Origin of the sequence: Streptomyces sp. GESEQ-4 (assembly GCF_017948455.1) — a bacterium.
In the GTDB taxonomy this organism is placed as follows: domain Bacteria; phylum Actinomycetota; class Actinomycetes; order Streptomycetales; family Streptomycetaceae; genus Streptomyces.
Map to the genome: position 1 here is coordinate 1 of NZ_JAFFSU010000018.1, position 57,328 is coordinate 57,328.

Genomic DNA, 57,328 nt, shown 5'->3' on the forward strand with positions numbered 1-57,328 from the left:
GGGGGGGGGGGGGGGGGGGGGGGGGGGGGGGGGGGGGGGGGGGGGGGGGGGGGGGGGGGGGGGGGGTGGGGGGGGGGGGGGGGGGGGGGGGGGGGGGGGGGGGGGGGGGGGGGGGGGGTGGGGGGGGGGGGGGGGGGGGGGGGGGGGGGTGGGGGCGGGTGGTGTGAGGGCGGCTGGTGTGAGGGGTGACGGCGGATGCGGTTGATGCCTGGCGGTGAATTCGGTCGGGATCGGCCGGGAGCAGTGGAGATCGGTTGAGGTCGGTTGAGGTCGGCTGGGGTCAGTTGAGATCGGTTGGGATCGGTCTGGATCGTGAGAAGGAGGCGGCGTGAGTGCGGAAGTTTTCCACAGGGTGGGGGCGGTTCTGGGGGCCGTGCTGGTGCTCGGGTGGGTGGTGCGGTGGGTCGGGGCGTTACGGCGTGAGCGGAGGGTGCGGCGGCGGGTCGCCGAGTTGCTGGGGCTGGAGGTGGCTTCCGCGGGGGTGCACGTCGATGTGCGGGGTGCCGTGCGGCGGTGGGCTCCGGTGGCGGGGGTTCTGGGCGCCGGGTGGGCTGTCGTCGGCGGGGTGGCCGGGGTCGTCGTGGGGCTGGTCGGTGCGGTCGGGATGTGGCGGTGGCGTCGTCGGCAGGTGGGCGCTGGGCGGGGCGAGGAGATCGACGTCGGTGAGGCGGCGCGTCAACTCCCGCTCGCGGCCGATCTGCTGGCGGCCTGCATCGCCGCCGGCGCTGGTCCGGTGATCGCGGCGCAGGCCGTGGGCGAGGCCCTGGGAGGCCCTGTGGGGGGAGCGCTGGCGCGGGGTGCGGCCGAGGTACGGCTCGGCGGTGAACCCGGTGAGGCCTGGCGGAGGCTGGCGTCGTTGCCGGGGGCCGGGGCGCTGGCGCGGCTGCTGGAGCGGGCCGACGTGTCCGGGATCCCGGCGGCCGGACCCGTCGCCCACCTCGCGGCGCAGGCCCGCGCCGACTGGGCCCGCAGCGCGACCGCGCGGGCCAGACGGGCGGCCGTCATGGTCACCGTTCCGGTGGGGCTGTGCTTCCTGCCCGCCTTCATCGCGGTCGGTGTGCTGCCCGTGGTGATCGGGCTCGCGGGTGGGGTGCTGGGAGGGGGTGGTGGATGACGGTGCGGCGCGTGTGAAGGACGTACGACCAACAGCGAGAGAGCAGCAGGACCGAAGAGCAGCAGGACCGAAGAGCAACAGAACCGAACCTTACGGGGGTTGAGATGTACAAGGCGGTATGGGCGCGGCTGCGTGCCCTGATGTGCGGGGCGCGGGCGGCGCGGAGGGACGCGGGGATGGTCACCTCCGAGTACGCGATGGGGATCGTCGCGGCGGTGGCGTTCGCGGTGGTCCTCTACAAGGTGGTCACGAGCGGGCAGGTCGACGCCGAGCTGCAGGCCATCGTGAAACGGGCGCTCGATGCGGGGATGTGAGCGGGAGAGGGACCGGGGATTCGTCACGGCGGAGTCGGCGGTGGTGCTGCCGGTGCTGGTGATCGTCGCGATGGGGTTGGTGGGGGCGCTGCTCGCCGTGGTCGCCCAGATCCAGTGTGTGGACGCGGCCAGGGCCGGCGCCCGCGCGGCGGCCCGCCAGGATCCGGCCGACGCGGTCGTGGAAGTGGCCCGCGAGGTGGCACCTCGCGGCGCGAAGGTCACGCTCAGCCGGGAGGGGGACCAGGTTCGCGTGGCGGTCGTGGCGAAGCCGCCGGCGCTGGACGGGTTCCCTTTCGAAGTACGGGAGGAGGCCGTGGCGTTGGCGGAGGACAGTGTGGGGGTGGGGAGTTGAGGGCCGGGGGCATGGTGGGCGGCTTCGGTCTGCGGCGGGGCTTCGTCGCCCTTCGGTGTTCCGACCGTGGCTCCGCCGACCGGTGTTCGGACGGCGGCTCCGCTGACCGGTATTCCGACCGTGGGTCCGCCACCGTCTGGACCGTTGGTGCGATCGCCGTGCTGTGCGTGGTGTTCGGCGTCGTCCTCGCCTTGGGGCAGGCCGTCGTGACCCGGCATCGTGCGGCGGGCGCCGCAGACCTCGCCGCGTTGGCGGCGGCCGATCACTGGGCGGAGGGCGACACCGCGGCCTGCGCCCGGGCGGACCGGGTGGCGAGAGCTCAGGGCGCGCGGCTGGCGCGGTGCGATGTCGTGGGCGAGATCTCGGACGTGACGGCGAGATCGGGCCGGGGCCCGTTCGCGGCGGAGGTCAGGGCACGGGCGGGACCTGCGGAGACGGTGCCGCGGGATCCTGGACCGGCTCCCGGGCCGGACCGTTCCTCGGGTCCTGGACCGGACCAGGGCCCCGCTCCCTCCCCGGCTCCTCCTCCGCCTTCTCGTCCGGAGCCCCCCGCAGCAACACCGTGAGCAGCCGTACCGCGCCCCGCTTGTGCAACGGATCGTTCCCGTTGCCGCACTTGGGGGACTGGATGCAGGACGGGCACCCGGCGTCGCACTCGCAGGACGCGATGGCCTGTCGGGTGGCCGTCAGCCAGGAGCGGGCGGTGTGGAAGGCGCGTTCCGCGAAGCCGGCGCCGCCGGGGTGGCCGTCGTAGACGAAGACCGTCGGGAGGAGGGTGTCGGGGTGCAGCGGGATGGAGACGCCGCCGATGTCCCAGCGGTCGCAGGTCGCGAAGAGGGGCAGCATGCCGATCGACGCGTGCTCGGCGGCGTGCAGGGCTCCGCCGAGGATCTCCGGGTTGATCCGGGCGGCGTCCAGCTGGTCCTCGGTGACCGTCCACCACACGGCACGCGTGCGCAGCGTACGAGGAGGGAGGTCGAGCTTCGTCTCGCCCAGCACTTCACCGGTGATGACACGTCGACGCAGGAAGGAGACGACCTGGTTGGTGACCTCGACGGAGCCGTAGCAGAGGCGGCCCTCGCCCCAGGGGATCTCGACGTCCGTCTCCAGGACGGAGATCGAGGTCGTGTCGCGGGCGACCGTCGTGTACGGCGGGTTGGCCTCCTCGACCAGGGCGACCGAGTCGTCCAGGTCCAGTGAGCGGACCAGGTAGGTACGGCCCTGGTGGAGGTGGACGGCGCCCTCGTGCGCGGACGTGTGGGCGGCGCCCGCGTCCACCGTGCCGAGCAGCCGTCCGGTGCCGGACTCGACGATCTGCACCGGCTGGCCGCCGCCGCCCCGGAGGTCGGTCAGGTCGGCGGCCCGTTCGCGGCGGGTCCAGTGCCACGCCTTGGTCCGGCGGCGCAGCAGCTTCGCGGCCTCCAGCTGCGGCAGCAGGCCCTCGGTCTCGGGGCCGAACAGCTCCAGGTCGTCGTCGGTCAGCGGCAGTTCCGCCGCTGCCGCGCACAGATGCGGGGCGAGGACGTACGGGTTGTCCGGGTCGAGGACTGTCGACTCGACCGGCTGGTCGAACAGGGCCTCGGGGTGGTGGACGAGGAAGGTGTCCAGGGGGTCGTCGCGGGCGACGAGGACGGCGAGAGCCCCCTGCCCGGAGCGGCCCGCCCGGCCCGCCTGCTGCCACAGGGACGCGCGCGTGCCCGGGTAGCCGGCGATGAGGACCGCGTCCAGACCGGAGACGTCGATGCCGAGTTCGAGGGCGGTGGTCGCGGCGAGGCCGAGGAGTTCGCCGGAGTGGAGGGCCTGTTCGAGGGCGCGGCGCTCCTCGGGGAGGTAGCCGCCGCGGTAGGCGGCCACGCGCCGGGCGAGGGAGCGGTCCACCTCTGCGAGCCGTTCCTGGGCGATCACCGAGATCAGCTCGGCGCCGCGCCGGGAGCGTACGAAGGCGACCGTGCGCACGCCCTGGACGGCGAGGTCGGTCAGCAGGTCGGCCGTCTCGGCGGTGGCGGTACGGCGGACCGGTGCGCCCTTCTCGCCCTGGAGCTCGGTGAGCGGGGGCTCCCACAGGGCGAAGACCAGTTCGCCGCGTGGGGAGGCGTCATCGGCGACCTCGACGACCGGGAGGCCGGTGAGGCGGCGGGCGGCGACCGACGGCTCGGCGGCGGTCGCGGAGGCCAGCAGGAACACGGGCGAGGCGCCGTACCGCGCGCACAGGCGGCGGAGCCGGCGCAGTACCTGGGCGACATGGGAGCCGAAGACCCCGCGGTAGGTGTGGCACTCGTCGATGACGACGTACTTCAGCGACTTCAGGAAGGAGGACCAGCGGGGGTGGGACGGGAGTATGCCGCGATGCAGCATGTCCGGGTTGGTGAGGACGTAGTTGGCGTACTGGCGGATCCACTCGCGTTCCTCGAACGGCGTGTCGCCGTCATAGACCGCAGGCCGGACCGAATTGCCCAGCGGTTGTGAAAGTTCCTTCACAGATCGGCGCTGATCCGCCGCAAGGGCCTTCGTGGGGGCCAGGTAGAGGGCGGTGGTGCCGCGGCCGTTCGGCGCCTCGGAGCCGTCCAGGAGGGTCGACAGGACCGGGACCAGGTAGGCCAGGGACTTGCCGGACGCGGTGCCGGTGGCGACGACCACCGAGTCGCCGTCCAGGGCGTGCTCGGCCGCGCGAGCCTGGTGGGCCCAGGGATGCTCGATGCCCGCTGCCTGCACGGCCGCGATGACCTCGGCACGGATCCGGTCGGGCCAGACGGCATGGCGACCCTCACGCGGGGGCAAGTGCTCCGTATGAGTGATGCGCGAAGCCCGGCTCGGCCCCGCGGCGAGCCGGTCCAGGACCGTGCTCGGAGCGAGGCGCGAGGCGGGGTCCGTCGAGGGTCGATCAGATCGGTGATTCTTGGCCATCGGCACCGAGTGTGTCACTGGCGTGACGGACAATGGGACCAAGGCGTCGTGCACGCCTGCCGTAAGTGATTGAATGCCATCGCGGCTGGCGAACCGTCCCGGGCCCTGCCGAGGTGACCCGAGGGGCGACCGCTCGATAGCAAGGTGCTGGAGGATCCGTGGACCTGTCCCTGTCGACCGAGACCGTCGGCGATCGCACGATCGTCAAGGTCGGTGGCGAAATCGACGTTTATACCGCGCCCAAGCTGCGCGAGCAGCTCGTCGAGCTGGTGAATGACGGGAGTTTCCACCTCGTCGTCGACATGGAGGGCGTGGACTTCCTCGACTCCACCGGTCTCGGCGTACTGGTCGGCGGCCTGAAGCGTGTGCGTGCCCATGAGGGCTCGCTGCGCCTGGTCTGCAACCAGGAGCGCATTTTGAAGATCTTCCGCATCACCGGTCTCACCAAGGTGTTCCCGATTCACACCTCGGTCGAGGAAGCGGTGGCGGCCACAGACTGACCGCCGCGCCCGGGCCAGTGATCAGTCGTCCGTGCCCGGGACGGAAGAAGTTCATGAGGGGGTCCGGGCTATCGGCAGCCCGGTCCCCCGACAGCACGCCCGAAGTTCCGAGGGGGATGCATGGCCACCGTTGAACTCCGCTTCAGCGCGCTGCCCGAGCACGTCAGGACCGCCCGACTGGTGGCGGCAGCGGTGGCGCGCAGGGCCGGAGTGGACGAGGCCGTCCTCGACGAGGTCAGACTCGCTGTCGGCGAGGCCTGCACCCGTGCCGTCGGACTGCACCAGAGCGGCGGCATCACGGCGCCGGTCAAAGTGCTGCTGATCGAGGAGGAGAAGCAGTTCTCCATCGAGGTCGGCGACGAGGCGCCGCGTTCGGCTCCCGGGGATCGCGCGCCCGGTGGCGCCGCCGAGGATCCCGACGCGGAGACCGAGGAGGACGAGATGGGCCTCGCGGTCATCAGCGGCCTCGTCGACGACGTGGAGGTCACCGCCGGCGAGCACGGCGGGTTGATCCGTATGACCTGGCCGACCACGCCGCCGACCGCGGTGCTCCCCTGAGTCCCACCACGCTTCACCACGAAGGGCCCTGCTGAGCAGGGCCCTTCGTGTTTTCTGTCGCAGCGCCGGGCAATTCGTGAAGGAATTCACGATCATTAACCGATAATTCGATCAAGGGTCAATGCAGGCGTCAATGCCTTTGAGGCATTACCGCTTTCGGGTTGTGTGGCGTGACGTCGATCATTTGCTGAAGAGCATGTGAAGGCTAATTCCGTTTACCGCGCACTGTTTTGATCAGGTCCGGGTACCTAGAATCCGTCCACATCTTGAGCTCAGCACAGGCGTCAAGGAGGACGAATGGCGGGGCTTTCTACCCCTCATCAGTTTGACCATCCCACTACCTTCGCAGCCGCAGTCCTGACCGACGACAACCGCATCCTCGTGATGGTCATCGGGGTCGTCGCGCTCGCGGCTCTCGTGGTCGCAGGCATCCTGGTGCGCCAGGTGCTCGCGGCAGGCGAAGGCACCGACAGCATGAAGGAGATCGCGACAGCCATCCAGGAAGGCGCCAACGCCTATCTGGCCCGGCAACTGCGCACGCTCGGCGTATTCGCCGTCGTCGTGTTCTTCCTGCTCATGCTGCTACCCGCGGACGACTGGAATCAGCGCGCCGGCCGATCAGTGTTCTTCTTGATCGGCGCGGCGTTCTCGGCGGCCACCGGCTACATCGGTATGTGGCTCGCCGTACGGAGCAATGTGCGAGTCGCCGCCGCCGCGCGCGAGGCGACCCCCGCGGAAGGTGAGCCGGAAAAGGATCTCACCGCCGTCTCGCACAAAGCCATGAAGATCGCTTTCCGCACGGGCGGCGTCGTCGGCATGTTCACAGTGGGGCTCGGTCTGCTGGGCGCCTCTTGTGTGGTGCTGGTCTACGCGGCCGACGCGCCGAAGGTGCTCGAGGGATTCGGCCTCGGGGCCGCCCTCATCGCCATGTTCATGCGTGTCGGCGGCGGCATCTTCACCAAGGCCGCCGACGTCGGCGCCGACCTGGTCGGCAAGGTCGAGAAGGGCATTCCGGAGGATGATCCGCGCAATGCCGCGACCATCGCCGACAACGTGGGCGACAACGTCGGCGACTGCGCGGGCATGGCGGCCGACCTCTTCGAGTCGTACGCCGTGACGCTCGTCGCCGCGCTGATCCTCGGCTCGGCCGCCTTCGGCGACGCCGGACTCGGCTTCCCGCTGCTCGTGCCCGCGATCGGCGTGATCACGGCCATGATCGGCATCTTCGCCGTGGCGCCCCGCCGGTCCGACCGCAGCGGCATGACGGCGATCAACCGCGGCTTCTTCATCTCCGCGGTGATCTCGCTCGTACTGGTCGCGATCGCCGTCTTCATCTATCTGCCGTCGTCGTACGCCGAACTCGACGGCGTCACCGACGCGACCATCGCCGCCAAGGACGGCGATCCACGGATCCTCGCGCTCGTAGCGGTGGCGATCGGCATCGTGCTCGCCGCTGTCATCCAGCAGCTGACCGGCTACTTCACCGAGACGACCCGCCGTCCGGTGCGGGACATCGGCAAGACCTCGCTGACCGGCCCGGCCACCGTCGTCCTCGCCGGTATCTCCCTCGGCCTCGAATCGGCCGTCTACACCGCCCTGTTGATCGGCCTCGGCGTGTACGGGGCGTTCCTGCTCGGCGGCACGTCGATCATGCTGGCGCTTTTCGCGGTGGCGCTCGCCGGAACCGGCCTGCTCACCACGGTCGGCGTGATCGTCGCGATGGACACCTTCGGTCCTGTCTCCGACAACGCGCAGGGCATCGCCGAGATGTCCGGTGACGTGACGGGCGCCGGCGCGCAGGTGCTCACCGACCTGGACGCGGTCGGCAACACCACCAAGGCCATCACCAAGGGCATCGCCATCGCCACCGCGGTCCTCGCGGCAGCGGCGCTCTTCGGGTCGTACCGTGACGCGATCACGACCGGCGCGCGGGACGTCGGCGAGAAACTGACCGGCGAGGGCGCGCCGATGACCCTGATGATGGACATCTCGCAGCCCAACAATCTCGTCGGCCTCATCGCGGGCGCCGCGGTCGTCTTCCTCTTCTCGGGGCTGGCGATCAACGCGGTGTCGCGGTCGGCGGGATCCGTGGTCTACGAGGTGCGGCGGCAGTTCCGTGAGCGGCCCGGGATCATGGACTACACGGAGAAGCCGGAGTACGGCAAGGTCGTCGACATCTGCACCAGGGACGCCCTGCGGGAACTCACCACGCCAGGCTTGCTGGCGGTCATGGCGCCCATCGCCATCGGGTTCACGCTCGGTGTCGGCGCGCTCGGCGCGTTCCTCGCGGGTGCGATCGGCACCGGCACGCTGATGGCGGTGTTCCTGGCCAACTCCGGAGGCGCCTGGGACAACGCCAAGAAACTCGTCGAGGACGGTCACCACGGAGGCAAGGGCAGCGAGGCCCATGCCGCCACGGTGATCGGCGACACCGTCGGCGACCCCTTCAAGGACACCGCCGGACCCGCGATCAACCCGCTGCTGAAGGTCATGAACCTGGTGGCCCTGCTGATCGCGCCCGCGGTCATCAAGTTCAGCTACGGCGAGGACAAGAGCGTCGGTGTCCGCATCGCGATCTCGGTCCTGTCGCTGCTGGTGATCATCGGCGCGGTCTACATCTCCAAGCGGCGCGGCATCGCCGTGGGTGACGAAGGCAACGCCGAAAGGGTGGCCAAGCCGGCCGATCCCGCCGTGGTTTCGTAGGCGGTCTTACGACGCCCAGCTCACGGGGCGGGCAGGCGGCGCGCATTGACGCGTCGTCTGCCCGCCCCGTGCGTGTTCACGCCCTGAGCCGTGACCCTTCTCTCTCTGGTGTAAATCACATGAAAAGGGTTCTTAGTGGGCCTTCGGCGTGTAGGTGTCGCCCGTACGGCGTGTATGTTCCGGGGCCGAGAGCCACGGAAGGGACCAAACCGGTGAACAAGAAGCTCGCGGCCGCACTGTCCGGCGGTGCGGTACTGGTACTGGCGCTGTCGGCATGCAGCGGCGACGAGAGCAACGAGGAGCTCGACGCCTGGGCCAAGAAGATCTGCAACACGGCCACGGCGCCGAACGCGAAGATCGCCGCTGCCGACGCCGCGATCAACAAGGTGGCCACGGACAGCGAGCCCGAGGAGCTCCAGAAGGTCGATTCCAAGTCATTCGGAGACCTCTCCGCTGGCTTCAAGGAGCGGGCGACCCACCTTCAGGACGCAGGAGCGCCTCCGGGTGTGGACGACGGCGCGACGAAGCAGCAGGACGCCGTCAAGAAGCTCAACGCCGTCTCCACGGCCTACGCCGACCTGAAGAAGCAGGTCGACGCACTGAACACGAAGGACCAGGCGAAGTTCGCGTCCGGACTCAATGACCTGTCGGACGGCATGAAGGACGTGGTGACCTTGCGCAAGAACGCGGTCGCCGCGCTCAAGCAGCTGGAAGAGGGCGACGCCAAGGAGTCTCTGGTCAAGCAGGAGAGCTGCAAGAAGGCGGCCGCGTCGGCCCCGGCCACGGACAGCTGAGGCACCACCGCGGCCGGACGCGGAGCCTCCGCGTCCATCGCCGCGCCATCACGGGCCGACCCAGAGCCCTCGCGGGCCGGTGCGCGTCACAATGAGGGCGTGAGTAACTCCAGCCTGTCCTCGCTGCCCTCCATCGACCGCCCCGAGATCACCTCCCGCCTCCGGGACGCCCTGCTCGCGGCCTCCTTCACCGCCGACGGACTGCTCGAGCTGCTCGGCGCGCCCGCGTACGCGGCGCTCGCACGGAGTGAAACCGTGCCCGCGCTCCGGGCGACCCGCGGCGACACGCCGCTGGAGATGCTCGTACGGCTGTTCCTGTTGCAGCAGCCCGTGCCGCACGCGCGCGTGGAGGGCGTTCTGCCCATCGACGCGTGCCTGAAGAGCGGGTGGCTGGTGCGTGCGGGCGCGGACGAGGTCGCGGCGGCCGTGGACGTACGGCCGTACGGCGGGCCCGGTGGCGAGGACTGGTTCATCGTGTCCGACCTCGGGTGCGCGGTCGGCGGGGCTGGTGGGATCGGCAGCCGGGACGATCGCGTCGTCCTGGGCGTCGGCGGCGCTTCCACGACCCTGGCCGGCATCACCGTACGGACGCCTGTCTCAGCTGCCCTCGATCTCGGCACAGGCTCCGGGATCCAGGCGCTGCACGCCGCGCAGCACGCCACGCGCGTGACGGCGACCGACGTCAACCCGCGCGCGTTGCACATCACCGCGCTCACGCTGGCGCTGTCGGGCGCCCCGAGGGCCGACCTCCGGGAGGGCTCGCTGTTCGAGCCGGTCCGGGACGGGGAGACGTACGACCTGATCGTGTCGAACCCGCCGTTCGTGATCTCGCCGGGGGCGCGGCTGACGTATCGCGACGGCGGGATGGGCGGGGACGATCTGTGCCGCTCGCTCGTTCAGGGGGCGGGGGAACGGCTGCGGGAGGGCGGGTTCGCGCAGTTCCTCGCCAACTGGCAGCACGTGGAGGGGGAGGACTGGCAGGACAGGATCAGGTCGTGGGTGCCGCGCGGGTGCGACGCGTGGATCGTGCAGCGCGAGGTGCAGGACGTCACGCAGTACGCCGAGTTGTGGCTCAGGGACGCCGGCGATCACCGGGGCGACCCGGCCGAGTACCAGGCGCGGTACGACGCGTGGCTGGACGAGTTCGAGGCGCGCAAGGTGAAGGCGGTCGGCTTCGGCTGGATCACGCTGCGCAGGACGGGGACGGCGGTGCCCTCGGTGACCATCGAGGAGTGGCCGCATCCGGTCGAACAGCCGCTCGGTGAGACGGTCCGGGCGCACTTCGACCGCCTCGACTTCCTGCGCACGCACGACGACGCCGACCTGCTCGAAGGCCACTTCCGGCTCGGCGCCGAGATCGTCCAGGAGCAGGTCGGGCTGCCCGGCGCCGAGGACCCGGAGCACGTGGTGCTGCGCCAGCACCGCGGGATGCGCCGGGCCACCAAGGTGGACACGGTCGGCGCGGGCTTCGCGGGTGTCTGCGACGGCACGCTGAGCGCGGGCCGCATTCTGGATGCCATCGCCCAACTGATGGGCGAGGACCCGGTCTTGCTGCGCGACCGCACACCCGCGCAGATCCGGCTGCTGGTGGAACAGGGGTTCCTCGATCCGGCGTAGGGACGAGGCCCGCGGTCAATGGGCACGGATGTGCTCCGGGGCCGAATGGAATGAGCCAGAAGAAGGGCGGCGACAACTCGATCATGTTGTGCCGCGACACATTCGAGTCGATCTGGAAACCCGGTTCGAAGCCGGTCGGGATCGGGCCGAGACCGGTCAGTGGTCGTCGGCGGATGATCCACAGCCGCGTCGGTCCCTCGTTCACCTGAGGTTCGCCGGGTCGCCGTCCGCACGTGTCAGCCTCCCGGCACTGGGCACGCGTGAACGGGAGAAAAGGGGCACCAAGGGCCATGGAGAGCGGACCGGCGATCTTCGCGGGTGTGGTGTTCGCCCTGTTCGGCGGCGGGCTGCTGGTGTGGACGGCGGTGCGCGTACGGCATCGCGAACCCGTCGCCCACGGTGTGAGCCCCGTCGCATCGGCGACGCTCGCGACGATCGCCGCGGTGATCGCGCTGATTCTCGGAACGTGGTGCTTCACCCGCGTCTGAGAACCGCCCGGGGACAGGGACTTCGATAAGGAGAAGGTCGTCCTCCGGATAGGTTCGAAAAGGCCGGTGGGCACTCCGGGCGGCAGGAATGGCGGGAGTCGGGTTACCGTTCGAGTGGCCGTTGCGGGCTTTTCCCGTTTGACACGGGGGCGGGATGTACCGTCACACTCCGCAGCGTCAGCATGACCCGACCCCGGGAACCAAGGCCTGGGGAGTGACCCCAGCGTCGACCGGAGAGAAGAGCGAAGTTGTCCCCGACCAGCGACACCGCACACGGCGGCCGCCGACTCGTCATCGTCGAGTCGCCTGCCAAGGCGAAGACGATCAAGGGCTACCTCGGCCCCGGCTACGTCGTCGAAGCGAGCGTCGGGCACATCCGCGACCTCCCCAACGGCGCCGCGGAGGTGCCGGAGAAGTACACCGGCGAGGTCCGCCGCCTCGGTGTGGACGTCGAGCACGACTTCGAGCCGATCTATGTCGTCAACGCCGACAAGAGGGCCCAGGTCAAGAAGCTCAAGGATCTGCTGAAGGACTCCGACGAGCTCTACCTCGCCACCGATGAGGACCGCGAGGGCGAGGCCATCGCCTGGCACCTCCAGGAAGTGCTCAAGCCCAAGGTTCCGGTCAAGCGGATGGTCTTCCACGAGATCACCAAGGCCGCGATCCAGGCCGCCGTCGCCAACCCGCGCGAGCTCAACCAGAAGCTCGTCGACGCCCAGGAGACCCGCCGCATCCTCGACCGCCTCTACGGCTACGAGGTCTCGCCGGTCCTGTGGAAGAAGGTCATGCCGCGCCTGTCGGCCGGCCGTGTCCAGTCCGTCGCCACCCGGCTCGTGGTGGAGCGGGAACGCGAGCGCATCGCGTTTCGTTCTGCTGAGTACTGGGACCTGACGGGCACCTTCGCGACCGGCCGCGCCGGGGACTCGTCGGACCCGTCGTCGCTGGTCGCCCGCCTCCAGACCGTCGACGGCAGGCGGGTCGCGCAGGGCCGCGACTTCGACTCCCTGGGACAACTCAAGAGCGCGAACATCCTCCACCTCGACGAGGCGAACGCCCGCGCCCTGGCCGCCGCCCTGGAGCAGACCCAGTTCGCCGTCCGGTCCGTCGAGTCCAAGCCGTACCGCCGCTCGCCGTACGCCCCGTTCCGTACCACGACGCTGCAGCAGGAGGCCAGCCGCAAGCTCGGCTTCGGCGCGAAGGCCACGATGCAGGTCGCGCAGAAGCTGTACGAGAACGGCTTCATCACGTACATGCGTACGGACTCCACGACCCTGAGCGACACGGCGATCGCCGCCGCCCGCGCCCAGGTCACGCAGCTGTACGGCGCCGACTACCTGCCGTCGTCCCCGCGGACGTACGCCGGGAAGGTCAAGAACGCGCAGGAGGCGCACGAGGCGATCCGCCCCTCGGGCGACCGTTTCCGCACCCCTGCCGAGACCGGACTGACCGGCGACCAGTTCAAGCTGTACGAGCTGATCTGGAAGCGGACCGTCGCCTCCCAGATGAAGGACGCGACCGGTAACTCCGTCACGGTGAAGATCGGTGGCACCGCCGCCGACGGCCGCGACGTCGAGTTCAGCGCGTCCGGCAAGACGATCACCTTCCACGGCTTCCTGAAGGCATACGTCGAGGGCGCCGACGACCCCAACGCCGAGCTGGACGACCGCGAGCGCCGGCTGCCCCAGGTGCGCGAGGGCGACGGGCTCAGCGCCGAGGAGATCACGGTCGACGGGCACGCCACCAAGCCCCCGGCCCGCTACACCGAGGCCAGCCTGGTCAAGGAGCTCGAAGAGCGCGAGATCGGCCGCCCGTCGACGTATGCGTCGATCATCGGCACGATCCTGGACCGCGGCTATGTGTTCAAGAAGGGCACGGCACTCGTCCCGTCCTTCCTGTCCTTCGCCGTGGTCAACCTCCTGGAGAAGCACTTCGGGCGGCTCGTCGACTACGACTTCACCGCCAGGATGGAAGACGACCTCGACCGCATCGCGCGAGGCGAGGCACAGGCCGTGCCGTGGCTGAAGCGGTTCTACTTCGGCGAGGGCACCGGCAACGGCGGCGCGGCCGAGGCCGGCAACGGCGACGGGGACCACCTCGGCGGCCTCAAGGAGCTGGTGACCGACCTGGGCGCGATCGACGCGCGCGAGGTGTCGTCGTTCCCCGTGGGCAGCGACATCGTGCTGCGGGTCGGGCGCTACGGCCCGTACATCGAGCGCGGCGAGAAGGACTCCGAGAACCATCAGCGCGCGGACGTCCCCGAGGACCTGGCCCCGGACGAGCTGAGCGTCGAGTACGCGGAGGAGCTGCTCGCCAAGCCGAGCGGCGACTTCGAGCTGGGCACCGACCCGTCGACCGGCCACCAGATCATCGCCAGGGACGGCCGCTACGGCCCGTACGTCACCGAGGTGCTCCCCGAGGGCACCCCGAAGACCGGCAAGAACGCCGTCAAGCCGCGTACGGCCTCGCTGTTCAAGTCGATGTCTCTCGACACGGTGACGCTCGAGGACGCGCTGAAGCTGATGTCGCTGCCGCGTGTCGTCGGCGCCGATGCCGAGGGCCAGGAGATCACCGCGCAGAACGGGCGCTACGGGCCGTACCTGAAGAAGGGCACGGACTCGCGTTCGCTGCAGGCGGAGGAGCAGCTCTTCACGATCACCCTCGAAGAGGCGCTGGCGATCTACGCCCAGCCCAAGCAGCGCGGGCGCGCCGCCGCCAAGCCGCCGCTCAAGGAGCTGGGCACGGACCCGGTCAGTGAGAAGCCGGTCGTCGTCAAGGACGGGCGCTTCGGGCCGTACGTCACCGACGGCGAGACCAACGCGACCCTGCGGTCCGGCGACAGCGTCGAGGAGATCACTCCGGAGCGGGGTTACGAACTGCTCGCGGAGAAGCGCGCGAAGGCACCCGCCAAGAAGACGGCGAAGAAGACGGCCGCGAAGAAGGCCCCGGCGAAGAAGGCTCCCGCCAAGAAGACGGCTGCCAAGAAGACCGCGGCGAAGAAGACAACGACGACGGCGAAGAAGACGGCCGCGAAGACGGCGGCCAAGAAGGCGACGGCTTCGAACTCGGCGGCGTCTTCGGCGGATGACTGACTCGGCCGAGGACTGATTCGGCGGAGGACTGACGCTCACCGCGCGTCGTGTGAGCGTCCGTATCTTCACTTCTGCTTCGCAAAACGCACGCCCTGGCAACGCTTTGGTGTCGGGGCGCGCGTACGTTCGGACGGGCGCGTCGGGCTGTCGGTGGCTGCCGATAGGCTGAATGCATGACCCCAGCCGAGCAGCCAACGGGCCCTCACCCGGCCCCCGACGACAGCCTGGTAGCGGATTCCCGCGAGCGTGCCGTCCGCGCCCTGCTGCGCCAACCGCAGCTCAAGCGCTTGTGGAGCGCGCACCTCGTGGGCGGAGTCGGTGATGTGCTCGCGCTGCTGGTGCTGGTCGTCCTCGTCCTCCAGGTGGCCATCGCCGAGGGCTCGTTCGGCGGCGGCTACCGGGGCGTGGCGTTCGCAGTGGCGACCGTCTTCGCCGTGCGCATCCTCGCGACGCTGCTCTTCGGAGCCGTGCTGCTGGGCCCGCTCACCTCGCTGACGTCCCAGGACGGTCCGCTCGACCGCCGCTGGACCATGGTCGGCGCGGACGGGCTGCGGGCCGCGCTGCTGATCGTCGCGCCGCTGTGGATCGACTGGATGCCGGACGACGCGCTCGCCGTCCTTCTGGTGACCGTCTTCGTGACCGGTGTCGCCGAGCGCTTCTGGACCGTGTGCCGGGAGAGCGCGGCACCCGCGCTGCTGCCGGCCCCGCCCCCGGAGGGGGCGACGGTGCGTCCGCTGCCGGACCACCTGGACGCCCTGCGACGCCTGTCGATCCGTACGACCTTCGTGGCGATCCCCCTCGCGGCTGCCGCGCTCCTCGCGGCGGGCCTGCTCAACAACCTGCTGGGCGCCGGAATCGACTGGTTCGGGCAGCACCAGGCCGCCCTCGCCTCGTATGTGGCGGCCGGTCTCTTCGCCGCCTCCCTGTCCGTGCTGTCCTTCCTGGAGCTGCCCGGAACCCGCACCCCGCGCGCGCGGTCGCCGCTCGAAGGCCTGCGTCGGCCCAAGACCGGCGCCGGCGTCGACCGGGGCCGCACCGGCGTGCTGCCCCTGCTGGTGCTGGCCTGCGCCGCCGTCGCCGCGGCGATCGCGGCCGCCGTCGCGGTGTCGGTGCTGCACGCCAAGGACCTGGGCGGCGGACCGGTGACGTACGGGCTGCTGGTGCTCGCGCTGACCGGCGGTGTCGTCGTCGGTATCCGTACGGCGCCTTCGGTGCTCCCCGCGCTGTCGCGCCGTCGGCTGCTCGCACTGGCCATCGCCTTCACCGGGCTCGCGCTGCTCGCCGCCGGACTGGTGCCGGACCTGACCACGGTGCTGCTGATCGTCGCGCTGGCCGGTGTCGGGGCGGGCGTGGCCGCCAACACCGGGCACACGCTGCTCGACCAGGAGGCCGAGGACCACCGGCGGGTGCGGACGACCGAGCATCTGCACGCGGTCGTACGGGTCTTCGTGGCGCTCGGCGCGGTGATCGCCCCGCTGGTGGCGGCGCTCATCGGGCCGCACCGGCTGGAGAACGGCAAGTTCGTGTTCGCGCACGGCGGTGCCGCGTTCACGCTGATGCTGGTCGGCGCGCTGCTGCTGCCGGTGGCCGCGCTGGTGCTGGCCAAGGTCGACGACCGCTCCGGGGTGCCGCTGCGGCAGGACCTGCGGGACGCGCTGCTCGGCGGTGACGACCCGGAGACGGTGCCCGCCGCGTCCGGTTTCTTCATCGCCCTGGAGGGCGGCGACGGTGCCGGGAAGTCCACCCAGGCCGAGGCGCTCGCCGAGTGGATCCGGGGCAAGGGACACGAGGTCGTGGTGACCCGGGAGCCGGGCGCGACGCCGGTCGGCAAGCGGCTGCGGTCGATCCTGCTGGACGTGTCGTCGGCAGGGCTGTCGCACCGGGCGGAGGCGCTGCTGTACGCGGCGGACCGCGCGGAGCACGTGGACACGGTCGTACGGCCCGCGCTGGAGCGTGGCGCGGTTGTCATCTCGGACCGCTACATCGACTCGTCCGTGGCCTACCAGGGGGCGGGCCGTGACCTGTCCCCGACCGAGATCGCCCGCATCAACAGGTGGGCGACGAACGGGCTGGTGCCGCATCTGACCGTGCTGCTGGACGTCTCGCCGGAGACCGCGCGCGAGCGGTTCACCGAGGCGCCGGACCGGCTGGAGTCGGAGCCCGCGGAGTTCCACGCGCGCGTGCGGTCCGGTTTCCTGACGCTGGCCGCCGCCGACCCCGGGCGGTACCTGGTCGTGGACGCGGGCCAGGAGCCCGAGGCCGTCACGACCGTCGTCCGTGCGCGGCTCGACCAGATGCTGCCGCTGTCCGAGGCCGAGATCCAGGCCCGCGAGGAGGCCCGCCGGAAGGCCGAGGAAGAGGCCCGGCGCAAGGCCGAGGAAGAGGCCGCCCGCAAGGCCGAGGAGGAGCGGCTGGAGCGCGAGCGCCAGGAACAGCTCGAGCGGCTGCGCGCCGAGGAAGAGGAGCGCAAGCGGCGCGAGCTGGAGGAGGCGCAGCGGCGCGAGGCCGAACGGCAGGCGGAGGAGGCCCGGCTGCGGGCCGAGGAAGCGCGTCGGCGTGCGGAGGAGGAGCGGGTTCGGCTCCTCGCCGAGGAGAAGGCGCGCGCCGAGGAGGAGGCCCGCCGCAAGGCCGAGGAGGAGCGGCGACGCAAGCAGGCCGAGGAAGAGGCCCGGCTGCACGCCGAGGCGGAAGCACGGCGCCTGGAGAAGCAGCGCAAGGCCGAGCAGGCGCTGCTCCGCGCCGAAGAGGCACGCCGGCTGGCGGAGCAGGCGGCGGCTGCGGCGGAGGCGGGACCTCGGCAGGAGACGGCTTCTGGGGCGCCGGGAGTTCCGGGTGGGGCTCCGGAAGCGACGCCGGGTGCTGCTTCGGATGCTGCGCCGGGTGGGGCTCGGGGAGCGGCTCCGGGTGCTGCTTCGGATGCGGTGCGGGGTGGGGCTCGGGACGTGACGCCGGGTGTGGCTCCGGAAACGGCGCGGGGTGGGGCTCGGGGAGCGAGGCCGGGTGCTGCTTCGGATGCGGTGTCCGGTGCGGGGTCGGACGCTGCGCGCGGCGCTGCTTCGGACGCGGTGACGGTGCCTACGCCGGTTGTGACGCCGGAGGAAGCGGCGCGCGGGCGGTCGGCTGAGGAGACGGCTGTGCTGCGGCCGGTGCGGGGGGACGCGGCTGAAGGGGGGACCGGCAAGGCCGGTTCTTCGGAGGCCGGTTCGTCCGGAGAGGCCGCTGCTGGTTCCTCCGGGGTCGGCGAGTCCGAGGTGACGGCTGAGCTGCCCAAGCCGGAGGTGGCTCCGGGAGCCGATGAGACGGCCGTGTTGCCGCCGGTGCCGCCCGGTGCCGCCGATGAGACGGCCGTATTGCCGCCGGTCGTCCCTGGTGCCGCGGATGAGACTGCGGTCCTTCCGCAGGTGCCGCCCGGTGCGGCGGACGAGACCGCGGTACTTCCTCCCGTACCGGGGGAAGATCCGGCGGACCGGGTTCCGCCGGGGTTCTTCCGGGACGAGTCGGCGGGGCCGCGGCCGGACGGGACCGAAGACCGTACGCGCGAGATGCCCCAGGTCGATGAGGAAGGGGCGCCTCGGCGGCGGACGCGGTCCGACTGGGCCGAGGAGACGCCGCTGGATGATCTGCCCACGCTGGCGGACGAATTGCTGGGGCCGCGCGAGGACGACGAGTTCGACGACGAGCGGGGTGGGGGGCGCGGTCGGCGGCGCTGAGCGCGGTTGGCGGGCCGTCCGTCCGGAGGAGGGCGCCGGCGTCCCGGATATCTCGGTGTTCCGGCGTCCCGGATATCTCGGCGGTCCTGGCTGTCCCGGCGTCTCGGTGGTCCCGGCCGTCTCGGGAACCCCGTTGTCAGTGCCACCCCCCACAATGGGTGGCACAGCACGGACCGTGACGAAAGGGCGGGGTGACCCATGACCGTATGGGATGACCTGGTCGGCCAGGAGAAGGTGAGCGCGCAGCTCGATGCCGCCGCTCGCGATGCCGATGCCCTGGTCACCGCCGTGGCCACGGACGCGCCGCCCCCCGAGGCGTCCAAGATGACGCATGCCTGGCTGTTCACCGGCCCCCCCGGCGCGGGGCGCATCCAGGCGGCGCGGGCCTTCGCCGCCGCGCTGCAGTGCGTCAGCCCCGACCGCGCACTCGGCGGAGCCCCCGGCTGCGGGTTCTGCGACGGCTGTCATACGACCCTGATCGGCACGCACGCCGACGTCAGCACGGTGGTCGCCGTGGGTACGCAGATCCTCGCCGACGACATGCGGGACACCGTCCGCAAGTCGTTCACCTCACCGGCGACCGGCCGCTGGCAGATCATCCTCGTCGAGGACGCCGAGCGGCTGAACGAGAAGTCGGCCAACGCCGTCCTCAAGGCCGTCGAGGAGCCAGCCCCCCGCACGGTGTGGCTGCTGTGTGCCCCCTCCATCGAGGACGTGCTGCCCACCATCCGCTCCCGCTGCCGCCATCTGAACCTGCGGACGCCCTCGGTCGACGCCGTCGCCGACATGCTCGTACGACGTGAGGGCATCGAGCCCCCGGTCGCCGCCGCCGCGGCCCGCGCCACCCAGGGACACATCGACAACGCCCGCCGCCTGGCCACCGACCCGGCCGCACGCGAGCGCCGGGCCGCCGTGCTCAAGCTGCCGCTTCGGGTCGACGACATCGGCGGCTGCCTCAAGGCCGCCCAGGAACTCGTCGACGCGGCGGCCGAGGACGCCAAGCAGCTCGCCGCCGAGAGGGACGACAAGGAGACCGAGGAGCTGAAGGCGGCGATGGGCGCGTCCCAGGGCGGCCGGATGCCGCGAGGCACGGCCGGCGTGATGAAGGACCTGGAGGACAAGCAGAAGCGCCGCCGGACGCGTACGCAGCGGGACAGCCTCGACCTCGCCCTGACCGACCTCACCGGCTTCTACCGCGACGTCCTCGCCCTCCAGCTCGGCTCCCGCGTGGCCATAGCCAACGCCGACGCCGAGGACACCCTGCAGCGCCTCGCCCGCGCCGGCTCGCCGGAGTCCACCCTCCGCCGCATCGAAGCCATCGCCGCCTGCCGAGACGCCCTCGACCGCAATGTGGCCCCGCTGCTGGCCGTGGAGGCGATGACGATGGCACTGAGAGCGGGCTGACGGAGGCGGGTGGCGGGCGGCGGTCCGGCGACCTCGAACATGCGGGGGCTGCGAGGGCGGCCGATGTGTTGACGCCGTAACTCGTACGAGGCACAACTCCAGCAGTCGTCTGAGGCGAAACCCGTACCCGCCCGGGGCGCACCGCAGGCCCGATCGTCGGCCAGCCTGCGTCCGGCCTGCGTGCGACCTGCCTCCGGCCTGCGTCCGACTGACAGCCGACCCGCATCCGACCGAGACCTGACCCGCACCTACGAGCCACGCCTTGCACACACAGCAACCGATCCACCGCGCAGGGTTACGCTCGCTGGATGCACATCAGGCGCGCCTCCCGACCGACCAGCCGGAGCCCGAAGCCCGAGCCCAGGCTCCAGCCCTCGCCCGCCCGCCACGCCACGGACACGGCAGGCACCCCCCGCACCACCTCCCGCACCACAACTACCACCGCTGCTGCCGCCCTCCTCACCACAGTCGCCCTGCTCGCCTCCGCCTGCTCCTCCGGAGGTGGTGCGACGACGTCGGCCGGTACGGCGGCCGAGGCGGCGCTGGTCGCGTTGCCGCAGGCGACGCCGGTGGCGATCTCGCGGTTCTACGAGCAGAGACCGGGATGGCGCGGCTGCGGGGTCCCCGGGTTCGAGTGCGCCACGATCAAGGCGCCGCTCGACTACGACCGGCCCGACGCCGGCGACATCCGTCTCGCCGTCGCCCGCAAGAAGGCCACGGGCCCGGGTAAGCGTCTGGGGTCGCTGCTGGTGAACCCGGGCGGGCCGGGCGGCTCGGCGGTCGGTTACCTGCAGGCGTATGCCGGTGTCGGCTACCCGGCACAGGTCCGTGCCCGCTACGACATGGTGGCGGTGGACCCGCGCGGGGTCGCCCGCAGCGAACCCGTCGAATGCCTCGACGGGCGGGAGATGGACGCGTACACCCGGACGGACACCACGCCCGACGACGAGCGGGAGACGACCCAACTCGTCGACGCGTACAAGAAGTTCGCGGAGGGCTGCGGGAGTGACTCGCCCGAGCTGCTGCGCCATGTCTCGACTGCCGAGGCGGCGCGGGACATGGACATCGTGCGGGCGGCGCTGGGGGACCGGAGGCTGAACTTCGTGGGGGCGTCGTACGGGACGTTCCTCGGTGCGACGTACGCGGGTCTCTTCCCGGACCGGGTGGGGCGGATGGTGCTGGACGGCGCGATGGACCCGTCGCTGCCCGCCCGCCGCCTGAACCTCGACCAGACCGCGGGCTTCGAGACGGCGTTCCAGTCCTTCGCGAGGGACTGCGTGCGGCAGCCGGACTGCCCGCTCGGCGGCAAAGGCACGGCGCCGGCGAAGGTCGGCGCCAACCTCAAGGCGTTCTTCACGAAGCTCGACGCGCAGCCCATCCCCACCGGCGACGCGGACGGCCGTACGCTCACCGAGTCCCTCGCCACCACCGGCGTGATCGCGGCGATGTACGACGAGGGAGCGTGGGCGCAGCTGCGCGAGGCGCTGACCTCGGCGATGAAGGAGAAGGACGGTGCCGGCCTGCTCGTCCTCTCCGACAGCTACTACGAGCGTGACGCCGACGGCCGCTACACGAACCTGATGTTCGCCAACGCCGCCGTGAACTGCCTCGACCTCCCGGCCGCCTTCGACACCCCCGAGGAGGTGCAGAGGAACCTCCCCACCTTCGAGAAGGCCTCCCCGGTCTTCGGCGAGGGCCTCGCCTGGGCCACCCTGCCCTGCGCGTACTGGCCGGTGGCGCCCACGGGCGTACCGCGCCGCATCGAGGCCAAGGGCGCCGCCCCGATCGTCGTCGTCGGCACCACCCGCGACCCCGCGACGCCCTACCGCTGGGCCCGTGCCCTGGCCGGCCAGCTCTCCTCCGCCCGCCTCCTGACCTACGAAGGCGACGGCCACACCGCCTACGGCCGCGGCAGCGACTGCATCGACTCCACGATCAACGCCTACCTGCTCCGCGGCACCCCTCCGACAAAGGGAAAACGCTGCTCATAACCCACCCCGCCGGCCCCGGAACAGGCGGCCCGGGGCCGGTACGGAGCACCCACCGAAACTGTGTAGACTTACCGACGTTGCTGATCGCACCATAGTGCGGACAGCGCGCCGCCTTAGCTCAGATGGCCAGAGCAACGCACTCGTAATGCGTAGGTCTCGGGTTCGAATCCCGAAGGCGGCTCGGATTAACCCCAGGACTCACTCGCCGTGACCTGGGGTTTTTTCATGTCGGGGGCATGCCGAGCCGCACGACGGGGATGCCGTGGAAGTGCTTGCGTGAGCGATGCGTGAGCGGAGCGGTGTCGCGGCCTACTGGTCGGGCTTCCGGCGTTCACCCTTCTTCTTGCTCTTGGCTCGGGCTTTCGCCTTGGCCTTCGCCTTCTTGGCGGCCTTCGCGGCCCTGCGGGCGGCCTGTTCCGCCTCGGTCCTGCGTTGAAGTGGGACCAGCTTGGCGGTGGCCTCGGCGGCGTGCTTGCCGACGTGAGGGAGGACGCTCTGGTAGATGTCCCGCGTGATGCGGGTGTCGCTGTGCCCGAGGGTGTCCGACACGATCTTGATGTCGATGTCGGCGGCCAGCATGAGGGTGGCCGCGCCGTGGCGCAGGTCATGGAGGCGGATCGGCGGCAGGCCGGAAGCGGCAACGAGCCGCTCGAAGAGATCGGTGACCTTGCCAGGGTGCAGCCAGGAGCCGTCCTCCTGAGTGAAGACGTGCCCGGTGTCCACCCAGGCCGATCCCCACTCCTTGCGGTCCGCGTCCTGTCGTTCGCGGTGTCGCTTCAGGACGTTGACGGTGTCGTCGTCGAGCGCGACGACGCGGTATCCGCTGTCGGTCTTGGGGTCGGATGCCTCGACCTCCCAGCCGTCTTGCACGAGCTGCGAGGAGACGGTGAGGGAGTGAGTGTCGAGGTTCGTCTCCGACCACGGCTGCCCGCACGCCTCACCACGGCGCAGGCCACGGAAGGCGATCAGATGCCACATCGCGTACAGCCGGTCCTCGGCCACGAAGTCGAGGAAGGCGCCGGTCTGTTGGGGCGTCCAGACCATCACGGGTGACGGCTTCTCGCCTGTCTGCTCCCACTTGGCGACCCGCTCGTCCGTCCACACCAGTGCCTTCGGCTTGCGTACGGGATCGATCTCGACGTGAGCGGCCGGGTTGAACGTGATGATCTGCTGCCCGATCGCATCGTTCAGGGCCGCGCGGAGCGTGGCTTTGACGTGCAGGCGCGTGGCGGGGCCGGTCATGCGACGGAAGGGCGGCATCTCGTCGATCGCGGCCTTCATTGCCTTGCGGCGGGCACGGTTCTCCACGCCCTTCCACGGCACAGTCGCCAGCTCGTCGATCGCGGCTCGCCGTTGAGCGTTCTGCTCCAGGATCTGGGCGTTGGCGTCGCGGATCTCCGTGAACATCTCGCTGAGGTGGCTGACGCGCAGCCGGTCGAGGCGCCGGTGCCCGATGTGCGGCTTGAGGTGCACGCGGATGTCGGTCTCGTAGCGGCTCAGGCCGGACTTGCGTATGCGCTTGCCCGCCAGCCACCGGGTCGAGCCACTCGCTCACGGTCAGGCTGCCGATGAGGTCCTGGCCGGCGTTGAGGCGTCGCCGGGTCTCCTCGACGTCGGGCAGGGGAGTCTTCTCGCTGCTGACTTCCGTCAGCATGGCGGCGATCAGTTCCGTGCCCTCGGGATCGTCCGACTCGGCCAGGCCGAGGAGAGCGCGTACGTGGTCGAGGTCGGCCTGGGCTGCCTTGCGGCAGTCGTAGCCGCCACGAGCGAAGGACCTGCGGCTGCCGTCCTCGCGGGGCGGCAGCTCCTGGCGTATGGAGTACGTGCAGTGGTTCCTGCTGTTGCGCTTGGGGCAGGCCGTGCCGAGTTCTTTGCCGGTCTTGGGGTCGCGGCAGGAACAGCGGCGGTAGGTGGAGCCCTTCAAAGATCGTTCTCCTCGGTGGGGTCGGTATCGGGCGGGTCGATGTCGGCGAGCTGCGAGGGCAGGTGCGGTGGGGTGCCGCCGCCTTCGCGGATGGCGTCGCGGTGATGGAGCAGCTCGCGCTTGGCTTTGGCTGCCTGGTCGGCGTATCGGGCCAAGGCGCGCTCGGCAGCTTCCCGTTGGACGCGGTTCGCGGCTGTCCTGACCTTCCAGCGTTCGTAGTCCTCGCTCTCCACGGCGGCCAGGGCCGAGCGGAGTTCGAGGTCGTGGGCCAGGAAGTGGTCGAGCATGTAGTCGGTGACGCCCTCGGCGGGTGAGTTGCCGGTGAACCACTGCAAGGCGTCCCAGGTCGGTCGCGGGTCCTCGTAGGGGAGTTGGCGGACCTCAGCGACGTAACCAACGGGGTACAGCAGGCCGATCGGGGACATGTGCAGGGCCTTCGCGAGGACCATGACCTCGACCAGAGGGAGGCCGGCGCGGCGGCCGGACTCCATGTTGGCGATCACGTTGCGGGGAATCGGGTAGCCGATCTCCTCGCACCTGTCGGCCAGATCCTGTGCGCTCCACCGCAGTTCCTTCCGTCGTCTGCGGACCTCGCCGGCCACGGTGGCCATGACGTGGTCCTCCCATTCGAGGTCGTCGACCTCGGCTTCCTTCTCGTATCCATGGTCGAATCGGCGTTGTGTCATGGAGACACATTACCTTGCTTAGTGTTGATTCCATGGCCTGGAGACGAGCGCGATCGCCGTGTTCGCCGAGGGCTCAGGCATGGATGGAGCGCGTATGCGCGAGAACGAAGCCGGTGGCCGGGTGAAGGGCATGAGCCGCGAGGAGCTGCTGGGGCTTCCCGTCGCTGTTGACCTGGAGACAGGTAACCGGGCGCTGGGCCTTGGGCGGAGTAAGGGGTACGAGCTGGCGAAGCGTGGCCAGTACCCGTGCAAGGTGCTGCGGCTGGGCAATGCCTACCGGGTGGTGACCGCCGACTTGCTGGCCTTGCTGGGGCTGGCCGTGTGAGAGCGGGGAGCCATAGCAGACCGTTCTGCGCTGAGCCGACACAGAAACGCTGGACTGTGGCGGGGCGTGGACGTACTGTCCGTGGTCCCTCGCAGACGCGAACGCTCGCGAGAAGGGGGAGAGCCCCCGGCGGTGCAACGCCGGAGGCCCGATGACTCCCCACCAGTCCCATGTGAACCGACCCGGCGGCCAGGGCATGCGCGCCCGCAACCGCCAGAGGAGCTGCCTGGTGCAACCCGAGAACCCCGAGTCCTATTCCGCCCCTGCCCAGGCTGTCTGGCCCGCAGCGGCCATCCCCGGCCAGCCCGGCGCCCACCTGCGCGCCGCGCAGGCTGACAGCGCCGATCCGGACCTGAGCGGCGATGCGGACGCCCGTAGCGCCGACGAGGCGGAGGCGCCGAGCGAACCGGTGGAGATGCCCGATGTGGAGCCGACCTACGGCTCAGAGCTGCTGGATGAACTGCGTGCGCAGATCGCCCAGTTCGTGATCCTCCCGAGCAAGGAGGCGCTGGATGCGGTGACGTTGTGGGTGCTGGCGACGCATCTGCAGGCGGCGTGGCAGCACGCCCCGCGCCTGGCGGTGGTGGGGCCGGCGAAGCGGTGCGGCAAGTCGCGTCTTCTCGACGTGCTGACCGAGACGGTCCACGACCCGATGCTCACCATCAACACCACACCGGCGGCGATCTTCCGGTCCATCGACGCGGACGATCCGCCCACGCTCCTGGTGGACGAGGCGGACACCATCTTCGGCTCTCCGAAGGTGGCGGAGAAGAACGAGGAGATGCGCGGCCTGCTCAATGCCGGGCATCAGCGGGGTCGTTACGTGACCCGGGTCGTCGGCAACGACCACACCCCGCACCGGTTCGCGACGTTCGCCATGGCGGCCATCGCGGGGATCGGCGACCTGCCCGACACGGTCATGGACCGGGCGGTGGTCATTCGCATGCGGCGCCGGGCGGAGGGGGAGAAGGTCAAGCCATTCCGCTCCCGCCGCGATATCCCGGCCCTGCATGATCTGCGTGACCGCATCGCCGCGTGGGCCAGGCCGCTGCTGGATGAGGCCGCCAACCGGGAACCGGCCATGCCGGTCGAGGACCGCGCCGCCGACACCTGGGAGCCCCTGGTGATCGTCGCCGACCTGGCGGGCGGCCACTGGCCCCGCCTGGCCAGGACCGCGTGTGCCCAGTTGGTCGCCGCCGAAGCGGCGGCCGAAGAGGACCACCCCAGCGGGGCGCGCATCCTCGCCGATATCCGCCGCATCTTCGTGGGGCGGGGAGAGCCCGACAGCCTCAGCACCGAGGAACTCCTCTACCTCCTGCGTCAGGACCCCGAGAGCCCGTGGGCGGAGTGGGGACGCAGCGGGCTAACCGCCCGCGGGCTCGGCGCGATGCTGCGCGAGTTCGGCATCAAGCCCGGCAACGTCCGGGTGGCCGACGGAACCCAGCGAAAGGGATACATGCGCAACAAGTTCCTCGACGCCTGGCGCCGCTACTGCCCCACCGTCCACCCAGTGGGCACCCAGCCTGTCCCCGTTCGGGACACCCAGCCTGCTGCTCTCGGCGAGGACTGAGCCTCGCGCCCCTGGCTGCCGTACTTGCCGTCCTTGCCGTGATCTCGCAGGTCACACGGCATAGCGGCAAGACGGCAGCCGGGGCCAAGACGGCAACGCGATCAGGACCGGCGCGCTCCCAGCCCAAGACGCTGCCCAGATCCGTCTTGCGCCGTCTTGCGCGTCTGTGCCGTATCGCCACAGGTCAAAGACCTGTCGACCGAGACGGAAACCGTAACCGCGCCGTACCGGCCGGATGGGGCCATGCCGAGACCGGTCCAGACGCGACCAACGACCTGAGCTCCTCGCAGCAGGTCCGAAGACGCCGACCGCACCCGCCAAAGACGGAAGGCCCAGGCCCCTGCCGTACCCGGCCTGACCTGCACATGCAACGGCCAAGACTGCAAAGACGGCACTCACGACCACCCCAGGAGATTCCCGCATTGCCCACCCTTATCCCTCCCCGCCTCAGGCGCCGTCAGCCACCGGCCTCCCAGCCCGGCAAGGACCGGCCAGCGATGACGAAGCAGGCCGCCGAGCGGGCCGCGCTCATCGCCGCAGGAGCCGTCATCGTGGTCCTCACCGCCGGCGCATTTTGGCTCTCCTACGCCCATCTCGCCGAGGTCGCAGGCCAGCACGGGCTGGGCAGTTCACCGATTCGCCGCTGGGCCTGGCCGGCCACCTTGGACGCGTTCATAGTCGCGGGCGAACTGCTGATGCTCCACGCTGGCCTGCGCCAGGTCACCGACAAATGGGCGATCGGGGTGACCGCCGCCGGATCGATCGGCTCCATCGCGCTGAATGTGGCTGGCGTCTACAGCACAGGCAATTCCGGCAGCGTGCCCATCCTCGACTACGTAGTCGCCGCGGTCCCCCCGACCGCCGCGCTGCTGGCCTTCGGTGTCCTGATGCGGCAGATCCACCAGCTCGTTGACCGGCCCGCCAACCGGCCGGAACCCCTCACCGGCCGACGGACGGAGGGCGCCGTTCAGAAACTGAACGCTCCCAGCCAGGAGCTGGAACACACAGCTGCCCCCACTGGCCTGGGCGAGCCACCGTCCGCCGCAACTGCCCGGCCGACGGAACCATCGGCCCAGGCTGCGCAGGGCAAGTCGCGTGGTGGTCGGCCGCCCAAGGCCACGATCGAGGAGCTTGCGGAGATCGGCCGGATCGCTGCCTCCGAGCACCACAAGCTCACCCGGGACCTTCTGCGCGAGGCCGTGGAGGACAAGGGACTGACGATCGGCAGCGAACGGCTGACCAAGGTGATGAAGATCCTCCGGCCGGAACTCGAAGCCGACGGTATCGCCGTCTCCACCAGCGGCTGACTGCCCGCACCGGGTGACCGGAACCCTTCCGGTCACCCGGCCACCACCCCGCCCATCCACGCGTGTGGACAGAGCGATGCCCGCACCGCCCAGCCCATCAGCCCCGTACATCCGCCCGCCCATGCAGCCTTCTCCGGAGCACCGCCCATGACACACGACTCGAACCACCCCGAGGACTCCCCGGACGAGTCATTTCCGCTGACAAAGTCCCCTACGCTGATGGGGCGTTTGCGCCGCGCCTTCGGACGGGCTGCCCCTGGCGGAGCCAGTAGTACCCCGAGTCCGACTCAAGGCCGGACGTCGGGGATCTCCGCCCCGGGGGTGGCGGAGGAGGCCCAGCGCCAGGGGGCGCCAGGCCAGGAGGCCGGGGCCGAGGGCAGCCCCGACCCGGATACGCTCCACGCCGTCCAGCGCGCGATCCTCCGCCCCGTACGTGAAGACGTTGCCGCCGCCGGCGAACCCGCCATGAAGAGCGCGCAGCCTACGATCCGCCGCTTCACCGGCGAAAAGCGCGATGCACGCGTCGGCCCTCTGCGGTTCCTCGACGAGCAGCTTGTCCTCCTCCAAGGCGTCGCCGCGGAGCACGGCTACAAGGGCAACTCCGGATTCGCTGCCGACGTCGTCCTTGCCTTCATCACAGGGCAGTTCACCGCGAACCTGCCGCTGTCCGAGGACCGCCGCCGCACACACCACTTCCGCGCCCAGGTGCTGCGTCAGCTCAACCGGATCGGCGTCAACGTCAACCAGATCGCCCGCGCCCTCAACAGCGACTACACGCCACCCGACATACGCCAGCACCTGACTGAACTCCAGCAACTGCTGGAGCTGATTGCCGAGGCCCTGCGCCAGCCCGTCGAATTGGCCGAGCCGGAAGCAGAGGAGTTGTCCGCGTGATCGCTGCCATCAAACCGGCCGGGTCCAACACCCGTGGCCTGCTCGCCTACCTCTACGGACCCGGCCGCCAGGACGAGCACCTCGACCCGCACATCGTGGCGGGGTTCGCCATGCTTGGCATGCCCGACCCCGGCCGCGATGAGAACGCCACCCTCACCGAACTCGCCCGCTACCTCGACGAGCCCGTGCGGCTGCGCAACGGCGAATTCGGCCAGAAGGTCACCGACCACGTCTGGCACTGCCCCGTCCGGGCTGCTCCCGAGGACCGCTACCTCTCCGACACCGAGTGGGGCGAGATCGCCCAGCGCATCGTGGAGGCCGCCGGCATCGCCCCCGCCGGTGACGACCTGGCCTGCCGCTGGATCGCAGTGCGCCACGCCGACGACCACATCCATATCCTCGCCACCACCGTCCGCGAAGACGGCCGCCGCCCCAAACTCCACGACAGTGGCATCCGCGTCGGTGATGCCTCCCGCGAGATCGAGAAGGACTACGGGCTGCGCCGACTCAAGAAGGGCGACCGCATCGGCGCCCGCCGCCCCACTCAGGCCGAGATGCACAAGGCCAAGCGGCTCGGCTGGGAACAGACCAGCCCTGAGTGGCTCCAGGATCGCATCCGTGCCGCCATCCCTCACGCCAGGAGTGCCGAGGAACTACTGGCCTACCTCGAAGCCGACGGCATTCTGATCAAGGCCAGGCGCGGTCCGTCCGGAGACCTCCTCGGCTACGCCGCGGGCCGCCCCGGCGACCTCAACAACAAGGGCGCACAGATCTTCCACCCCGGGGGCAAGATCGCCCCCGACCTCACCCTGCCAAAGCTCCAGGCCCGCCTGGAGAACGTCGTACCGGAGGAGCACCCCACCGCCCGCCGCAACCGCCCGAGCACCCCGTGGCATCAAGCCGCCGACGCCCTCGACGCTCTCCATAGCGACCTTGCCGACGACACACACGCCCAGGCACGCATCGCCGCCCTCGGTGAACTGCTCGCAGCCACTGCCCAGAAGGCACCCGCCAACCTGCGCGCCGAACTCCAGGCTGCCTCAAAGGCGTTCGCCCGGGCCCAGTGGTCCCAGGTCCGGGCAGAAGATCGTGCTGCCTACGCGCTGCGTCGTGCGGCACGCGACATCGTCCAGACGGCCACCAGACCCGACGGCAGCGCGCTCGCCGCCTTGATCGCAGCCCTCGTCTGGGCCGCCATCGTTGCCGGACGCTGGCACGATGCGAAGAACCACGCCCACCAGGCCGAGGCCGCCCGCCAGACTCTCCATCACCTCCAGGCCGCCGCCGACCGAGCCCTCACGCCCGTCCTCGAATCCCTCTCCACCCGTCAACCAAGCGATCAGGCCCGCCGGACCCTCGCCCACGACGTCCGCGCCGCCATCCCCGACCACGCTGACCGCATCCTCACCGACCCCGCCTGGCCGGCCCTCGTCACGGTCCTCGCCGACGCCGAAGCCGGAGGCCACCAACCCCACCAACTCCTCAAGGAAGCCGCCACCAGGCGCGAACTCACCACCGCCCGCCAACCCGCCCGCGTTCTGATCACCCGCATCCGGCACACCAGCCGTAACCCAGCCCCCAACCCCCGAGCCGAAGCCGCCCGGCGACGCACCACCCGCGCTGGCGCCAACGGTCTTGATCATCCGTCTCACTCTCCGCAGATTGGAGCTGTCGCTGCGTCCGATCCGAGTCGCCGACGCCGCAGGTAGCGGGAAGCGTCGGGCCCTTATCTTGCGTAGTTCTCTGTCGAAAACTTGCACGCCAAGGCCCGCCCTGGTCACGGGGCTCGCGCCGCGGGGGACGGCGGGCACCTGCGTGACCAGGGCGGGGGCTTAACCTCGGCGGAGGAACCTGCTCTGGCCCCGGTGCTTGCCGGTCCTCCTGCCCGTGGTCGACGGCCCCGCCGCGGGGGCATCGCTCGGCTGAGCGGAGCGGTCCGGGCGGTCCCTGCTGAGGAGGGACTGCCAGACCCGGTCCTGGAGCACGCGGATACAGGGGCCGCACGCGTACATCGGCGCCTGGGCTCCGGCGACCCGGGCGGGGCCGATCCACAGGACACGCGTCCACTGCTGCCCGCAGTAGAGCCAGCAGAATCCGTCGGCCCATTCGTTGCCGTCGTCGGTGGCTGCCGGTGCGGGCAATCCTCCGCGGGCGAACTCGGCGATCCCGGGTATCACCCTGTGCTGTAAGGAGACTTCCGTCAGCATTGCTCGTCCGCCTCCGCGATCAACGGGTCTGGGCCGTCGTAGCAGCGTCCCCCTGCTTCTCGGCGTCGGAGAACAGGAGGGTGGGTTCGGCGAGGATGTCGCGGCCGGCCTCGCTCTTGTAGATCTCGTCGACGCTGCCGAAGCGTGCTTCGGAGTAGTCGAGGTCCAGCAGTTCGGCAGCCTGCCGCACCGATGCCTCGTCGGGTCCCTCGATCTCCAGGAAGGTGGGGAGGTCGGGCCAGGTGTCGAAGTCGAAGGCGACCTCGCCCAGGCGCCACTCCTCGCGGTAGTTCTCCTGGTAGCGCACCTCGGTGAGTCCGACCCGGCGGAGGATGTCGGCCATGGCGTGCAGGTCGGTGACCTCGGTCTCGATCTCCTGAGTGCCGTCGATCGTCGTGGCGTCGGTGACCTGCTTGAGCGTGAGCGTCGAGCGGGTGCCCTCGTCACGCAGCCGAATCCAGGCCCCGCCATCCAGGGAGTCGTTCTCGAAGATCTTGCGGGTGAGGAGCGTGCGGGGGAACGCCTGGACGGCGCCGAGGGCAGTCAGCTTGGCCTGGAGACCGGCGGCGTCGACGGCCAGGAACTTCGCCTCGTACTCGTGCTTCATGGGTCCTTCTCTCAGAAGTGGTCGGTAAGGGTGGACGTTCGGGCCGCGATGAGCAGACCCATGCGGTGGGTGTGGTCGTGCAGCTGGCCGACGTGGGGCCGCTCGGTGAACTCGGTCGTGCGCAGGGTGAGCAGGACCTCCCAGTCGCCGAGGAAGTGGTGGCGAAGGCGCTCGGGAGAGGTGTAGTGCTCGATCATGTGGTGGCGTCTTTCGACGGGCATCATGAACTCCGCGCCGAACACACCACCCGGGCGGACCAGGCGCTGCATGCGGTCGACGAACTCGGCGAGCGGGCGGTGGTGGTTGGCACTGTAGTGCCACGAGCAGCTCGTCCAGACCGCGTCGCACTGCAGGCCCAGGGGTTTGCCGTCGAGGAAGTCGTCCTCAACGACCTGTACGAGGTCGTGGAGTTCTTCGAGCTTCAGTCGATCGATCAGGCCCAGCGCGCATGCCTTGCGGTCCCCCGGGAGGTGGACATCGCCCCCGTGGAGGGCGACCGCGTCGCGTTCGATGGCGACGACGTTGTAGCCAGCGGCGGCGAGGTGCAGGACGAACTTGCCGTCGCTCGCGCCGACCACCGCGACGGTGGCGTCATGGGCGACGCGTTCCCGCAACGTGGCGAGGAACTGCGGGAAGAAGGTGAGGGTGTGCTCCCACAGGCTCTGTGTCTGCATGGGAGTGCGCTCCTTGCGTATCGGTTTCCGTGATCACGCGGAGAACCTCGTTGGGGCTGCGCCCCGTGGTGTCGACGCGATGCATCGGGAACGAGGCGTAGGCGTCCGTCACCCGGTTCGCAACGGTCTCGATCAGTGCATCCCACCGCGATGGCGGCTTGTCCCGTCCGGCGAGGCGACGCTGTCGTTCTTCGTCGGCGCAGACGAGGTGGTACGTGACGGGTGTTGGCAGCGAGCTCGGCAGGGTGACACCGAGCCGGGCGTCCAGGGCCCGGTGGGTGGCGAGGCACCGGGCGAAGTAGCTCTCGACGACGACCGGGACGCCAGCGTCCAGATGGTGCTGGATCTCCTCGGCCGCGGTGAACAGAGCGGAAAGGTAGAGGCACATCCGTGCCTCGACGTTCGTCCGCTCGTCCACCGCGCGTCTGAGCGGCTGGTAGAGGGGCGGGACGGTGGCGACGAGGACGGCTTGTCGGGCGGCGGCGAGCATCGGCGCCAGGGTGGACTTACCGGTGCCGCGTAATCCCTCCAGGCTCTCGAAACGCGGGTGATCAGGCACGGGCGTACACCACGTCCGGCACCGCGAGAGTGAGCTCGTCGGCGGACGAGGGCTTGTGGACGATGCGTCCTGCCGCCTTCTCGTACCAGAAGGCATGCGAGTCCTTGCCCACGGCCTTGCAGGACATGGTCAGCGCACCGCGCGGGTCGGCCTCAATGCGGTCGATCTCGCGAGGACCGTCGGAGGGTGCGCACACCTGCGGGGCGCCGTGTTCGGAGAGGTCCTCGTCGACGATCACCTCCAAGGGCAGATCGGCGGACGTGAGCTCTTCCCGGAGCCGGCCGTAGGCGGAAGGGGCGGTGACCAGCAGCTCGGGGTGGTCGGCGGCGTTGCCGACCGGCCGCAGGTGGTGGAGCTTGAGTTGCCGGACCTCTAGCTGTGCCAAGACGCTTGCGAGCGGGAGGACCTCATTTATGTTCCGCGAGGTGACGGTCATGGTCGCGCCCGTCGGAACGCCGAGGTCCCGCGCCAGACTGAGCGAGTTGAGGGCACTGTGGTAGCTACCCTGCCTGCGGATACCGTCGTTCGTCGATCCGACGCCCTCCAATGAGACCCTGAGCAGGTCCAGGTGCGGAGCGATCTCGGTCAGGCGGCGTTCGATCCGGTAGCCGTTGGTGCAGATCTCGACGCGCTGGCCCAGCTCCTCCTTGGCGTGGCGGACGACTTGCGCGAGGTCTCGGTGGACGAACGGCTCTCCGCCGAGCAGGGTCACTGCCTCCGTGCCGTACTCGTTCCGCATCAGGGTGAGGAGGCTCGCGGCTTCCTCGGCGGTGAAGGCGTCGGCGTACTGGAGCCGCTTGCCGTGGAAGCAGTGCAGGCACGTGAAGTTGCAGCGGTAGAGCAGCTGCAGGTACAGCATTCGAATCTTCCTGATCCCGGTGACTTCCCCGATCACATCGGCTCCTTCGGCTAGCTGCCTGTTGGGAGCCTGATAGTGGCCTTCTGCCCGGGGACCTCGTCACCGCGTTCAGGGACGGTCCGAGGACGTCCTGGGACGTTTTCAGTGACGTGCGAAGGACTCCAGGACACGGATGGCGCGCTTCGTGTCCGACAGGTCGGGCAGGACTTCGGCAGCGCCGGCGGCGTTCAGTTCCTCCGGCGTGTGAATGCCGGAGGCGACAGCGAGGATTCCGGAGCCCGTGGTCAGAGCTGCTTCGACGTCGCGCGGGGTGTCCCCCACGAGGACGGTGGGGACGTCGGCCGGAACACCACGAAGTCGCTGCGCGCGCTCGCGGGCCACAGCGACCAGATGGGGACGGAGTTCGGCGTCCGCTCCGTAGGCGCCCACCGGCAGGTCCAGCAGCGAGTCGAGGCCGAACGCGGACAACTTCACACGAGCGTTGGCGGCGATGTTGCCAGTGAGGACGGAGGAGATCCAACCGCTCTGAGCGGAGGCGGCCTTCAGCGCCTCATGGACACCACGCAGAACAGTCCCGCGCCTACGCAGCTCCTCCAGGCGCGCTTCCCCCGCTTGGGCGAGCGCGGTCTCAGTGGAGTGCCAGTCAGGTACGGGCAGCCCTTCGCGGACGAACATGTCGCGCATGATCAGTCGATCCGTACGCCCCTCGGTGCGTGCCGGCTCCGTGGGCTCGCGTCCCGAGAGTGCCGCGAAGGCAGCGGCGTAGGTCTCCTTGCTCACCCCCGCGTTCTCGATGAGGGTGTGGTCGATGTCCCACAAGACGAAGAGCTCCATGGCGCCAGAGTAGGCAGTCGGCGTGATTGCGCTTCAACGACCGCGTCCCAAAACGTCCTTGCGCGATCATGCGTTGCGCCGATTCGATAGCTCCTGTGAACGACCGACTGCGCACTGTGCTCGGCCAACGTGGCGTTTCGCCTGAGTCTCTTGCCGAGGTCTGCGAGGTAGATCCCAAAACGGTGAGCCGGTGGCTGGGCGGGCGGATTCCCCATGCCCGGCACCGCTTCCGCGTCGCGCTACACCTGCGCGTGGAGGAGACCTTCCTCTGGCCTGAGCCATCCAAGCGCCCCGGCCGGCCGCGGGACGGGTTAGGCACCGAGCTGGTCGGCACCTACCAGAACCGGGCCAGCGTGCCCCGGGACGTCTGGCTCGCGCTGCTGCGAGAGGCTCGGCACGAGATCGGCGTCCTCGTGTTCTCCGGTACCTTCTTCGCCCAGTCCAACCCCCATGTCGCCAAGATGCTCTCCGAACGCGCCGCCGAGGGAGTGCGGGTGCGCCTGTGCTTCGGCGACCCGGACGGGCAGGCAGCCGCCATCCGGGGCAGCGAGGAGGGAATCGGCGACACCCTCGCCGCCAAGATCCGCGCCTCACTGACGTACTACCGTCCGCTGCTGGGCGAGGCCGGGTGTGCCGTACGACTCCACAACACCACGCTGTACACGTCCATGTTCCGCTACGACGACAACCTGCTTGTCAACCCCCACATCTGGGGACAACCGGCCAGCGCCAACCCCCTCCTTCACCTCAAGAGGGCAGACGGCACAGGGTGGTTCGACAACTACGCTCAGAGCTTCGACGCCGTCTGGGCCGCCGCGCGGCCTTGGGCACCCGACCAGGAGAGGACCGCCGAACATGGGCAGGACTGAGTACTACAACGATCCCACCGCCCCGAAGGCGAACACCCTCATCCCGGCCAGCAACCTTCTCGTCGTCGACGAGACCGGCGCCATCCTCCTACAGCGCCGCCGCGACACCGGCCAGTGGGCGCTCCCCGGCGGAGCCCAGGACATCGGCGAGACCGCGGCCGAGTGCGCGGTGCGCGAGTGCCTGGAGGAGACCGGGATCGTCGCCGAGATCACCGGCTTCCTCGGCGTCTACACCAATCCCAACCACATCGTGGCGTACACCGACGGCGAGATCCGCCAGCAGTACGAGAACACCTACATCGGCCGCCCTGTCGGCGGAGCACCCACGATCAACGACGAGGCCGACGGCGTCCGCTTCGTCCAGCCCGCCGACCTCGACCAGTACGACGTCCACGCCAGCATGCGCCAGCAGATCGGCGACTACCTCGCCGGCGCTTACCCCTACCTTGGGTGAGCTGCCAGGGCGGCTTCGATCCGCTCGACGGAGGAGAAGATCTCCGGCGCCGCCCGCCGGATGAACCGCCCGACCGTACTGTCCGCGCCATAGCGGCCGACGATCTCCGCGACCCGTTCTGGCGCTGTGGTCCGGCCGCCGTCGGGCGTCGTCGTCATGTCGCAGTACACGAGGGCGTCCACCAACAGCGGTTCCTCCAACAACGGGAACTCCGCCGCCAGCTCATCCCGCAGCCCGCGCTCCTCGCCTCCAGGAGTGCGAAGGAGTGGTTCGCGACCAACCGCGTGAGGCGCTCGTCGGCCCCGTGCTCGTCACGGAGGAACCGGCCTCCGTCCAGCGGATGGAACCCCGTGATGGCCAGCCGCGGCGCGTACCCGACGTCATGAAGAGTGGCGGCGGCGACGAGCAAGCCGGCGTTTTGACCGAGAACCCGACCTACTTCGACTGCGCGTTCAGCCACGCCCTGCGTATGCGCCCACCGTCGCGGCAGCGTGCTGCGCAGTTCCGCCTTCGCGATCTGCGTCGCCCACTCCTCGATGCGATCACCCATGCCTGCTCTCTGCCCGGGCTGAGCCTGCGGTATGTCCGGCTACGCGCGACGCCACCGATCGGTCGGCGATCGCCGCGGCCATCCGCCCGGAGACCCAACTGATGTTCTTCGAAACCCTCACCAACCCCCTCCTCAAGGCCCGCGAGTCGATCTCAGAGAGGCCGACGAGTCCGCGCCGTCGCCGTAGGCCCGGTGACGGGGGTTGCTAAGCATGTTCAGGATCCGGTCGGGGTGGACGAATCGTCGTCCCCCGCTCCCTCATCTTCGGTAGCGAAGCGTGGAACTCCATGGACTATCTGTCCGCCCCGGTAATACCGCGAGGCGCTCGCGTACTCCGTGGGGTTGTCCTCGTACATGACGACGTAGCCCCCTAGCGCTGTGATCTGCCAATCGCCAGAAGCCGCTGCCGAAATGCTCTTGAAGAGAGCGTCGGTTGAGAGATCTACATCCGTGATGACGAGCTTTGTGCTCTCCAAGTCTCCCGACTTCGCGTACCGGATGTTGTACGGAAGCGTCGTCTTGAGCGACTTCAACAGGTCGAGCAGGTTTGTCTCGCCTGCCACGAGGCCCTCGACCGGCCGGTCGAGATCGATCGGATATAGGGCGTCGAAGTGGGTGGGCTTGAGAGCGGTGTGGTCCCGCTGGCGGCCAGGGTCCCTATTGCCGAAGCCGTTGTTGTTCCACGGGATCTCGCCCAGGTCCTTGTGGTGGTTGATGAGCAGCTGCTCCGGCGCCAGGGCCGAGAAGTCCTCCGCCACGTACAGACAGGAGAAGCTCATGTCGTTCGGCGTGATTCCACGCCGGCCCGAGATCTTCTTGAGGTGCTGTCGAAGTCGCGCCGGCAGGGACTTCTCGGCCTTCCCCACGTAGACGAAATCGTCGTGCAGGTGGAGCTGGTAGACACCGGGACGCTGCAGCAGCTGATTGATGCTCACGTCGCTCAAGGGGGCCCTGGTCAGTTTGGCGAGATCCGCCGCGAGCTGATCGCCGAGTGCCTTCGTGATGCTGAGGGTGAAGCTTCGGTGGAATGTCGACTCCTCCGGGTCCCCTGCTGTCGCCGTCATGGTCCCCGTCGCCCTCTTCGTGGTTCTGCCGCTGTGGAGCGTACGACATCACACAAGTTTCTGTGGCGCATGGGTCGCAATCAGCACCTACTCCGCGGTATGGTTCTGGCTGCGCTGAACTGCTAGGAGTGGAAAATGCAACGGACGTCGGTGGAGCTCTTCGCGGGCGGGGGCGGATTGGTCCAAGCCAGCACGAACACCGGCTTCCGGCACCTGCTGCTGAACGAGTTCGCGAAGAGGGCGTGCGAGACGCTTGAGGGCAATCGCTTCGAGGCGTTTCCGGCGGACGTCGATTCCGATGTGCTGGCCAAATGGCTGGACCAGATCGATCAGCAACGCGCGGAGGGCTTCGAAGCCGCAGGCGCCGTTGAGCGGCCCCAGTACCCTCCCCTGGTCACCGGCGACGTCCGAGGGTTGGACATGAGCTTCCTCAGGGATCGAGATGTTGACCTGCTGGCCGGCGGGCCACCATGCCAGCCGTTCAGCCTTGGTGGAGTCGCGAAGGGTGACGAGGACGAGCGGAACATGTTCCCGGAGATGTTCCGGGCGGTTCGTGAGATCCGTCCCAAGGCTGTCATCTGTGAGAACGTCCGCGGGCTCCTTCGTCCGTCCTTCAATCCCTACTTCGAGTACATCAAGCGCGAGCTGTCCCTGCCGTTCGTGAAGCGCCGAAAGGGCGCCACGTGGCAGAAGCACGACCACGCGTTGCAGGAGCGGCTCGACGCGAAGGACACCGATCCGGCGGAGACCTACGAGGTCACGCAACACGCCGTGAACGCCGCCGACTACGGGGTGCCGCAGATCCGCAACCGGGTGATCCTCCTGGCGTTCCGCGCTGACCTAGGCGTGGACCCGGATCTGGTCAAGCGCGCTGTCGCGCGCACCCACTCCCATGCGGCCCTCGCGCGGACGATCCTCGAAGGCTCCTACTGGGACCGCCACAAGCAGGCGGGCGCCAAGATTCCGAAGCGCGTCATCGATCTGGTGACCTCGCGCTACGCGAATGAGCAGCTGTCGTTCGAGAGCGGTGATGAGGAGCTCCAGCCATGGCTCACCCTTCGAGACGCGGTAATGGGGCTCCCCGAGATCAACACCGGCATGTTGGACAAGACGACGGAACAGGGCGGATTCCCCGACCACATCGGGTGGCCCGGAGCCAGGATCTACGATGGGCACACGCCCAACGAACTTGACCGGCCGGCCAAGACCGTCAAGGCCGGAGTGCACGGTGTGCCCGGTGGCGAGTCGGTCATGCAGCTCGACAACTTGGTGCGTGACGAGAAGACCGGTCAGTTGCGCCCCGAGCACCGGTACATGACCGTGCGCGAGACTGCCCGGGTCATGACATTCGGCGATGACTGGAGCATGGCGGGCCCGCGTGGTGAACGCATGAGGCAGCTGGGCAACGCGGTTCCCGTGAAGCTGGGCGAGGTGTTCACCAGCGCCGTCGCGAAAGCCCTCGACGACGCGGAACGGCGCTCGTGAACGACGCCGCCGAATCCCGGCAAGTGGGGTGGAAGGACAAGCCGCCGCCGGAGAGGGCCTGGCGGGGACGGCAGGGACGGACCAGGAAGGCGATCGTCGCCGAGCAGGATCGTGCCGCGGGTGGTCGGGAGGGCCGCTATGTCAAGCGTAAGGACGGCGACTACGCGCTGGCCTCGATCACGCTGAAATTGCTGCCCAGGACTCGTCGGATCAGGGCCTATCTCCGCTGGTCGGAGGACGGGCGTTCGCCCGCCCTGTATGTCGGGGAAGTGGAGCACCTGACGCGTGCGGCGAATCTCGAACAGGCATGGCGGATCGCCAAGGACCGGGGATTGGTTGGAGAGCGTCCTCTCCCGGAAGGGTCGTGGGCGTCGTCCCCTGCCACGCGGTCAACGATGCGCGGTAACCGAGGCCGCGACACGGCACCGGAACTCCGTATCCGCTCACTGCTGCACCGTGAGGGTCTGCGCTACCGAGTGTCGGTGCGGCCGCTTCCCGGGGTGCGGCGAACCGCCGACCTCGTCTTCACCCGCGCCCGTGTCGCCGTCTTCGTGGACGGGTGCTTCTGGCACGGGTGCCCCGATCACTGCCGACCAGCACGCACGAACAGTGACTTCTGGCGTGCCAAGATCGACGGAAACCGGGCCAGGGACGCCCAGACCGACCAGTTCTTGGCGGAGGCGGGATGGCACGCCATCAGAATTTGGGAGCACGAAGATCCCGTGCAAGCGGCGGGCCGGGTCGCCGCGGCCGTTCGCGACTTTGCGGCACGGGATGATCACAACGCTCCGTGATTCAGAAGATCATCGATGGCGTCGGAGGCCCGGCGCAGGACGATACGCCCGTCGCCGTCGCTGAACGCGAGCAGGTCGTCCCCAACGTTGACGCCAGCCTCGGCCAACAGCCCCAACGGTAGTTCGACGTGCCCATCGGGCTCTACGGATACCTCGGCGGGTTCACGGATCACGGGAGGAGTCTCCCAAGGACCGCCGGCGTCTGCCACCGACGCTGCGGATCGTCGGGGGACCTTGCGGTTGCGACGGTTGGCGGCCGGATCCCGCAACGTGCCGTAGACCCCTCAAGTGGACGGAGTGGCAGGGAACTTACCGCCGACTGTCAGTGGTGCCCTCTACCCTCTTCATCACGCGTACGGCTCTACCCGAGCCGCGCGCCGAAGCGCTGCCCGCGGCAGGGCTTCCTTCGGCGTGCCCACGCGAGACGAGGACAGGTAGGGGGTCCACCTATGAAGATCACTCCTTCCGCGCGTGTGCTGCGCATGCTCGGTGAGATCGAGTTCGACGAGTGGCAGTGCATCGCGGAGCTGATCGACAACGCCTTCGACGACTTCACGGAGATCCATCGATCCGGGACCCCCTGGGCGGGCGGGTATCGCGTCAGCGTCGAGCTCCCCGACTCCACGCAGGGACAGCTCGTGATCACCGACACCGGTCGCGGCATGACGTACGACCGGCTGGAGCGGGCCGTACGGGCCGGCTGGTCGGGCAACGACATGCACGACAAACTCGGCCTCTTCGGCATGGGGTTCAACGTCTCGACGGCGCGGCTCGGCAAGCGTACGCGCGTCCTGACCACACGCCAGGGCGACACCGAGTGGATCGGTGTGGAGATCGACCTGGACCGCATCGGAGACGACTTCGAGGCCGAGGACATCACGGAGCCGAAGGTCGATCCCAACGAGCACGGCACGCGTATCGTTATCAGCCGCCTGCATCCCACGCGCGCTCGGTGGCTGCAGAAGAACGGCTCGGCCCTGCGCAACATCCTGGGACAGGTCTACTCCTGGATGTTCCTGAACCGTCCCTTCGAGCTGTGGGTTGGCGGCTTCCAGGTGAAGCCTGTCCGGCACTGCCGTTGGGGAGACGACCGCTCGGTCCTCTACAACAACAAGGAGCGCATTCCCGCCTACATCGAGATCGACCAGAAGCTGGAGAACGGTCTCGCCTGTGGTGACTGCGGACAGTGGCAGCTCACTGATCGCGACGCCTGCGAGGACTGCGGGAGCGATCGGCTCACCGTTCGTGAGCGCCGGGTGCACGGGTGGCTCGGCATCCAGCGTTACATGCACAAGCACGATTACGGGATCGACTTCCTGCGCAACGGCCGCAAAATCCTCCGCTGGGACAAGCAGCTGTTCACCTGGCGCAACCCTGACGGAGCGGTGGGCAACGAGGAGCCGGAGTATCCGGTGGACCTCGCCCACCAGGGCGGCCGCATCATCGGGGAAATCCACCTCGACCACGTCCCGGTCACGTACCAGAAGGACGCCTTCGAGTACGGCGACCGCAGCTGGCGCTCGGCGGTCGAGATCGTGAGGGGGGTCGCGCCGCTGCTGCCCCAGCGCGCGGCGAACCTTGAGTACGAGGAGAACACCAGCCCGCTCGCGCTCCTTTTCAAGGGATACCGTCGCAACGACGCCGGTTTGCGGTACCTGGTCCCGGGAGACGGCCGCAAGCCGATCCACGACGACACCCGTCGGTGGGGACATGAGTTCCACCGGGGCAACCCCGACTACCAGACCGATGAGCGCTGGTGGCAGGCGGTCGAGGACCACGAGGCGACCAAGAGCAGGGGCAAGAACGCGAAGGCGGCCGCCGCCACCCCGGGAAAGCCCGACGAGGCGGCCGTGATGGAGGCGCTTGGTTTCGACGGCGCGGAAATCGGCAGTCCGAATTCCCCCGCGACTGGTCCGAACGAGACGAAGCCCGGTGCCCAGGCACAGTCCCCGAAGGACGGCGAGTCCGCTCCGGCCGCGCCGACCCCGGAGAAGCGTAAGGAGACGCGGCAGGAACGCGTCACGCGCTACACCGAGAACTCGACCACCTACCCGGGCTTGAGTCGCTCCTTCGGCCACCCGCGCGTCGGCTTCGTCGAGGTCGAGGCGCGTCGGCTCACGGTGGGAAGCCTGACCGACGAGAACCTCCACCCCACTCCCGTCCTGCTGGACCAGCGCGGCGGCAACGCCCTCGTGGCGTTCCTCGACCTCGATCATCCGATCTTCCAGAGGTTCGGAGCGGACCCGGCGGATCTGCTGCTCGCGGAGATCGCCGTGCTGCTCAGGGTGCAGACGAGTTCGGAGTGGAGCCACTCGGAGCTCATCGCGGCGATCCGGGCGGAATCGCTGCCCGCCAGCGCTCTGGACGCCGAGATGATCAGTGCCGAGGCCAAGGAACTGCTGGCCGAGGTCCGTCGCCGCATGGCGTCCGAGCTGGACCGCGCCGGCGAACCGGGGAAGGCGTTTCAGTTTCTCTCGCCCGATGAACTCACCTACACCGAGCACACCATGATCGCCAACGGCAAGGTCACCCGTACGACCGACCTCGGTGCGAGCGGTGAGTTCCTGCTGCACGTGCCCGCCCTTTTCCTGGTTCGCCTCGTCGAGTCGCTGCCGTCGCTGTTCATGGACAACCGCGTCTTCCAGGGCGTCTACGAGGGTGTCGCCTCCGCGTCCGCGCGGCGGCTCAGCCTCGCGCGCACGGTCGGCTACCTCTCCGATATCGCGACGCAGGCGACCTACGCCGGGGCCAGCCTTCCGGACCAGCTGCTGCGGACGAGGCTGAGTATTCGTCTGCTGGCCGACGACCTCGCGGAGGAGAAGTGAGCGCCGTCTTCCTCTCGGCGGACGAGTTGCTGAGGGGAGGGCCAGCGGGTCTCACGCATGCCGTCGAACGGGCCCTCTGGTACCTCGGCTTCAACGACGTGCGTGTTATCGACGGCGCCGGCGACCAGGGCGCGGATCTCTTGGCGGTACGCGGCCGAGAGCAATGGGTCTTCCAGTGCAAGTGGAAGGCCGGGGGGAAGGTCGACCGGAGCGGAGTCGACGACCTTGAGCGCGCGCGTACGCGCTACCGCGCGGACAAGGCCATCCTGGTCACCAACACCGACATCAACGCGGTGGCGGAGGCCCGCCGTGTGGCGCTCAACGGAGTCGGTGTGCCGATCACCGTCTGGCACGGCGCGACCCTGAGGTCGATCGGGGACCGCATGCCCGAGACCGTTCCCGCGAAGTACGCCCTGCGCCCTTACCAGGCCGAGGCGGCGGACGCGGTGGTCCGGGACCTCGACGCCAACGGCACCGCGCTGCTCGTCCTCGCGACGGGTCTCGGCAAGACCGTGGTGGGCGGGGAGATCATCAGCCGTCACCTCAAGGCCAATCCGAACGCCAGGATTCTCGTCGTCGCACACATGAAGGACCTCGTCGCCCAGCTCGAGAAGGCGATGTGGCGGCACATCCCCAAGTCCGTTCCCACGCGGTTGCTCACGGGAGAAAGCCGCCCCGGCGGCCTCGACGGAGTCGTGGTCGGAACGGTCGAATCCGTTCTCAGTGCCGTCGTACGCGTGGGCTACCGACCCGACCTCATCATGATCGACGAGACGCACCACGTGGCCGAGACCGGCAGGTTTGCGGAATTGCTCGATCTGTGTGGGGATGCTGAGCAGTTCGGCGTGACGGCGACACCCTGGCGCGGTGACAAGTTCGACATCACCTCCCGTTTCGGATACCCAAGCTTCAAGATGGGCATCGCGGAGGGCATGGCCGCTGGCTTCCTCTCCGCCGTCGACTACCGGCTGTACGTCGACAACGTCGACTGGAACGCCGTCCGGGACGCCAGTGTGCACGGTCAGTCGATCAAGGACCTCAACAAGTCCCTGTTCCTGCCGCAGCGCGACGAGGAGATCATCGAGCACTTCCGTGAGGCGTGGCGGACCACGACGGAGCCGAGGGCCATCGTCTTCTGTCAGACCATCGAGCACGCCGAGCACATGGCCCGGTTGTTCGCCTCGTCCGACGCGGCGTGGGCCAACGCGTCCTTCCTGCACAGCGAACTCCCGCGGCAGCGACGCCAGATACTGCTGAATGAGTTCCGGCTCGGCCGGGTGCCGGTGATCACGTGTGTCGACGTCTTCAACGAGGGTGTCGACGTCCCGGACGTGAACCTCATCGCCTTCCTGCGGGTCACACACAGTCGGCGGATCTTCGTCCAGCAACTCGGGCGCGGACTCCGACTCAGCCCTGGCAAGGAGGCCCTGAGGGTCCTCGACTTCGTGACCGACATCCGCAGGGTGGCGGCGACCTTGGACCTCCGGCGATCGCTGGAGGCCCAGGAGAGCGAGCACTTGCGCGTACGAATGCCGCATGCCTCCCGTATCCAATTCAGCGACGAGACCGTCGGGTCGCTGATGGACCACTGGATCCAGGACGCTGCGGACCTTGAGACCAAGGCGGACGAGGTTCGCCTTCAGTTCCCTCTGACGACTGGAATCGAATGACCAAGTACGCGATCCCCTCGGACCTGGAAGAAGAAGTCGTGCGTCTCCTCTACAAGCGGGCCGCCGACCTCAACTGGACCTATCTCACGGACACCGAGCGCACCCGTCACTATCAGGCGTGGACCTCCGACCCCGAGGTGGGAGGACGGCTCCTCCCGTTCATCGGGAAGCCGGAGAACGTCCGGCCGTGGCTCAAGGACAGGCCCATGAAGGAGTACATCCGGGCGACCTACGGGGTGGGCAAGTGGGCTCCGCTCGTGGTCAAGCCGGCCACTCCGGTCAGCGCTCTCGTCGACAAGGCCCTCGGTCACGGCTGGAACGTCGACCTTGAGACGCTCGACATCAAGCCGCTCTGCGTGACGATTCGCCACGAGGACGACGAGGAGATCGAGCGGCGCTTCGCCTGGGCGCCCATGCGCGACTTCAAGCATCTCGCGTGGGCGGCCATCGCGTCGCAGGCCGGCGGCGATGCCCTGCCGTGGGTCATCTGCACGGTGGACTCGTTCGTTCGGAAGATCACCCCGGAGCAGAAGGCGACCAACGAGCGGATCGCGAAGCGGCTTGGTCTGATCAGCGCGCACGTCACCGATGGCTGAACGGGGTTCCGCCATGACGAGGGACGACGACTGGCTTCAAGCTGCTTTCGGTGCGCTTCCTGCCCGGTCACGTCGCATGATCGAGGATCGTGCCGACGGTAAGACCCTCGGAAGTATCGGGCAGGAGTATGAGGTGAGCCGCGAACGGGTCCGCCAGTTGCTCCTGAAGGCGCAGGAGCATCTCTGCGCCTTCGCCGACGCCTTCGTGGGTGACTGGCGTGATCGGCTCACCACCCTCACCGAGCGCTCGGCCGTGCCCCAGTCAGAGGTGGCGGCGGTGCTGGGCGTACGTGACCAGATGGGCGTGGGGTCTCTTGTCGAAGCGGTCGGGGCGGAGCACCCATTGACGTGGGCTGGTCGTCTGCGCGGCTGGTGGACCCGCAGCCCCGGCGCCCTGGAAGCGCTGCTTCGGAGAGGAATGGAGGAGGCACCGCTGCGTGGGGAGGATGTAGCGGTGACCTTCGCGGCTGCCGGAGTACCGGACGAGGTCCCCTTGCTGGATCTGCTCGAACATCCGGATAGCCCTCTGGTGCCTGGCTTCGGGGGAACTTGGCTGCGCCGCCGCGCCCGCGGAAGGGACGCGGCCTACCTCTTCCTCCTGGCGCATGGCGAACCCTGCCGCGCGGAGGAGTTGCTGGAGCCGACTGGGATCAGGCGGAAGCCCTCCGTCGCCGAGGCGCTCAGGCGGGACGAGAGATTCGTGCAGCTCCGTCTGGAGGGGAAGTGGGCGCTGGCCGAATGGCCGCACCTGAACGTCACTCCGTACCCGAACGCCATGGAGGCCCTAGTCGCCGTGCTGACCGAACTGGGGCCACTACCCAAGGACGCTCTCTTCTCGCAGGTCGGCGAGCGCTACCCGGTGACCCCGTGGCGCCTGCACCAATGCCTGCTGGACGACAGGGTGGGCATCACAGAGGACGGTTTGATCGAGCTGGTCGCGCGAGGGGCTACCCCGATCGAGGAAAGCGAGCCGGCGCGGCCGGCGAGGATGGCCGTCGATCCCGCGGGAAACGTCTTTGGCGTCCGACTCTCGGTGGACAAGGACATCCTTCGGGGTAGCGGCGTCGTCGTCAGCAGCTGGCTAACATGGCAGCTCGGAATGCGACAGGCCCCCATGGTCAGGACCTTCTCCATCGCCGGTCACCCCACGCCGATCGTCCTCAAGCGGGCGACGAGCGCGGCCCAGATCTCCAGCCTGAGAGTGCTGGTGAAAGAGAACGGAATGGTGGGAGGGTGCGAATTCGTACTCCTGCTCCGCACGGACGACTCGACGGCCCGTATTGAGCACGTTTGCGCCCAACACATCTGCCCCGCAGTGAGCGGGCCTTCCGGGACCGATCTGGGACCGCCGGGCGGCTCCGCTGGTGAGCCGTCGCCGTAGGGGTTCGATGAAACCGCAGACGAGGGATTTCGTGGGACAACGGGGGTCCAAAGATGGCGGCCTCCTGCGAGTTCGAGGTACTCGCGGGTGAGCGATGCGTGAGCGGACGAGGTGGCCATCGCCGACGGCGGCTACCAGGGCACTGGGCTGGTCGTCCCGCACCGCCGCCGCAAGAGCCAAGAGCTCCCCGATTGGCAGGAGGAGCACAACCGCTCACGCAAGCAGGTCAGGGCCCGTGTCGAGCACACCTTCGCCCGCATGAAGGACTGGAAGATCCTGTGCGATTGCCGACTCAAAGGCGACGGTGTCCGCCACGCCATCCTCGGCATCGCCCGCCTGCACAACCTCGCCCTCGCCGGATAGGCCAACGGGCGGCACCTCAGCCGACCTTGCCCTCACCAGGTCCAAGATCAGTTACGGGGCAAGCCTTAGCCGCGCTCGTGAGCGCGCCGGCGGGTTTGTCAGGCGGAAGCCGTGCAGCGCTGTGACCGTCTGCGACGCTCGGTAGCGGGAACACTGCCTCACGAACCGGCGGAGGTAGTGCCGGACGCCGTACCCGTGCATGGCGCGAAGGCCGTGTCTCGCTCGGCAGGTTGGCTGTTGGCCAGACATGGCACTGAACCGCTGGCGATGGATCGTTCCGGATGGTCTTTGGGAGATCGCCCGGCCCCTGCTGCCTCCGCCGATCTTGCGTGTTCAGGGCGGCGTAACGCAGAACGTCGCCGATGAGGACGTGTTCGCCGCGATTGTCTATGTGCTGACCAGCCGGTGTCCGTGGCGTCGCCTGCCGAGTTGCTTCGGGATGTCGAAGTCCACCGCGCATCGTCGGTTCCGGATCTGGTCCAGCACTGGGGCATGGGACCAGCTCCATCAGACCGTGCTCGACAGCACCGATGTCAGGCACTTGGCCGACCTCACGCGGACGCTGCTCGACGCCGCTCGTGTGCGAGCGGACGAGCGGACGAATTCTCTGGCCCCCGCCCCCGGGGGCAGAGCGCACCCGACACCGAACTGCCCATCGTGTCCTCTGCGGCTGGATTGTCCATCAGCCCCGGCGACTCAACGACCCTTGGCGCCGACCTAAGCCAATAGCGCTCGCCAGGCTCAACTCTTGGCTCTGGACTTCCGCAGGGCAAAAAGGCACTTGGCCGTCCGAGACAGGAGTGCGATGTCTCAACGCGACGAGGAGCTGCCCGAATTTGGGGCAGCCCCTCGGCGTTTGCGGCGATTGGTATGTCAGCGAGTCGCCAGGTGGCTGGTGAGGCGCAGCGGGTCGGTGGCCACAGACGAGCGGCGTGAGGGCCGAGGACCTTGTGCACCGTGGGGTGCACGACGCGGGTCCTTTCTCCGTGTACGCCAGGCCAGTTGGCGAGGAGGACCTCCGCCGAGGTCAGCCCGAGGTGGCGGAAACATCCATTCCGTCTGCGAGGCCGGGCTTCCAGCTCAGCAGGACGGAGCCGGGGCGTAGCCGGCCGGGCTTCACGTTGGATCCCATACCGTGTGGATCCGGCTGAGCGGGATGCGGAGGCACGTGGCGGAGGAAGTAGCCGCGTACGGATCGTGGCCTCGGGTGACGGACCAGGTCACCAAGGACCAGATGGGGCGGGGAGCCGGTCGACGGGAGGGGTTGCGTACGAGGGCGGCCGGCCGGTCATACGTCGGACCAGGCCAACTGGTCGCGGACGGAGGGCGGCAGCACGCTCTCTTTGCCGTTCTCGGCTATGTAGATGGCTCCGTTCGATCCGCTGATCTCCACGATGCGGCCGATGTGGTGGGTCTGGGGCCAGTCAGGGTTGATGGCGAAGGACACGGGCAGGTCGGGATCGAAGGTCTGGAGCTGACAGACCAGATGGGCAACGGTGATCTCATAGGGCAAGACAGCCTCCTGGGCGATGACGGAGTACGGGCCCGCCACGCGTGAGCGGACGACGCGGCACGGGCCGCCACAGGACGGATTGCCTGTTGAGCCGTAAGTCGCTGACCAGGCAAAATCGAACCGTCAAGCATCGCTCGGCATCACTCGTCACGATCTTGCAGGCCCTCGTAACGGCGTAGGTCTCGGGTTCGAATCCCGAAGACGGCTCTCCTGGAGCCCGGCTCAGACTAGTTCTGAGCTGGGCTTTTCGTTTGTGGGAGCCGGACGACGACGCCCATATTTCGCAGCGGCTGTCCGTGGTCTCAATTCTGGTCTCAATCAAACGTGGGTGCGATGCGCCCCGCATAGCTGTCTGTCGTTCACCTCGGTGGCGAGCAGTGGAGTCCGGCGGATCCCGGCTCGCTGCTCGCGGCGGTTGTGAAATCTGTGGTGGCTGCGCAAAATCCGCAACATCCGGTGGCGCAGAGAGCGCGTGGCTGGCGTTCCAGCGTTGCGTGGCGGTTGAGGGCTGTCGAGAGTGCGGCCCGGGACCGGCAACCCGTAGGGGTCCTGGCGGGTCTTCTGGAGCCTGTGACTGACTCGTTGGGGCAGTGGGGCCGGTGAGCCTCAGGAGGGCGCGTAAGCCGCGCGGGAAGTAGCCCACCGCATGACGACGGCCCCGCCCGGGAAAACGGGCGGGGCCGCTTCACGCTTGGCCTGCGGCGCCTCAGTACCCTCGCGCCAACACGTCAGTGATCTTCACCGACACCTTCGTCCCCGGCGAAGCCGTGCTGATCAGTGACGGCGTGTAGTTCAGACTCGTCTGGTCCGACAGTTCGGCCGTCTCAATGACCGGGCCTGACTGGTCGCCCCGGACCTCGTAGGTGATCTCGTACACGGCGTCCGGGTCGATGGCCCCACTGTCGCCCAAGTAGGTCAGTTCCGGCTCGACCGTCACGTTGCAGCCCGCCGACCCGAAGCACTGCCGCTCGGTGGTGCGCAGCTCGATCGTGAAGCTGTCGACACCGATCTCTTCGTACGTCGGCTCCGGGGTCGGTTCGTCGGCGTCAGCGGCCGTGACGTCCTCGTCCATGGCGCTCGGCTTGGCGGTGGCGGCTGGCTTGCTGTCGTCGTTTCCGGACTGCACGACGATGATGCCGGTCCCGACCACTGCGGCGATCACGGCGGCGGCTGAGCCGATGATGACGGCGTTGGTGCGGGACCTCTTCGGCGTCGGCGGCGGGGGCAGGAAGTCGGGCATGGGCGGTGGCGTGGGTCACTCATGAGTCCCCCCAAGGACGGTTGGTGCGTGATCGGCATCATCCTGCTGTGTGCGCCTCGTGTGGAGGGGATGTGTCTGTGTTGCGACCTTGAGTATGTGATGGTCCGATTGCCCGCCTCTGCCAAGGGGATTCGCGCTGGCGCGGGGCCTTCGAAGCGTCGAGGCCCTGGCAGGGAGACGCGTACCGGTCGGGCCCGTACCCGCCCTCTCGTGTCGCCTGGGGTGCTGAGGGGGCGGCTGGGCGCTCGTGCGACGGTCGCCCCCGCCGGGGGTGACGGGGGCGACCGTGGTCATCCCGCTGTCGGTGTGTCCGCAGTCGGACTCGGCTCGGCGCTCGTCTTCGCGGCGGACGACGGCTTCGACGTACTGGCCTTGCCTTCGCTGGCGGCTGGTTCGTCGCTGCTGCTCTGGCAGGCGGCGAGGGAGGCGAGGAGCAGGGCTGAGGCTGCGGCAGTTGTGCGGGTGTGCATGGTCCCCCTGGGCGTGCGTGTTGGAGACTGCGCCATGTGTACCGGCTGCACGTCGCATGGAGGGGATATATCCGAGTTGTGATCCGCAGGTAAATCGGCCGCGATGTGATGATCTCAACCGCATAAGGGATGCGGTTCGCGGGCTGCGACCTGCGGGTTCCTGGCGGTGCTGGCACTCGTACGGCACTTGGGGCGAAATGGGCGCCTCATTCAGGCGACTTGCCCGCCTGCTCGGCATCGGTAGGCGGGCGATTTCGTCCCGTCCTATTTCCCGATGGCGATCTTCTCGTTGTCGAGGAGCGCCGTGTGCGTCGCCGCCGTGATGATCAACAGCACCAGCAGGAACCCCGCGAACGGGTTGCTGTCGTCGGGCGACGGAGAGATCGCCATCGCCACGCCGATGATCACGATCTCGCCGACCACGTAGCCGACCGCCAGCCACGGCTTGACCACTCCCTTGACCGCGGCGACGACGAACGGGACGGCGGCGGCCAGGCCGAGCGTGATGATCGGCACGAGCGTCCAAACGACCTTGGCGAGGGTGGAGTTGAACATGCGCGGCCGGGCCGGCGTTAAGGGCTGGTTGAAGTAGGGGTTGCTGGCCATGCGCGCTCCCGTTGGTGTGATGGCATGTGGAGCAGTGTGCTGGCGTTGCGGGAGTTTGTCAGGAGTTCTCGGACGGATTGCTGCCTGCGGGTGACAGGCGAGCCAGGACACGCGAAAGGCCCCCTGCGTGGTCGTGTTGACCGTGCCAGGCGCCTCTACTGCGTGCGAGGCGGATCAGCTCTGCGGGAAGGGTGACAGGCTGTGCTTGCCGATCTGTTGAACCGGGTCGAAGGTCAGCCGGACCTGCTTGCCAAGTGGGCCGAGGTGCGTGTCGGAGGGGTGCTTGAGGGGACGCGGTTCGTCGTCACTGAGTGCTACGACGACTGAGCCTCGGCCCTCATAATCAGGCGGTCGGCGGTCCCGGGGCGGCAGCGCTCGACCTGGTTCTCGATCTGCTTCTTGTCCCCAACCGAGTCTGCGGTCAGCCGCCCATGGTGAGTGGGCCGCTGCCGCGGAAGTCGCCTCCGGAGTCCCGGCCAGGCACGCGGAATGCGTGAGCGATGCGTGAGCGGACGGTTCAGCACCTATTGGATCAAGCGTCATGCCATCGAGCTCTGCAAGTCTCTGACCAGGGAAAGGCGGATCGAGCGTGATCACGGGTCAGCGACCGTCACGATCTTGCAGGCCCTCGTAATGCGTAGGTCTCGGGTTCGAATCCCGAAGGCGGCTCTCTTTGAACCCCAGGTCGCGCCTTTGACCTGGGGTTTCTTCGTTCTCGTGCTGGGGGTCCGGTGCTGGATCGACTTCTTGACCTGTGTATCGGAATGCGTCGGTCAGAGGTTTGAGGTTTTGGACGATGGGCGGCCCGGGAGTTCTTGAACACTGCCTGACCTGGTGCGGTCCTGCGCCCGCCGGCAGGCGATCTGGAGATGCTCGCCATGCTGCTGGAGGGCGATCCGGCTGAGTCCGGTGGTCGGCTCGATCTGTCCACCGGAGACTGCCGGCCGACGTTCACCGAGGGCCTGGACGACGCCGGGCCCGAGGTCGAGGAGGTGGACGATCCCGAGCGATGGCTGCGTGTGCCGGCTTCGGGTTCCCGTGCCGGCTACCGAGACATGGAGCTTTTCATCGGAGGGCTCGACGATGCGGCCCTCGCCGGTGACGAGCGTGCCTGGCGCCGGTATCACCGGCTCAGCGATGAGCGGCAGCGTGGCCGGGCCAGGGCCTGGCCCGGCCGAGGAGGGCTACTTCCCGCACCTTGCCGTACCACGGCGGACCGGATGATCGAAGGACGCCGAGCCCTCACAGCACAAGGCCGAGGATGGGGGCTCGGCTGCATCTTCGGGAAGGTGTTGGTCAGCGTCGGAAGCCGCGCTCGGGGTCCCGGGCAGGTGGGTGTCTGAACGGCCCGGACCACTCCGCAGCGCGCAGGTCACCCATGCTCAGGCGCTGGTTCACGGCGCCGTCCCGGTCCGTGTTTGGTTTCGGCGTCTTCGATGAGTTCAGCGGCGCGGGCTTCACCGACGAACTGCACCACCTCGCCAAGAACGACCCCACCATTCAGCTGATCGACCTGACCCGCCTTTACCACGGCGAGTGACCGGTGACCGATGGCCGCGGTCGCGGCCCCACGGGCCACGGCCGCGAGCCGGGATGTCGTCCGGGTCGTCCGGGCAGCGTCGTGTCAGCGGCGTCGGATTCACCGATGACCTTGATCGTTTCGTGACGAACGACCTCACGATCCGAGGGAGCGGCCAGCTTCGCCTGTCGGGTCCCCACGGTCGCGGATGTCATGAACGACCGCTCTAGAGTGGGCTGTTGGACGGTGCCTGAGAGGGGTCGTATGAGGATTGAACTTCCGCCGGAACCCGTGCACTTCGTCGATCGTGAGGACGAGAGACAGCGGGCGGTTCGTGCGGTGGAGGAATGGCGGGGGCATTCGCGGCCGTTGGTGCTGTCGCTGAGAGGGCCGGCGGGGCTGGGGAAGACGGAACTGGCCCGGCTGATCGCCAGGACCTCGCTCGATCGTTTCCCCGACGGGGTGCTGTCGGTGGACCTCGACGACTTCCGGCTGGACGGCGTACTGGACCCGGGTGACGTGCTGGCGCAGCTTCTGGGCTCCCTCGATGTGGAGCCGGCTTTGCTGGAGGCGCAGTTCAAGGCGCGGTGCAGGCAGTACTGGAACAAGACCTCTCAGGCCAGGCTGGTTCTCATCCTGGACAACGCGAGATACGCCTCGGAGGTCGTCCCGCTCCTTCCGGCGTCGGGCGGGAGCCTGGTGATCGTCGCGAGCCACGGTCCGCTCCACGACCTGGAGGACGGCACCGCCGTCGACTTCCCGCTGCCTCCGCTGGCGGAACGGGCCGCGGCGGAACTGCTCGGGCTGATCGTCAGGGACCACCGGCTCGCCGAAGATCCGGAAGCCGTACGGGCGTTGGTCCGGCTGTGTGACGGTCTGCCCGCGGCGCTGCATGTCGCGGGGCGGTGGGTGCGCGCCCATCGACTGCGGCCGCTGTCCCGTCTGATCCCGGAGCTGCAAGGCGAGTTGACCGACAAGGGGGTGTCCGGCGTCGAGAGGGTCTGGGACACCGCCTACGGTCGCCTGTCCGGCCCGGCGGCGCTGCTCTACCGGCTGCTGGCGCATCATCCCGGGGCGACGTTCACCGTGGAGTCCGCCACCGCGTTGCTCGGGTCGGGGCAGGAGGCCTGCGAGGCCGCCCTCGAAGAGCTCGACAGGGCGGGGCTGCTGGACCTGCGTGTGATGCCGGGAGAGTCAGGGGAAGCGGGGGACGGGCACGGTCGGCTGCGGCTGCCCGGGCCGCTGCGCGCGCACGCTCTACGTCGGTCCCGTAGCGATGCCGAGGAAGGAGAGGTGTCCGCAGCGCGGACGAGGGTGCTGCGCTGGTACGTCCGTCAGGCCCAGCGCGCGGACCGGTTCGCTGCCGGTCGGCGGCTCGTCGTAGCGGACGTACTCGCCCCGGTGCTCGGCGCGCCTGACGTCGCTCTGGCCGATCCGGAGGAGGCCGCGGATGACGCGGACCGGGCCGCGCGCGCCGTACGCGCCGCCCGCTGGCTCCACGAGGAACGGCACGCGTTGTTCGCCTGTGCCCGTGCGGCCTACGACCACGGGCTGGACGCGGAGGTCGTGGCGCTGTCCGAGCCCGTGTGGACGTATGCGCTGGATCATCCCCATCGGGCCGATGTCGTGCAGGTCTTCCGGCTCGCGGTGGCCGCCGCGGTCCGGCACGGGCAGAACGCGGCGTGGCTGGTGCGCACCCGTTGTCAACTGGCGCGCCCTCTCTGGGAGTCGGGGGAGCTCGGCGACGCGGACCGTGAACTCGCCTCCGCCGAGGCCGCCCTCGCGCTGCTGGGCGACGACGTACGGGACCGCAAGCTGCGGGCCTCGGTGCTGGAGTTCCGGGGCATGCTGAACGGCGCGCGAGGAGAGTGGGCCGCCGCCGTGTCGGACTTCGCCCGGTCCCGCGACGTACACCTCGCGATCCCCAATCCCTACGGTGCCATGTTGCAGACCTACCGCATGGGGGAAGCCCAGCTGAAACTAGGCGAGTTGGAGACGGCGCACCGGCTTCTGGCGGAAGCGCACGCGGAGGCGGTGACGCAGCGGCGCGAGCGGATGAGCCGGCGTACGGGCTTCGCACTCGCCGGAGTTCTGACCCGCCTCGGGCACACGGACGAGGCACGACGGCTGTACGAGGAGTCGTTGGAGGGGGCGCGCAAGCGGCGTTCCGACTTCGATCAGGCGCGGGTCCATGACGCCTTGGGCCGGCTGGAGGAGGCGGCGGGGCGGGGCGATCGAGCCGCGGAACACCGTGCGGCCGCCCACGACATCCGGCGGCGCAACGGTCTGGCCTGAGCGGACCTATAGCGGCTGCCCGGTCTCCTCGTCCGTCGCGGGGCGGAGTCGTACGGCGAAGGAGCGGTCACCGATCAGGCAGGTCAGCCCGGTTGGCGCGGCGGGCCTCGCTCGATGTGCGATCAGCCAGGCGTGCACGGCCGATACCGCGACGGCCGGGTCGAGATGTGCGATCCGGCCGCCTTCGCGATGCGGCTCGACCTGGAGGGCGTACGACTGCGGATCGCCGCGGACGTCGAGCAGGCACGGGCCGGACGGCCGCACGATCGCGGCCACATGGCAGCCCGGGTACTCGGACAGGGTGTGCCGGGTCCAGCCGCCCGACGACCACGGCAGGTCGGTCGGAGCGGGGGACGCGGAGGGCGGGAGGGGGCGCTGGTAGAGCACGCCCGCGGAACGGGTGAGCGCCTCGCTCACGGCGCCGTGCTCCGCGGCCAGGTGGTGTCCGGGTGTCCCGGTGCCGAAGGGGCGACGCGCGATACGGATCCCTTCGGGGGTGATCTCGGCGTCGACGTCGAACGCCGCGGGTGCGCGGGTGGCCGGAGCGGGCGGAGGCAGGAGCCGGGCGGGGGCGTCGAAGGGCGGAGGGGACAGCCCGAGGAGAGCGTACAGTTCGGTGCGCAGTCGGCTCAGGGCCGCGCCCTGGTGCGCGAACGATGCCTGGGCGGCGGCGCGACCGGTACCCGGCCGGTACGCCTCCAGCGCTTCCGTCAGAGCGTCGGCGTCGGCGGAACCCAGCTCCGGTATCTGGCGCAGGAGTACGTCCATCGGGCTGTCCGGGATCAGTTCCGAGCCGCCCCGTCCGACGCCGACGATGGGCCGCTCCTGGGCGGCGGCGTAGTAGAGAGCGGTGGAACCGTGGTCGGTGACCAGGGCGTCGGCGGCGATCAGGACGGAGGCCCACTCCTCGTGCGCGTCCGTGAGAATCATCCCCGCGTCGAGCGCCGGGGCGAGCAGCTCGGCCAACTCGTAGCGGCCCAGCCGGCTCCGCTCGTTGGGATGGACGATGAGCGCCAACTGGTACTCGTCATAAGGCAGTTGGGTGGCGAGCCGGGCCGGCAGATCCGGGCGTCGCCGCAGGAGGGACTCCTGCCCCCAGGTCGAGACGAGTGCGAGAAGCTTGCGGTGGCCGGTGCCCAGGGCGGCACGGTAGCGGTCCCGGAGAGGGAGTGAGGCGAGGATTCGGTCCAGCGTGGGATCCCCGATCACCTTCGCCTTTCGGGCGGCCTGCGGAGCCACGGAGGACAGGCGGGCGAGCTGGTCGGGGTGCGCCAGCGCGTGCAGCGCTGTCGGCGTGGCGGTGTCCACGCGCAGCAGGTACGCCGGGTCGAGGCCGGACGCCGAATCGGCCGAACCCTCGTCCGGGATCGACTTGTTGAAGCCGGCGCCGTGCGGCAGCAGTACATGTCGGCCCTGCAGCAGACTCAGGTCGCCCTTGGGGCTCGCCGTGAGCACCAGGTCGAACGAGCGGTCGCATGCTTCGCTCCACGGCAGCGTACGACCGCCGATCGTGTCGATGGCGGACAGGACGTCGACCCCGAAGTCGGAGCCCGGAATCAGCGTGAAAAGGCGAGTGATCCGGTCGTCACCGGCGAAGACCGGGGCCACGTCGAGCAGGCGATACAGGGCCACCGCGGACCGAGCGGCAAGAAGCACAGCCCGTCGCCCGTCGCCCGTCGCCCGTCGCCCGTCGCCCGTCGCCATAATTGTCCATTTTAGCGTCGAGCGGCGGGCGGGATGTGCTGTTTTCGCAGGTAGAGGGGGTTTCCTCGGTGTCCTCCGGCGACATGATCCGATCGTACCGCGCGTTGATTGCTGTCCCTGAGGACCGAGAGGATGGCGAGATGAGTGAATGGGGAGTCGCGCTGATCGCCGCGGGATCGGCAATCGCCGGCAGCATCGTCACGGGTTGGTACGCCCGTAGTTCGGGGCTCAGGCAGGCCGAGGCGGCGCGTCACGCGGGTGACCGGCAGGCCGACGCGCTGCTCGAGTCCGTCCGGCTCACGATCCAGTCCGAGCAGGTGCAGCGCTCGCTCGCCCAACGGCGCCAGATCTACGTGGAGTTCCTCGGGGCCGCGGAAGCGAGAGTCCTGACCGAGCGCACGGGGAGGGGCGGCTCCGACGACGAGGCCCTTCTCCAGCGGGCGCTGGGCGCGGTGGTCCTGGAAGGTCCGCCCGAGGCCGCCACCGCGGCTCGGCATCTCGTCGACTGCTTGCGTCGCCATGAGTCGCCGGACGATATCGACCGGGCGAAGTCGGTCTTCGTGTCGGTGGTCCAGGGACTGCTGAACGTATCGACAGCGACCTGAGCGCTCTGTCGGTGCTTGCCGGGCACCGCACCGCTCGAAGGCCTGGGCCCGGGCGACAGCCTCGTTCGCCCGGGCGACCTTCCGCACTGCGCGATCGCCTTGGGACCCGCGCTATTGAACGTATTCCGCCGGGGTGGTGGCCGCCGGCCCAGTCTGCTTCCCAGCCCTTGCCCCTTCCCCTGCCCCAGCCCCGTCATCCGCCGTGCGTGCCGGGCGGGTCCGGTTGAAGGCCAGGTTCAGCCCGAACGCGATCAAGGTCGCGCTCGTCACCGGTGAGCCCAGCACGATGCGCACACCGTCCGGGAAACGGGAGTAGAGGTCCGGGGCCACGTCGGGTGCCATGCCCACGCCGATCGCCACGGCGACGATCAGCAGGTTGTGGGTGCCCTCGAACTCGACCTTCCGCAGTGTGCTGATACCGACGGCGGCGACCGTGGCGAACATGACCAGTCCTGCCGCGCCCACGACCGGTCCGGGCAGCCCGGCCACCACCGCTCCCAGCTTGGGAACCAGGCCCAGGACGACCAGGATGGCGCCCGCGATGGTGGCCACGTGGCGGCTGCGTACCTTGGTCATCGACACCAGGCCCACGTTCTGGGCGAAGATCGTGTCGATGAAGGCGTTCATCACTCCGCCGAGCACCCCGGACAGTCCGTCGGCGGCGAGTCCACGCGCCACGTCCGCGGTCTTCAGTTCCTTCCCGGTGAGTTCGGCGACCGCGATCAGGTCCGCGGTCGACTCGGCGAACAGGACCAGCATCACCACGCACATGGAGATGACCGCGACGGGTGGGAATTCGGGCGCACCGAAGTGAAACGGGGCGCTCACCCCGATCCAGTCGGCGCCCCGGGCGGCGGACATGTCCACCAGACCCAGCGGGACCGCGACCGCCGTACCGGCGAGCAGCCCGAGCAGGACGCCGGTCTGGGCAAGAAAGCCCCGGCCGAACCTCGCCACCAGCAGGATCACGACGACGACGAGGGCGGCGAGGGCGAGGCGCGACGGCGCCGCGTAGTCCGCCGCCTCGGGGTCGTTGCCGATGACAAGGTTGACGCCGACACCGATCAGCGCCAGGCCGACCACGGTGATCACCACTCCGCTCACCAGCGGCGGGAAGAAACGCGCCGCCTTGGCGAACGGCCAGGCGACGAGCAGGCCGAAGATCCCGGCGGCGAGCATCGAACCGTATACGGCCTGGAGCCCGTACTCACCGGCGATCAGGATCATCGGCGTCACGGCGGTGAAGGCGGCGCCGGCCATCACGGGCATGCGGACGCCGAGCACCCGCCCGACGCCCGCGCCCTGGATCATCGTGACGAC

At 69.3% G+C, this 57,328-nt stretch carries 47 protein-coding genes, 2 tRNA genes and 4 pseudogenes (1 of these 53 cut by a window edge); 35 read left to right on the forward strand and 18 right to left on the reverse strand.

Annotated features, from left to right (window positions below):
- Positions 1-328 precede the first annotated feature (328 nt).
- The 4 genes and pseudogenes from KCH48_RS29170 to KCH48_RS43250 all read left to right on the forward strand — a co-directional run.
- Entirely contained in the window at positions 329-1,114 is a 786-nt protein-coding gene (locus KCH48_RS29170) for a type II secretion system F family protein (RefSeq protein WP_210577895.1), read from the forward strand.
- A 104-nt stretch (positions 1,115-1,218) separates the two neighbouring features.
- Positions 1,219-1,428 (forward strand): DUF4244 domain-containing protein, encoded by a 210-nt coding sequence (locus tag KCH48_RS29175; RefSeq protein ID WP_210577896.1) that lies wholly within the window; start codon positions 1,219-1,221, stop codon positions 1,426-1,428.
- Positions 1,415-1,780 carry a TadE family type IV pilus minor pilin gene (locus KCH48_RS29180; RefSeq protein ID WP_210577897.1) on the forward strand — a complete coding sequence of 122 codons (366 nt, stop codon included), beginning with the start codon at positions 1,415-1,417 and terminating at the stop codon, positions 1,778-1,780. The genes KCH48_RS29175 and KCH48_RS29180 overlap by 14 nt, the downstream gene beginning before the upstream one ends.
- Positions 1,781-1,809: 29 nt before the next feature.
- Positions 1,810-2,247, forward strand: a pseudogene (locus KCH48_RS43250) (Rv3654c family TadE-like protein); the annotation flags it as partial.
- Here the strand turns inward: KCH48_RS43250 and KCH48_RS29190 are convergent.
- Positions 2,189-4,684 (reverse strand): DEAD/DEAH box helicase, encoded by a 2,496-nt coding sequence (locus KCH48_RS29190; RefSeq protein WP_246886061.1) that lies wholly within the window; start codon positions 4,682-4,684, stop codon positions 2,189-2,191. The pseudogene KCH48_RS43250 and the gene KCH48_RS29190 overlap by 59 nt on opposite strands.
- A gap of 158 nt (positions 4,685-4,842) precedes the next feature.
- Here KCH48_RS29190 and bldG point away from each other — a divergent pair, with 158 nt between their 5' ends.
- From bldG to KCH48_RS29245, 11 genes are all read left to right on the forward strand, one after another.
- Positions 4,843-5,184, forward strand: coding sequence for an anti-sigma factor antagonist BldG (bldG, locus tag KCH48_RS29195; protein WP_097267104.1), 342 nt, complete (start codon positions 4,843-4,845; stop codon positions 5,182-5,184).
- Between the two features lie 120 nt (positions 5,185-5,304).
- Entirely contained in the window at positions 5,305-5,742 is a 438-nt protein-coding gene (locus tag KCH48_RS29200) for an ATP-binding protein (protein ID WP_210577898.1), read from the forward strand.
- Positions 5,743-6,039: 297 nt separating this feature from the next.
- A complete protein-coding gene (locus KCH48_RS29205) occupies positions 6,040-8,445 on the forward strand; it encodes a sodium-translocating pyrophosphatase (RefSeq protein ID WP_210577899.1) in 2,406 nt (801 codons plus the stop codon).
- 212 nt (positions 8,446-8,657) lie between these two features.
- The gene (locus tag KCH48_RS29210) at positions 8,658-9,239 is read left to right on the forward strand and encodes a small secreted protein (RefSeq protein WP_210577900.1); all 582 of its coding nucleotides are present in this window, start codon (positions 8,658-8,660) and stop codon (positions 9,237-9,239) included.
- Positions 9,240-9,338: 99 nt separating this feature from the next.
- Positions 9,339-10,856 carry a class I SAM-dependent methyltransferase gene (locus KCH48_RS29215; protein WP_210577901.1) on the forward strand — a complete coding sequence of 506 codons (1,518 nt, stop codon included), beginning with the start codon at positions 9,339-9,341 and terminating at the stop codon, positions 10,854-10,856.
- A gap of 290 nt (positions 10,857-11,146) precedes the next feature.
- Complete coding sequence (locus KCH48_RS29220) at positions 11,147-11,344, forward strand: hypothetical protein (protein ID WP_210577902.1); 198 nt, start codon at positions 11,147-11,149, stop codon at positions 11,342-11,344.
- 248 nt (positions 11,345-11,592) lie between these two features.
- On the forward strand, positions 11,593-14,433 hold the full coding sequence (gene topA, locus KCH48_RS29225; RefSeq protein ID WP_210577903.1) for a type I DNA topoisomerase: 2,841 nt from the start codon (positions 11,593-11,595) through the stop codon (positions 14,431-14,433).
- Between the two features lie 173 nt (positions 14,434-14,606).
- Entirely contained in the window at positions 14,607-18,143 is a 3,537-nt protein-coding gene (tmk, locus tag KCH48_RS29230; protein ID WP_210577904.1) for a dTMP kinase, read from the forward strand.
- Positions 18,144-18,341: 198 nt separating this feature from the next.
- Positions 18,342-19,547, forward strand: a complete 1,206-nt coding sequence (locus KCH48_RS29235; RefSeq protein WP_210577905.1) for a DNA polymerase III subunit delta' — start codon at positions 18,342-18,344, stop codon at positions 19,545-19,547.
- Between the two features lie 308 nt (positions 19,548-19,855).
- Positions 19,856-21,538 (forward strand): alpha/beta hydrolase, encoded by a 1,683-nt coding sequence (locus KCH48_RS29240; protein ID WP_210577906.1) that lies wholly within the window; start codon positions 19,856-19,858, stop codon positions 21,536-21,538.
- Between the two features lie 107 nt (positions 21,539-21,645).
- Positions 21,646-21,719, forward strand: a tRNA-Thr gene (locus tag KCH48_RS29245).
- A 128-nt stretch (positions 21,720-21,847) separates the two neighbouring features.
- Here the strand turns inward: KCH48_RS29245 and KCH48_RS29250 are convergent.
- Both KCH48_RS29250 and KCH48_RS29255 read right to left on the reverse strand, forming a co-directional pair.
- Positions 21,848-23,462 (reverse strand): annotated as a pseudogene (locus KCH48_RS29250) (tyrosine-type recombinase/integrase).
- Positions 23,459-24,148 (reverse strand): helix-turn-helix domain-containing protein, encoded by a 690-nt coding sequence (locus KCH48_RS29255; protein ID WP_210577907.1) that lies wholly within the window; start codon positions 24,146-24,148, stop codon positions 23,459-23,461. Before KCH48_RS29255 ends, KCH48_RS29250 begins: the two are co-directional and overlap by 4 nt.
- A 94-nt stretch (positions 24,149-24,242) precedes the next feature.
- Here KCH48_RS29255 and KCH48_RS29260 point away from each other — a divergent pair, with 94 nt between their 5' ends.
- From KCH48_RS29260 to KCH48_RS29280, 5 genes are all read left to right on the forward strand, one after another.
- Positions 24,243-24,473, forward strand: a complete 231-nt coding sequence (locus KCH48_RS29260; protein ID WP_210577908.1) for a hypothetical protein — start codon at positions 24,243-24,245, stop codon at positions 24,471-24,473.
- 229 nt (positions 24,474-24,702) lie between these two features.
- On the forward strand, positions 24,703-26,043 hold the full coding sequence (locus KCH48_RS29265) for a DUF3631 domain-containing protein (protein WP_210577909.1): 1,341 nt from the start codon (positions 24,703-24,705) through the stop codon (positions 26,041-26,043).
- 497 nt (positions 26,044-26,540) lie between these two features.
- Positions 26,541-27,350, forward strand: coding sequence for a DUF2637 domain-containing protein (locus KCH48_RS29270; RefSeq protein ID WP_210577910.1), 810 nt, complete (start codon positions 26,541-26,543; stop codon positions 27,348-27,350).
- 321 nt (positions 27,351-27,671) lie between these two features.
- Positions 27,672-28,244 carry a MobC family plasmid mobilization relaxosome protein gene (locus KCH48_RS29275; protein ID WP_210577911.1) on the forward strand — a complete coding sequence of 191 codons (573 nt, stop codon included), beginning with the start codon at positions 27,672-27,674 and terminating at the stop codon, positions 28,242-28,244.
- The gene (locus KCH48_RS29280) at positions 28,241-29,953 is read left to right on the forward strand and encodes a relaxase/mobilization nuclease domain-containing protein (RefSeq protein WP_210577912.1); all 1,713 of its coding nucleotides are present in this window, start codon (positions 28,241-28,243) and stop codon (positions 29,951-29,953) included. Before KCH48_RS29275 ends, KCH48_RS29280 begins: the two co-directional genes overlap by 4 nt.
- Before the next feature lie 123 nt (positions 29,954-30,076).
- On the opposite strand, the gene KCH48_RS29285 is transcribed toward KCH48_RS29280, so the two are convergent.
- The 6 genes from KCH48_RS29285 to KCH48_RS29310 form a co-directional block, all read right to left on the reverse strand.
- On the reverse strand, positions 30,077-30,385 hold the full coding sequence (locus KCH48_RS29285) for a hypothetical protein (protein WP_246886063.1): 309 nt from the start codon (positions 30,383-30,385) through the stop codon (positions 30,077-30,079).
- Between the two features lie 85 nt (positions 30,386-30,470).
- Positions 30,471-31,058 carry a class IV adenylate cyclase gene (locus KCH48_RS29290; RefSeq protein WP_210577914.1) on the reverse strand — a complete coding sequence of 196 codons (588 nt, stop codon included), beginning with the start codon at positions 31,056-31,058 and terminating at the stop codon, positions 30,471-30,473.
- 11 nt (positions 31,059-31,069) lie between these two features.
- A complete protein-coding gene (locus tag KCH48_RS29295; protein WP_210577915.1) occupies positions 31,070-31,732 on the reverse strand; it encodes a bifunctional 2-polyprenyl-6-hydroxyphenol methylase/3-demethylubiquinol 3-O-methyltransferase UbiG in 663 nt (220 codons plus the stop codon).
- A complete protein-coding gene (locus KCH48_RS29300) occupies positions 31,650-32,291 on the reverse strand; it encodes an AAA family ATPase (RefSeq protein WP_307840977.1) in 642 nt (213 codons plus the stop codon). The genes KCH48_RS29295 and KCH48_RS29300 overlap by 83 nt, the downstream gene beginning before the upstream one ends.
- A complete protein-coding gene (locus KCH48_RS29305; protein WP_210577916.1) occupies positions 32,284-33,186 on the reverse strand; it encodes a radical SAM protein in 903 nt (300 codons plus the stop codon). Before KCH48_RS29305 ends, KCH48_RS29300 begins: the two co-directional genes overlap by 8 nt.
- 105 nt (positions 33,187-33,291) lie before the next feature.
- Entirely contained in the window at positions 33,292-33,984 is a 693-nt protein-coding gene (locus KCH48_RS29310; RefSeq protein ID WP_210577917.1) for an HAD family hydrolase, read from the reverse strand.
- A gap of 95 nt (positions 33,985-34,079) precedes the next feature.
- On the opposite strand from KCH48_RS29310, the gene KCH48_RS29315 reads away from it, so the two are divergent.
- Positions 34,080-34,853, forward strand: a complete 774-nt coding sequence (locus KCH48_RS29315; protein ID WP_210577918.1) for an XRE family transcriptional regulator — start codon at positions 34,080-34,082, stop codon at positions 34,851-34,853.
- Entirely contained in the window at positions 34,840-35,307 is a 468-nt protein-coding gene (locus KCH48_RS29320; protein WP_210577919.1) for an NUDIX hydrolase, read from the forward strand. The genes KCH48_RS29315 and KCH48_RS29320 overlap by 14 nt, the downstream gene beginning before the upstream one ends.
- Here KCH48_RS29320 and KCH48_RS29325 read toward each other — a convergent pair.
- Positions 35,295-35,857: pseudogene (locus KCH48_RS29325) on the reverse strand (HD domain-containing protein). The gene KCH48_RS29320 and the pseudogene KCH48_RS29325 overlap by 13 nt on opposite strands.
- A gap of 215 nt (positions 35,858-36,072) precedes the next feature.
- A complete protein-coding gene (locus KCH48_RS29330; RefSeq protein ID WP_210577920.1) occupies positions 36,073-36,921 on the reverse strand; it encodes a GIY-YIG nuclease family protein in 849 nt (282 codons plus the stop codon).
- Between the two features lie 135 nt (positions 36,922-37,056).
- On the opposite strand from KCH48_RS29330, the gene KCH48_RS29335 reads away from it, so the two are divergent.
- Positions 37,057-38,406, forward strand: a complete 1,350-nt coding sequence (locus tag KCH48_RS29335) for a DNA cytosine methyltransferase (RefSeq protein ID WP_210577921.1) — start codon at positions 37,057-37,059, stop codon at positions 38,404-38,406.
- Positions 38,403-39,200 (forward strand): very short patch repair endonuclease, encoded by a 798-nt coding sequence (locus KCH48_RS43255; protein WP_210577922.1) that lies wholly within the window; start codon positions 38,403-38,405, stop codon positions 39,198-39,200. Before KCH48_RS29335 ends, KCH48_RS43255 begins: the two co-directional genes overlap by 4 nt.
- Here the strand turns inward: KCH48_RS43255 and KCH48_RS29345 are convergent.
- Positions 39,185-39,373 (reverse strand): hypothetical protein, encoded by a 189-nt coding sequence (locus KCH48_RS29345; protein WP_210577923.1) that lies wholly within the window; start codon positions 39,371-39,373, stop codon positions 39,185-39,187. The genes KCH48_RS43255 and KCH48_RS29345 overlap by 16 nt on opposite strands.
- A 276-nt stretch (positions 39,374-39,649) precedes the next feature.
- On the opposite strand from KCH48_RS29345, the gene KCH48_RS29350 reads away from it, so the two are divergent.
- The 6 genes and pseudogenes from KCH48_RS29350 to KCH48_RS43500 all read left to right on the forward strand — a co-directional run bounded on the left by KCH48_RS29350 (position 39,650) and on the right by KCH48_RS43500 (position 46,756).
- The gene (locus KCH48_RS29350) at positions 39,650-42,025 is read left to right on the forward strand and encodes an ATP-binding protein (protein ID WP_210577924.1); all 2,376 of its coding nucleotides are present in this window, start codon (positions 39,650-39,652) and stop codon (positions 42,023-42,025) included.
- Positions 42,022-43,695 carry a DEAD/DEAH box helicase family protein gene (locus tag KCH48_RS29355; protein ID WP_210577925.1) on the forward strand — a complete coding sequence of 558 codons (1,674 nt, stop codon included), beginning with the start codon at positions 42,022-42,024 and terminating at the stop codon, positions 43,693-43,695. Before KCH48_RS29350 ends, KCH48_RS29355 begins: the two co-directional genes overlap by 4 nt.
- Positions 43,692-44,291, forward strand: a complete 600-nt coding sequence (locus KCH48_RS29360) for a hypothetical protein (RefSeq protein WP_210577926.1) — start codon at positions 43,692-43,694, stop codon at positions 44,289-44,291. Before KCH48_RS29355 ends, KCH48_RS29360 begins: the two co-directional genes overlap by 4 nt.
- A 13-nt stretch (positions 44,292-44,304) precedes the next feature.
- On the forward strand, positions 44,305-45,672 hold the full coding sequence (locus KCH48_RS29365; RefSeq protein ID WP_210577927.1) for a sigma factor-like helix-turn-helix DNA-binding protein: 1,368 nt from the start codon (positions 44,305-44,307) through the stop codon (positions 45,670-45,672).
- A 111-nt stretch (positions 45,673-45,783) separates the two neighbouring features.
- Positions 45,784-46,035 (forward strand): annotated as a pseudogene (locus KCH48_RS29370) (transposase family protein); the annotation flags it as partial.
- Positions 46,036-46,282: 247 nt separating this feature from the next.
- A complete protein-coding gene (locus KCH48_RS43500; RefSeq protein ID WP_210577928.1) occupies positions 46,283-46,756 on the forward strand; it encodes a transposase in 474 nt (157 codons plus the stop codon).
- Between the two features lie 567 nt (positions 46,757-47,323).
- Here the strand turns inward: KCH48_RS43500 and KCH48_RS29380 are convergent.
- Positions 47,324-47,548, reverse strand: coding sequence for a hypothetical protein (locus KCH48_RS29380; RefSeq protein ID WP_210577929.1), 225 nt, complete (start codon positions 47,546-47,548; stop codon positions 47,324-47,326).
- 88 nt (positions 47,549-47,636) lie between these two features.
- On the opposite strand from KCH48_RS29380, the gene KCH48_RS29385 reads away from it, so the two are divergent.
- Positions 47,637-47,757, forward strand: a tRNA-OTHER gene (locus KCH48_RS29385).
- A 497-nt stretch (positions 47,758-48,254) separates the two neighbouring features.
- Here KCH48_RS29385 and KCH48_RS29390 read toward each other — a convergent pair.
- The 3 genes from KCH48_RS29390 to KCH48_RS29400 form a co-directional block, all read right to left on the reverse strand.
- Positions 48,255-48,788 carry a hypothetical protein gene (locus KCH48_RS29390; protein ID WP_210577930.1) on the reverse strand — a complete coding sequence of 178 codons (534 nt, stop codon included), beginning with the start codon at positions 48,786-48,788 and terminating at the stop codon, positions 48,255-48,257.
- Positions 48,789-49,099: 311 nt separating this feature from the next.
- Positions 49,100-49,279 (reverse strand): hypothetical protein, encoded by a 180-nt coding sequence (locus tag KCH48_RS29395; RefSeq protein ID WP_210577931.1) that lies wholly within the window; start codon positions 49,277-49,279, stop codon positions 49,100-49,102.
- A gap of 264 nt (positions 49,280-49,543) precedes the next feature.
- The gene (locus KCH48_RS29400) at positions 49,544-49,885 is read right to left on the reverse strand and encodes a hypothetical protein (protein ID WP_210577932.1); all 342 of its coding nucleotides are present in this window, start codon (positions 49,883-49,885) and stop codon (positions 49,544-49,546) included.
- Between the two features lie 869 nt (positions 49,886-50,754).
- Between KCH48_RS29400 and KCH48_RS29405 the strand changes: the two genes are divergently transcribed.
- From KCH48_RS29405 to KCH48_RS29415, 3 genes are all read left to right on the forward strand, one after another.
- Positions 50,755-51,228, forward strand: coding sequence for a hypothetical protein (locus KCH48_RS29405; RefSeq protein ID WP_246886065.1), 474 nt, complete (start codon positions 50,755-50,757; stop codon positions 51,226-51,228).
- A gap of 35 nt (positions 51,229-51,263) precedes the next feature.
- Complete coding sequence (locus KCH48_RS29410; protein ID WP_210577933.1) at positions 51,264-51,425, forward strand: hypothetical protein; 162 nt, start codon at positions 51,264-51,266, stop codon at positions 51,423-51,425.
- 243 nt (positions 51,426-51,668) lie between these two features.
- Positions 51,669-53,699 (forward strand): ATP-binding protein, encoded by a 2,031-nt coding sequence (locus tag KCH48_RS29415; RefSeq protein WP_210577934.1) that lies wholly within the window; start codon positions 51,669-51,671, stop codon positions 53,697-53,699.
- 6 nt (positions 53,700-53,705) lie between these two features.
- Here the strand turns inward: KCH48_RS29415 and KCH48_RS29420 are convergent, their stop codons facing one another.
- Positions 53,706-55,403 (reverse strand): translation initiation factor 2, encoded by a 1,698-nt coding sequence (locus tag KCH48_RS29420; RefSeq protein WP_246886066.1) that lies wholly within the window; start codon positions 55,401-55,403, stop codon positions 53,706-53,708.
- Positions 55,404-55,543: 140 nt separating this feature from the next.
- Here KCH48_RS29420 and KCH48_RS29425 point away from each other — a divergent pair, with 140 nt between their 5' ends.
- A complete protein-coding gene (locus KCH48_RS29425; RefSeq protein WP_210577935.1) occupies positions 55,544-56,008 on the forward strand; it encodes a hypothetical protein in 465 nt (154 codons plus the stop codon).
- A gap of 111 nt (positions 56,009-56,119) precedes the next feature.
- Here KCH48_RS29425 and KCH48_RS29430 read toward each other — a convergent pair whose 3' ends face one another.
- Positions 56,120-57,328: the 3' portion of a nucleobase:cation symporter-2 family protein gene (locus KCH48_RS29430; protein WP_246886067.1), read on the reverse strand. 174 nt of this gene lie beyond the right edge of the window; the window shows 1,209 of its 1,383 coding nt (coding positions 175-1,383); its start codon lies off the right edge, out of view; its stop codon occupies positions 56,120-56,122.

Excerpts from the sequence above, each read along its gene's own strand:
- KCH48_RS29255 (WP_210577907.1), bottom strand. The coding sequence starts at position 24,148 with ATGACACAACGCCGATTCGACCATGGATACGAGAAGGAAGCCGAGGTC.
- tmk (WP_210577904.1), top strand. The coding sequence starts at position 14,607 with ATGACCCCAGCCGAGCAGCCAACGGGCCCTCACCCGGCCCCCGACGAC.
- KCH48_RS29175 (WP_210577896.1), top strand. The coding sequence starts at position 1,219 with ATGTACAAGGCGGTATGGGCGCGGCTGCGTGCCCTGATGTGCGGGGCG.
- KCH48_RS29260 (WP_210577908.1), top strand. The coding sequence starts at position 24,243 with ATGCGCGAGAACGAAGCCGGTGGCCGGGTGAAGGGCATGAGCCGCGAG.
- KCH48_RS29420 (WP_246886066.1), bottom strand. The coding sequence starts at position 55,403 with ATGGCGACGGGCGACGGGCGACGGGCGACGGGCGACGGGCGACGGGCT.
- KCH48_RS29295 (WP_210577915.1), bottom strand. The coding sequence starts at position 31,732 with ATGCAGACACAGAGCCTGTGGGAGCACACCCTCACCTTCTTCCCGCAG.
- KCH48_RS29200 (WP_210577898.1), top strand. The coding sequence starts at position 5,305 with ATGGCCACCGTTGAACTCCGCTTCAGCGCGCTGCCCGAGCACGTCAGG.
- KCH48_RS29270 (WP_210577910.1), top strand. The coding sequence starts at position 26,541 with ATGACGAAGCAGGCCGCCGAGCGGGCCGCGCTCATCGCCGCAGGAGCC.
- KCH48_RS29290 (WP_210577914.1), bottom strand. The coding sequence starts at position 31,058 with ATGAAGCACGAGTACGAGGCGAAGTTCCTGGCCGTCGACGCCGCCGGT.
- KCH48_RS29395 (WP_210577931.1), bottom strand. The coding sequence starts at position 49,279 with ATGCACACCCGCACAACTGCCGCAGCCTCAGCCCTGCTCCTCGCCTCC.
- KCH48_RS29205 (WP_210577899.1), top strand. The coding sequence starts at position 6,040 with ATGGCGGGGCTTTCTACCCCTCATCAGTTTGACCATCCCACTACCTTC.
- KCH48_RS29425 (WP_210577935.1), top strand. The coding sequence starts at position 55,544 with ATGAGTGAATGGGGAGTCGCGCTGATCGCCGCGGGATCGGCAATCGCC.
- KCH48_RS29330 (WP_210577920.1), bottom strand. The coding sequence starts at position 36,921 with ATGACGGCGACAGCAGGGGACCCGGAGGAGTCGACATTCCACCGAAGC.
- KCH48_RS29365 (WP_210577927.1), top strand. The coding sequence starts at position 44,305 with ATGACGAGGGACGACGACTGGCTTCAAGCTGCTTTCGGTGCGCTTCCT.
- KCH48_RS29220 (WP_210577902.1), top strand. The coding sequence starts at position 11,147 with ATGGAGAGCGGACCGGCGATCTTCGCGGGTGTGGTGTTCGCCCTGTTC.
- KCH48_RS29390 (WP_210577930.1), bottom strand. The coding sequence starts at position 48,788 with ATGCCCGACTTCCTGCCCCCGCCGCCGACGCCGAAGAGGTCCCGCACC.
- KCH48_RS43500 (WP_210577928.1), top strand. The coding sequence starts at position 46,283 with ATGGCACTGAACCGCTGGCGATGGATCGTTCCGGATGGTCTTTGGGAG.
- KCH48_RS29180 (WP_210577897.1), top strand. The coding sequence starts at position 1,415 with ATGCGGGGATGTGAGCGGGAGAGGGACCGGGGATTCGTCACGGCGGAG.
- KCH48_RS29235 (WP_210577905.1), top strand. The coding sequence starts at position 18,342 with ATGACCGTATGGGATGACCTGGTCGGCCAGGAGAAGGTGAGCGCGCAG.
- KCH48_RS29360 (WP_210577926.1), top strand. The coding sequence starts at position 43,692 with ATGACCAAGTACGCGATCCCCTCGGACCTGGAAGAAGAAGTCGTGCGT.
- KCH48_RS29405 (WP_246886065.1), top strand. The coding sequence starts at position 50,755 with ATGCTCGCCATGCTGCTGGAGGGCGATCCGGCTGAGTCCGGTGGTCGG.
- KCH48_RS29240 (WP_210577906.1), top strand. The coding sequence starts at position 19,856 with ATGCACATCAGGCGCGCCTCCCGACCGACCAGCCGGAGCCCGAAGCCC.
- KCH48_RS29410 (WP_210577933.1), top strand. The coding sequence starts at position 51,264 with ATGCTCAGGCGCTGGTTCACGGCGCCGTCCCGGTCCGTGTTTGGTTTC.
- KCH48_RS29415 (WP_210577934.1), top strand. The coding sequence starts at position 51,669 with ATGAGGATTGAACTTCCGCCGGAACCCGTGCACTTCGTCGATCGTGAG.
- KCH48_RS29400 (WP_210577932.1), bottom strand. The coding sequence starts at position 49,885 with ATGGCCAGCAACCCCTACTTCAACCAGCCCTTAACGCCGGCCCGGCCG.
- KCH48_RS29190 (WP_246886061.1), bottom strand. The coding sequence starts at position 4,684 with ATGGCCAAGAATCACCGATCTGATCGACCCTCGACGGACCCCGCCTCG.
- KCH48_RS29310 (WP_210577917.1), bottom strand. The coding sequence starts at position 33,984 with ATGGAGCTCTTCGTCTTGTGGGACATCGACCACACCCTCATCGAGAAC.
- KCH48_RS29335 (WP_210577921.1), top strand. The coding sequence starts at position 37,057 with ATGCAACGGACGTCGGTGGAGCTCTTCGCGGGCGGGGGCGGATTGGTC.
- KCH48_RS29320 (WP_210577919.1), top strand. The coding sequence starts at position 34,840 with ATGGGCAGGACTGAGTACTACAACGATCCCACCGCCCCGAAGGCGAAC.
- KCH48_RS29350 (WP_210577924.1), top strand. The coding sequence starts at position 39,650 with ATGAAGATCACTCCTTCCGCGCGTGTGCTGCGCATGCTCGGTGAGATC.